A 57,671-nucleotide genomic window follows, 5' to 3' on the forward strand; every position below is an offset into this window, starting at 1 on the left:
TTTCTTTGTTCGTTCCAATATGGGAGGTTATCACTTTTTTTACGAGTTTGCTAGCAATTAATCTACCGATACCCTTGTCTTCAAAAGAAGTATCGTTGCATATAACTGTTAAGTTACTTTTCCTTTTATTTATTAGTTCGTCTATCAAAGTTTCTGGTGTTCCAACGCCCAAAAACCCCCCTATCATTAAGGTAGTTCCTTCAGAAATGAAGGAAATTGCTTCTTGTGGGCTGACGATTTTCAATTCACTCACCCCTTCTGTAATGTTTTTGTTATACTTTTATCAAAAAATTTCTTAACTTTTTTATACATGTAATATTTTACCTCTTTTTTTACATTTTTGTATGTAAAGATGTGACATAAAAGAATTCGAAGAGATTGAGATTAATAGAGAACTTTATTGAGCTCACAAACTCATTTTATTATGTAATCGATTTTGATATATTTTTTGTAAAACTATAGTATTTTTGAAAGTAATTTGATAAAATAACACTATGCACTGAATAAAGCATTTTGGGAGATGGTTTAGTGTTTTTTTGGAAATTTGCCCTTCGCAATTTTTTTAAGAGATGGCAAGTAAGCATTTTGCTAGTGTTAGGGGCTATCATTCCTTCTTTGTTAACTGTTTCTTCTCTTTCCCTTAATGACTCAATAGTTTCATATAGAAAAACTCAAGTGGAAGTTAATTTTGGTCAAGCGGATGCCTTTGTTGTTAATAACAGGACATCACTATTTCTCTCTTTTCCCTTGTCACAAATGATATTAGATGATCTAAAAAGCAATCCCCAAGTAAAAAACATTTTACCGGCTTCAGAAAGTTTCGGAAGAATAGAAAATAATGGGCGTTTTTTGGAAGTTTTGGTTGTTGCGGTTGAAGGAGAAGATCTTTCAAACTTTATAGGTCAAAATATTGATTTAAGTCCAGGTAAAGTAGTTGTCTCTCAAGAGATAGCTAACGAAATTGGAGTTAATGAAGGAGAAACCATTGTAATTCATATGCCGGGAGGTTCAAAGAATCTAGAGATTTCTCATATTGGTGAGAAAGGTTTTTTGAATTACCGAGGAGAGATGGCACAATATCCGGGATCGGTTTTTGTTAATGTATCGGATTTCAAAGGTAATACAGTTTATCCTTCAAAGGCGTATGTGGATTTTGTTGAATCCGAAAATGTAGATATTTCCAATATTTCCCTTCCTTCAAATTTAGAGATTAAAAACATTAAACAAGATTTTTTGAATTCCCCAGTAAATGAAATTCTGGGATATATTGTTTTTGCCTTTAGTTCTTTTTCAATATTGGCAGGTTTAATATTAGTTATCGTTTTCGGGAACAATTTTGCAAACGAGCAAGAAAAAACTGTAGGTATTTTAAGAATTTTAGGTTTTAATAGATTTAAGATCTTACTTCTTTTCTTTATGGAAGCTTTGTTATATTTTGGGATATCTTCAGCAATAGGAGTTATTTTGGGGGCGAAAATAGGAGCTGTTCTATTAAATCAACTTGGTGAAATTGCATCAGGTCTAACTTTCGAAACTTTGGGAAGTTTTACAGTCGTTCCTTATGAATTAAGTGTTAGAACAATAATATTTGGTTTATTAATAGGTATTGTAATACCATTGATTATTTTTATGATTAAAGGGTTACAAATTTCCAACAACTCTCCTGTAGAATCCTTGAAAAAAGATGTAGAGGCATATGTGCCTCATGGTATTAACGGATGGCTTTCTCTTCTTTTTATTATATCTGGTGTTCTTTTAATGTCCTTTGCAAATGAGTTTGAAATTCTGGCATTAATTTTGATTTCAGTGGGATTAGTATTTGTATTCAAAAACCCTTTGTTTAATGTTGGGTTATCCGTTTTTCTTATGATCCTTAGTAAAACATATTTCTCCCTCTCTTCGGGAGCATTATCTTTTAATTTTATTTTTCAAAGATCTTTTTTATTCGGTTTCATCGTTGTTCTTTTTTTTACTTCTATAATTCCAATTTTAAAAAGGTTTTCTAAAGTGTTTTCCTCAAAGAAGAGTGTTCCTTTTCTTTTGGGATTTTCGTATGTTGAAAGATTCCCAGTTAGAGTTTTAATGCTTTCTTTAATGTTTGGTATAATTATTTTTGGTTTGATTGTTATTTCTTCCATACCAGCGAATTTGGTTAGGTTTGTTGATACTTCTATGCAAGAAGGATTATTTGGATATAATTTTTTGGTTGTATCAAATCCTATAAAAAACCTATTTTTTTCTGATGATATAGCTGTTTATGAAGGGATAGAAAAGCCAACAAAGGTTCAAATTGCCATTCTCGATTCACAGATCATAGCTTTTGTAGACGATACTTTTCTTGAATCGGCGATAATTCCATCGGAATCAGTAACAGATTGGAGAGAGGAACTGAAAAGTAAAAATACCGTTCTTTATGGAAAATTTAGTGATGAAGAACAAATTCCAGAGTACGTGAAGGGTAATCTTTCTTCTATTACACCCTTAGGTGGAGTATCTAATGTTTCTTACGATGTCGTTGGTTTTTTTAACTTAAAAGATATTACAATTCCTGTAAAATATGTAGCAAGTATAGTATCCAAACCTAATAGCGTAAAAAGTGTCGATATACTTTTAGGGAATGTGCCTAAAGAAAATATTGACGAAGTCAAGCAGAAATATATGTCAACTTTTGATTATCCTATTTTTATAGAAGAGGAATTACAGACTATTTATAATGGGATAGATGGTATAATTTCTCTAGCAACTGGAATGCTTTATCTTGGATTGATTAGTGGATTTTCAGGACTGGCACTGTACTCTGTAAGATCATGCATAATTCGCCAAAGAATAATCGGAACTCTAAGGGCAATCGGTTCAAGTTCAAAAGATATAACCAAGGGGCTTCTCATTGAAAATTTCAGCATTGTTTCCGTAGGAGCTTTCATTGGTCTTGTTGGAGGTTACCTAGTCGCGAAGGATATTATTTTCGCCATCTTTCAATTTTTAGGAAATGTTGATTTTTATTTTCCTTTGTTGAATGTAGTGGGAATAATTGGAATGGTGTATTTAATCACTTTTCTAACCTTGATGATACCTTCGTTTTTAATAACTAAAATCACACCGGCAGACAGTTTGAGGGAGATTGGATAATGGAAGTTGAGAGCAAAAATAGCGCTTTGATAAAAGCAATTGAATTGTACAAAGTGTACAACGACAAAAGAATAAAAGTAGAAGCTTTAAAGAACGTTACCTTAACTATAAAAAAGGGTGAATTTATAGGTATATTAGGGCCTTCAGGTTCAGGTAAAACGACCTTGCTTAATTGCCTTTCCGCAATTGATAATCCTACCAGCGGAGAGATTTACTTTAAAGGGGTTCCATTCCAAAATTTGAAAGAAGAAGAACGGACTTCCTTCAGAGCCAAAAACATGGGTTTTGTGTTTCAATTTTTTAATCTTATACCGGTTTTGACGGTTTTAGAAAATGTCCAATTGCCTTTGTTGATCTTAGGAGAAAAGAACAAGACCTCAAAAGAAAAGGCTTATGAAGTTTTAAAGAAAGTTAAGCTTGATAATAAAGTAGAAAGATTCCCATATGAACTATCCGGCGGAGAGCAACAAAGAGTTGCTATCGCAAGGGCTATAATACATTCGCCAGAGGTTATATGGGCCGATGAACCAACTGGAAATCTTGACAGTGAAAATGGTGAAATAATAATAGAACTTTTGGAAGGGATAAGAAAAGAAAATGGAACTACACTTGTAGTAGTTACCCATGATTTGAATATTGCAAAAAGAGCCGATAGAATTATCCAAATTAGAGATGGAATTATACAAGAAATTTAATTCTTTCATGAATTTTGATATAATATAAAAAGAAGGGGTTGTAGCGCAGCGGGAGCGCGTTGCCTTCGCAAGGCAAAGGTCGTGGGTTCGAATCCCATCAACTCCACCATATTGAATTAGCCGCCTCACCCTCGGCGCCTAAATTTCCCAAATTTTTCTCCCTTCTGTCGAAAAAACTTCTCATAACTCTAAAATACATAGGAGAATGTAAAATATGTCAATTATAATAGACAAGGAAAGAGGAAAGAAGGTCGCGGAACTCCTCTATGATTCTTTTTCTACCACGGGTATTCATGGAAGAACTGATATGCCGGAAGATATAACGCCCAATAGGGTAGTAAGAGGTTCTCTTGATCATATACTCTTTTTAACACTCACCGTTTCAATTGATTATCAAAGGGATGCTCCATCATTATGGGAGAGTTCGAGAAGAACTTTTGATGACCCAGAAACAAGATATTTATTCGATCCAAAACTATTACATGAAACCCCTCTCAGAAAAATAATTGAAGATATGCAAAAATACAAATTGTCAAAGAAAACTAAAAAAGACGCTTACATTTGGCGAACAATTGGGATTACTTTTTATAAAAAATGGGAAGGCGATCCATGCAAATTTCTTAAAAACTGCAACTGGGATTCATCGCTCATTTTGAACCACTTAAGAAACGATACTCACTTATATAATGGAAGATTGGTACCAGACTATCCATTCCTTCGTGGACCTAAAATAGGACCATTGTGGTTGAGGATGCTTAGGGACAATGTGGGCATAACACATTTAAGAAATTTGGAGGAAGTGCCTATCCCTGTAGATATACATATAGCAAGAGCGACATTAACTACTGGAGTTGTTAGAGGACAATTCAAAGGTAAATTGGGTGAACTATTTAAATATATAAGAGAAGCATGGTTTGAAAGTGTAAAAGGGTTGAGTATTAAGAACAGACCAATGATTGCTTTAGATGTAGATGAACCACTTTGGCACTTGTCTAAATATGGTTGTTCAAACCGAGATAAGACGACAGGCTATTGTCCACTCCTTAATAGATGTGAAGCGAGAGAATTTTGTATTAAAGGGAAAGTTAAAATAGAAAATAGGATAGTAGAGTTGGAAACATGAAAACACTATGTGTAGTTCCATGTGGAAACAAGAAAATATGGGATAAGAATCCGAATGCGGGACCCACCAAAGCAAAATATGTGTATATTGGGCCATTTGCTAAAAAGTGTAGAGAATATGCCATGAGGTTTTACCCTTCTTCATGGTGTATCCTATCTGCAAAATATGGATTTTTATTCCCAAATGATATAGTTCCCGGGCCTTATAATGTAAGCTTTAATGACAGAAAAGCAAATCCAATAACTACAAAGGAGCTTTCTGCTCAAGTGAAGGAAAAGGAATTGGATAGCTATGGACCAATTGTAATCTTAGGTGGAAAAAACTATGTTGAAATGGCTAATAAAGTTTTTTCATCAAAGGAAATTCTTACCCCACTAAGTAATTGTAAAGGAATAGGATATATGATGGGTAAACTTAACGATGCAATTAAAAAAGGGGTTCCCTTATAACCTATACACATTGCATAACAAGATGTAAAAGCCAACACTTTGCTCCGTCCAAATTCGGCTTCGCCGAACTTCTGCTACACCGAAAACGTTATAATGAGATTCTATCGGATGCTGAAAAAAACTTCAAAGGTGATATGAATGGTTGATAACAGTAAGATTGAGAAAGATATAAAAAATTACTTTAAAGAAGTTTACAGTATATACTCACACGGAGATTATACGGAATGGACTTACAGAACTCCGTTTGAAAATTTTATTAAAGGATTAAATCCAGATTATAATCTTACTCAGGAACCAAAAAGAGCTGCTGGGCTTGGTGCACCTGACTTTAAGGCGTTTTATAATAACCGAAAAATTGGTTTTATAGAAACAAAAGACCTTGGAGAAAATTTAGATAAAATACTCGAGACAGACCAACTTAAAAAATATATTGAAAGTATTGATAATCTAATACTCACTAATTATCTTCAATTTGTTCTCATTAGAAAAGGGCGCAAGGTTTATGATTGCAATCTTTTCATGCTTTCCGATTTGGATAAAAGAAATTTATCTATCTCTAAAGAAAAAATCGAAACATTTGTCTCTCTCATAAATGAATTTTTTGAGTATAAACTACCAACAATAGTATTAGCTGAAGAACTGGCTGTAGAACTCTCTAAAAGAGCGAAATTATTGAAGGAACTGGCTAAAGACCAACTTTTGAATGATTTGGAGAAGATTAAAAATAATGAATCTCCTTCATCAATCTATGATTTTTATCTGGGTATAAAAGAACTCATCAAAGATGTAGAATTAGAGGATTGTGCAGATGCCTATGCCCAGACCATCACCTATGGCCTATTTTTGGCTAAGAAAAGTTGCCGAGGTAAATTAGATAGAAGAACAGCATCATACTATATCCCCAGAAATGTTGGTGTGATTAAACGTATCTTCTTGAATATTTCTGGTGAAGAGTTTCCTCCAAATATCTCATGGATTGTAGATGACATTATCGATATACTAAATGCTGCAAAGTTAGAGGAGATTCTAAATAAAATTGATAAGCGTGGCAAAAAGGACAAAGATCCAATAATATTTTTCTATGAAGATTTTTTGAATTATTATGAACCTGAGAAGAGAAAACATCTGGGAGTTTATTATACACCCCGCCCTGTTGTAAACTTTATCGTAAATTCTGTACATTCAATTTTGAAGAAGCACTTTGATAAATCATTAGGCCTTGCAGATGACAGTGTAAATGTTCTTGACCCTGCGATTGGAACGGGAACTTTTTTCTGGATAACTTTTCTTGTTGCATTGGGAGAATTAAAGAATCAAGGGTTAAGAGGTATAATTTTCGATAAAATCGAGAATCACCTTCTAAAACATTTTTATGGATTTGAAATCTTAATCACGCCGTATGTAATCTCCCATTTAAAGATTACAGACCTACTCCAGAGATGGCATTACAGGTTTAAAGATGACGACAGAATACAAGTTTACCTTACAAACACATTAGAACAATCAGAGGTTCATGATCCTTTACTATTCATGAGGGAAATAACAGAGGAAAGCAGAATTGCAAATCAAATAAAGACGGAGAAGCCAATTCTTGTTTTAATAGGTAATCCACCTTATTCTGGTATATCTGCCAATAAGGGTAAGTGGATTGATGATTTGTTGAAAAAAGGCTATACACGAGCAGATGGAAGCAAAGACGATGGCTATTATAAGGTAGATGGCAATCCTCTTGATGAGAAAAACCCTAAATGGCTTCAGGATGATTATGTGAAATTCATAAGATATGCACAGTGGAAAATAGATAAAAATGGTGAGGGTGTTATAGGTTTTATTACTAATCACAGTTATCTTGATAACCCTACATTCAGAGGGATGAGGGAATCCCTACTGCAAAGTTTTGATAGAATCTTCATCTTAAACTTGCATGGAAATTCTTTAAAAAAGGAAAAATGTCCTGATGGCAGCAAAGATGAAAATGTTTTTGATATAAGACAAGGAGTTGCCATTGGAATATTTATAAAGAATAAAAATTTAAGGGAAAAAAAAGTTTACTATACTGACCTGTGGGGATTAAGAGAAGATAAATATCGTTGGTTAGACAGACACTCAATAGATAATGTTAATTGGCAAGAAGTTAAGCCTATTTCACCATTCTATTTCTTTGTTCCTAAAGATACCTCATTAGAAGAAGAATATAATAAATTCTGGAAGATTACGGATATTTTTCCTGTAAACAGTGTTGGCGTAGTTACGGCAAGAGATCACTTTACAATAAAATGGAAGCCTGAGGACGCGTGGACAACCGTAACCGAATTCGTACAAATGAGCCCAGAAGAAGCAAGAACAAGGTTTATTCTAAGAAAAGATGTTAGAGATTGGAAAGTAGTATTTGCTCAGAAAGATTTAAAGGAAAGCGGTCTTGATAAAAATAAAATTGTACCAATTTTATATAGGCCTTTTGATATAAGATACACGTATTATACTGGCACATCAAGAGGTTTTCATTGTATGCCTCGTCCAGAAGTTATGAAACACATGCTAAAGGAAAATTTGGGATTGATAACTGTTAGGCAAGTTGCTGAGGGTATATTTAATCATGCTTATGTTACAAACACTATCATCGAGAGTCGTATAACATTAAGTAATAAGGGGATCGCATTTCTTTTCCCACTATATCTTTATTCTGACTGGGAGAAGAAAGCAAATATTGATCCAGATATTTACAAAACCCTATCTGAAAAATATAATAAAGAACTAACTCCAGAAGATATTTTTTACTATATCTATGCTATTTTGTATTCTCCAACATACAGGAAGAAATATGAAGAATTTTTAAAGCATGATTTCCCAAGGATTCCATTTGTTGATGATTATGAGGAGTTCAAGAAATTAGCTGAATTAGGCAAAGAGTTGGTTGAATTGCATTTAATGAGAAAGAGATTGCCAACAAGTGTAAAGTTTGATGTAATTGGTTCAAATATTGTTGAAAAAGTAAAATATGAAAATGGTAAAGTGTGGATTAACAAAGAGCAATACTTTGATGGTGTACCTGAGGAAATCTGGGATTTTTATATCGGCGGTTATCAGGTTTTAGATAAATGGCTTAAAAGCAGGAAGAATAGAAAATTAGAAAGCAAAGGTATAGAGCAATTCCTCCAGATTGTTGAAATAATCAGAGAGACGATCAGGTTGATGAAGGAAATTGATAAAGTTAATATCCCTTAAATTGATAAAGAAAGTTCTAACGTCGTTCAATAAATACCACCCAAAATAAAACCCCAGGTTTTGATACTACCTGGGGTTTTGATAATTATTACTTATTATTCAGCGTATTCGCCTGTCTCCTTTAATCCTGTTTCTAAAGTATTCACGATGGCATCGTATGTCTCATCTACCGTCGCCATATCGTTTAAAAAGTTAGCAAATAATGTACTGATATCATTTCTTATATCGTTCCATGCGGCTGGTTTTGGATCTGGGATAGCGGTTTCTAATTCGTTAAGCGCAATAGTTGGCTTATCATCTGTTGCTGTATAGGCTTGCCACTGTGGAACCTCTTCAACATCTCTTCTTATCGGAACATATCCAGTATTTATTGACCAATACGCAACGTTTACGGGATCCATCAAAAATTTCAAGAATCTCCAAGCTGCGTCTTTTTGCTCTTGGCTTACCCAGTTAAACATTATCACATCAGTTCCAGCTATAGGAGAGTGAGGGACACCATCTACAGAAGGTAATGGAGCCCAAGCGACACCGTGTTTTCCTCTGGACGATTGTTCAGCATAAGTTAAACCTGCAACCGTTCCCATGTATGCGGCTATTTCTCCAGAGCCAAACTGGGGATCCAAATATGCGTTTTGGAACAAAGCGTATCCAGAATCTTTCAGGTTCTTTATGAATGTTAAAACTTCTTTTGTTTCTTCTTCAGGTAAAACAACTCTGTATTTGCCATCGCCGACGTATTCTAAAAATGTTGCGTTATATGCATATAAGAATATTTGAAAATCGTCGATAAAGTTTCTCGCACCTAATCCATATTGATCCGTTTCTCCATCCATGTCTAAATCCATTGTTAAAAGTTCACTTACTTCCCATAATTCATCCATAGTTTTTGGGGGATCGATTCCAAATAAGTCAAATAGATCAGGGTTATAATAATAAACATAAACAGATTTGTTAAATGGGATTCCATATACTGTGTCTCCCCATGTAACTAAATCCTTTAGAACAGGGAATATCTGATTATCCCAAGCTTCTTTAAACTCAGGATCCTTTTCAATATATCCGTTGAGTGGTTGCACTACATCAGAAAATAGGTACATTGCGGTCCAGTTTCCATAAGCTTGAGATAAAGTTGGAAGGTCTGTGGTACTTCCTTGGGAGTATGCGGTGATCGTAGAAAGTAACTTTTGGTTTAATGCACTGTAGTTTCCCACATATATGGCTGACACATGAACATCTGGGTTTTCCCTATTAAAAGTATCGACTAAGGAATTCAGAGTTTCTCCCAACTGTCCTCCCATGCCATGCCAAAACTCTATCTCGACTTGAGAAAAAGCAAAAGAAACAAGTAAAACCGTAAAAAGAATAGAAACAACTTTCTTCATTCCGAACACCTCCTCATAAGTTTTGGATAATTTTTTCTGTTTCTTTGTACAATTGGTCAAAATTACCAATATTCAATATTTTGAAATCACAACGCTTAGAGTTTATGTGTTCTTGGGATTTGACGATGTTTTTTGCCTTCTCCAAGGGGATACCACGTTTTTCTGACAGCCTTTCAATACGTAATTCTTCTGGGGCATCTACGTAGATAATTTTATCGCATAATTTGTCCAATCCTATTTTGAAAAGCAAAGCTGCATCTATGATTATTATATCATTTTTATTTGAAATTTCTTTCAGTATTTGTTCAGTTTTATTAAGAATTTCTGGATGGACTATCTGATTCAATAATTCCAACTTTTCTTTATTTGAAAAAACTATTTCACCAAGTTTTGATCTGGAAATATTGTTATCATCGTCGAATATTTCTTCTCCAAAAACTTCTTTCAATTTCTCTTTGATAAAAAAATAGGTTAAGACCTCGTGTCCTAACCTATCCACATCGATTATGAATGCCTTATCTTTGTATATTGTTTTTATTATCTTTGATATAGTACTTTTTCCAGATCCTGCAGGGCCTGTAATTCCTATTACCATTTTTTACATCGTCACCTGTTTTTTGTTTTTGAGCTTGTTTTCTACCTCGATACTGAAATCTTCGTAACCTTTTCTTCCCATCAAAGCATAGGTAACCTTTTTACCTAATTCAACGCCTGGTTGGTCATAAGGGTTTATATCTAATAGATTTCCCATTACTGCTGTTTGAAATTCGTATGCGAATATGAATTGTCCCACATTGAAGGGATTGATCTGAGGGAAAATAACTTTTAGATTTGGTCTATTGTTTTCTGTTAAAGCGTATTCCGTACCAGCTAATTCTGTATTCAAAAGGGCTGAAAGATTTTTACCTCCCAGATATGATAGCTCGGGAAGGTCACAGTGTATATTAGGGATTTTTATGTTTCGTTCAAAATTTTCTAGTTGTATGAAAGTGATTACCTTATCGTAAGGCCCTTCGTTGTATAGTTGAACTTGGGAGTGTTGGTCTGTTGTGCCTAATGCTTTTATTGGAGTTTGCCCAACGTTGACTACTTCACCTTTTAAATTGTATTTTTTTCCAAGACTTTCTGCCCATAATTGTCTGTACCAATCAGCGAGTAGAAACAATTTGTTTGAGTAGGACATCATTACGGAAATATTATAACCTTTCTGGTAATATAGATAATGCACTAAGGCGTTAAAAGCCGCAGGATTTTCCCAAATGTTTGGATTGGTAACCCTTTTGTGCATTTCTTTTGCACCGTTGTATAGATCAATTATATCTATTCCACTTGCCAAAGCTGATAATAAGCCGACAGGGGTTAAAACGCTGAATCTACCGCCAATTGAAGGAGGTATATCCAAGGTTTTGATTCCTTCTTCTTCGGCTATTTTCTTTAATATACCTTTTTCAGGATCGGTGGTGAATAGGAAGTGTTTTTTTGGATCTAATCCGTATCCTTCGATTATTCCTCTTGCAACCAGATAATTTGCCATGGCTTCTGCTGTTGTACCGGATTTTGATATAACATTGAACAGAGTAGTCTTTGGATCAATTTGGTCCAAAACTGATGCTATAAAATCGGGGTCAACATTATCCAGGATGAAAATTTTGGGAGTTTTTCTTATTTCTTTAGACAAAGCGTTATAATGCAATGGATTAAGGGCTGTTTGCAGCGCCTGATTTCCTAATGCAGAACCACCTATACCTAAAACTACTACACTTTCAAAACTTTGTATCCACGTTTTTAAATCCAAAACCCTATCTATGTAAACCCTTGTGAAAGGCAGATTTAAAAAGCCGGGATTTTTTTGTATTATCGTTTCCACAATATCTTGAACTCTATTAGCTTGGTCGTTTATTTCTTCTTCCGTTAAGCCATTTTCAATATTAGGATGGAAAACATTTGAAAAATCAAATTTTATACCATTCATCTTTTTTCCCCCTTCTTGAGTTTAAATTATGCTTTCAATATCGTATCAAACTGGCAATTTCTAAATCGTTTAGATTTTCTCTTGGATTTAGGTAGGTTAATTCAGCAAGGCAGACAACTCCAACGGTTTTGCCTCCGGCTCTGTCTACTAATTCTTTTATCGCTTTTGTAGTACCTCCCGTGGCTAACACATCATCAACGACTATCACCTTTTCTCCTTTATCTATCGCGTCAACATGCATTTCCAGGGATGTTTGACCGTATTCTAGTTCATAAGAGATCGAAAAGGTTTTGTAAGGCAGTTTTCCTGGTTTTCTTATGGGAACGAATTCTTTATTCATGAGGTAAGCTAAAGGTGTAGCAAATATAAACCCCCTTGACTCGGGGGATACAATGCAATCAAAATCCCACTCTTTTATCAATTCAGCGATTTTTTCGACCGAATACTTAAAAACTTCTGGGTTTTTCAAAAGTGGTGTGATATCTCTAAATATAACTCCTTTTTCTGGAAAATCTGGTATATCTCTTATCCATTTTTTTAGGTCTACTATCTCCATGAGTTATCCTCCTAAAACATTTTTGTCTTTATTTTTATGCCATTTCCATGCATCAGATATTATCTTTTCTAATTCTTTATTTTGAGGGTGCCAGTTTAAAACTTCCTCTGCTTTCTTTGAGGAAGCTATTAAAACAGCAGGATCACCAGGCCTTCTTTCTACTACTTCGTAATTTATTTTTTTTGAAGTTACTTTTTCAGCTGTTTTAATAACCTCTAAAACGGTAAATCCTTGACCATTACCTAAATTAAAAACGTCAGATTTTTCATTTTCCTTCATCCATTTCATAGCTAAAATATGGGCATCTATCAAATCCATTACATGGATATAGTCTCTAACGGCTGTTCCGTCCTTGGTTGGGTAATCATTGCCATAAACGTACAGTTGGTCTCTTTTCCCTAAAGCTGTTTCAAGAACTAATGGGATCAAGTGAGTTTCAGGTTCGTGGGCTTCGCCTATACTACCATCATAATACGCCCCAGCGGCGTTGAAATATCTTAAAGCTACATACCTTATAATATCAAGTTTAGAATACCAATTGAGAATATCTTCAATCATTAATTTTGATTGACCATAGATGTTCGTAGGGTTCTTGGGTTGATTTTCAGTGATGGGGACTTTTTCTGGTTCTCCATAAACAGCTGCGGTAGAAGAAAAAACTATGTATCTACATTTATGTTTTTGCATGTTTTTTAAAAGGTTCAATGTTCCACAAATATTGTTATTAAAATATTTATTAGGTTCTGTCATGGATTCACCCACTAATGAAAAAGCCGCGAAATGATATACCTCGTCTATTTTGTAATTTTCAAAAGCGTAATCAATGTCTTTTTCGTTTCTAAGATCTCCTTCAACGACTTGTACATCTTTAACAGCCCACCTATGGCCTTTTTCGAAGTTATCAAAAACTACTACTTCTTTATTTTGATCTTGCAGCCTTTTCACCAAATGAGAACCTATGTACCCAGCTCCTCCTGTAACAAGTATCATTAGGTCACCCCTCAAATCAAGCGCTAGCTCTAATGTTTAATATTTCACCATCTTCCAATATTTCATCTTTTCCCGCCAGCCTCCAAAGTCCCTGTTCTTTCACTTTTTCTTCGCTTCCGTATTTAATTAGGTCCTCATATTTCATAACCTCTGCACGAATGAAGTTCTTCTCGAAATCAGAATGTATTTTTCCAGCGGCTTCCTTCATTGTACTACCTTTTTTTACCGTCCAAGCTCTTACCTCGTCTTTTCCGACGGTGAAGAAAGAAATTAGTCCAACATGATTATACACAATTTTTGCTAATCTTTCAACACCAGGTTCTTTAATTGATAAATCTTCTAAGAATAGTCTTTTTTCTTCTTCGTCCTCAAGCTCGTTTATTTCTACTTCTATTTTTCCGTCTATTTCAATGTAGGCAAAATTTTGCTTTTTACATTCTTCAATTACCTGTTCCTTATATTCGTAGCTATTTTTTGAAAATTGGTCATCATCGACGTTGACACATACGATAATAGGTTTTAAAGTGAATAAAGCTAAAGAACCAACTAATTTTTTATCCTCTTCACTCAATTCCATCTTCGAAACGAAAACCTCATCCTCCAAAACTTCTTTTATTTTCAACAAAATTTTTTCTTCGTTTTCTTCCGTCACTGAGAATTTTGTCTTTTTCTTTTGTGTTTCAAGCCTCTCTAATCGATTTTCTACAATTTCTAAATCTCTAAAAATTAGCTCTGTTTTCAATATGTCTAGTTGTTTTATTGGATTATCAGCGTTTTCAGGCCAAGGTACCGACGGATTTTTAAAAGATCTTATAACCAAAAGTAACGCATCAACATTTTGTATCATCTGAAAAATTCTCGTTTTTTCTTTTGGATCCCCTTTGTGGTCATAGCTTGGTATATCGATAAAATCTAAGTTAGCAAAGACAACCTTTTTAGGATTGTATAAACGTGCAAGAGAATTAACTCTTTCATCTTTGATAATAGCCGTTCTTTTGATAGCCTCTCTTTTATAACTATCCTCTATTTTATAGTCTGTTAAAAGAGAAAAAATAGTAGTTTTACCTGTTAATGGAAGGCCGAATATGCCTATTTCCACCTAATTCTCACCTCTTTTCCTCTTTTTTTATTAATTCCCAATATTTGTCTAACTCGTCTAAATTTAAAGCTTCAAATTCTTTTCCATCTTTTTCAATCGCTTTTTCCATTCGGTTGAACCGTTCTATAAACTTCTCACTCGCCTTTCTTAAAGAAACTTCTGGGTCTATACTTAAAAAACGAGCCAAGTTAACAAGTGCAAATAATAAATCCCCAAACTCTTCTTCTACTTCTGCTTGGGTTTTTGCTTCATTAAGTTCTTCCACTTCTTCTTTTACTTTATCGAGCACATCTTTAACTTCTACCCAGTCAAACCCTACCGCAGCAGCGTTTTCTTGAATTCTTCTTGCCAGTGATAGTGCTGGTAAGGCTTTGTTAAGTTTACCGATTCTACTAAAGTTCTTCTCTCCATTCTCTTTTGCCTTTATTTCCTCCCACCTGGCATAAGAATATCCTTTTTCATCTCCAAAAACATGGGGATGTCTTCTCACTAGCTTATTGATCAGTTCATCTATCACTTCAATGGTAGAAAACTCATTGCTTTCTTCGGCAATAGTGGAATGAAAAACAACTTGGAGTAATATATCTCCTAATTCTTCTTTTATTTTTGTTATATCTTTTTCGTCAATAGAATCAACCAATTCATATGCTTCTTCAATTATATAAGGTTTCAAACTCTCATGTGTTTGGACTTTGTCCCAATCACAACCTTGTGGTCCTCTCAGTCTTTTCATCACTGTCATAAGCTCTTCAAATTTTTCGCCTAATTCCAAAATAATTCCTCCCGCGTGGTACGTATTGGATTTTCTATTTGTTATTTTGCTCTTTAAATATACGATTGTGTTCTTTGATCTTCCTTTTTTTATCCAAATAATATAGCAACCATAATGCAAAAGCTACTCCTAACAGCAAAGGTAATAAATATTTAAGGAAAATTTCAAGTACAACCCTCACTCTCAATTCTTTTAAAGCTTCTTCAGTTTCTTCGGTTATATAATTGCGGCTCTGTGCACCGTTGAGAAAGTATCTAGCTAACTGAGCATACTCTTTTTTATCCCAATTATAGTAGGTTAACCCCAATTTAGACATTATTCTTCCACTTTCTTTGTCGTGAGCTAAAGCTTTTTGATAATATTCTATCCTTTTCTCGTAATTGTTTTCTATGTCACCTAAAAATTCGTATGTTTCAGAAAGAATCTTTGAATCTTTTGCAACTGGGATTAAAGAAAGGGCTATTTCTTTGGATTTTTCTGTTTCTCCCAGGTTATAAAAAATTTTAGAAAAGTACAGTAATGTTTGAGAATCGTTCCCTTTCAAATTTATGTAAGTATTATAAAGGTCTTTTATAATTTCGTAGTTATTCGTTAGAAAACTTATTTCTACCAAAGATTCAATTATCTTTTTATCGTAATTGTAAGTTAGATAGATTTCTTTTAAATCGTTGTAAGCTTTTTGGGGATCGTTATATATTTTAGATTTTGATAAGATTTGTGATTGGTAATAAACAGTAAAGGGAGTTTTTCCTCCCACAAGCTTTTCGATTTTTTCAGAATATTCAAAAATTTCTTTCACCACAGATGGGTCCAAAGAATTTTGCCAATATTGGAAATTGAAAAAAAGATACATAGAATTTATTATTATTGAATTGGGGTATTCTTTTAAGGCTTCTTCAAACAATTCTCTAGGTTCAAGGTAAACATAAGGGTCTATGTCTTTTAATATCTTCAAGGTTATCTCATCATCAGGGGACAACACTAGATTAGAAAGTTGTAAATTATCTACGTACAGTGGCAAACCCGTTTCCCATCGCCTCAAAAAACCTCCAAGGATCTTTAAATATGGGTCATCTGATTCATACATAGTTTGAAGATCCACGTAGTAAACAAAATCATCAAAAACTGTTGCGAAGGTCGATAACGTAAAAATAATAAAAAATAAAAACGCAATTGATTTTTGTTTCAAAACGCTCCTCCTAGGATGTCAAATAGTTTTAAAGGTTTTTAAAAAATTTTCATAACTATATTCTTGTAATAATAATTATATCATAAAGCTACTTTCTAAGAAAGCGACCGCAGCAAATCAAAATCTTAAAATTCTAAATCATTCAATTCTATGATTAAGGGCAACCCTCCCTTAAAGACATCGAATTATGATCTAACCAATCTTTTTCACGGACAAGTAATATGATCTAATGCGAAAACTTGAAATAGATTTTTTGTTGTGGTATAATCTTATGAAAGTGATGACCTTTGGTCATTTTTATTTTATTAGAGGGCAAAGATATGAGGCGAAATAGTTTGGAGAAGAAAAATAAAGAGGGAAAATTGAATTTAATAATGAATGTAGCAGAAAAGATTTTTGTGGAAAAAGGTTATGAGAAAGCTACAATGACCGAAATTGCAAAGAAAGCTAATCTTGCAAAAGGGACGTTGTATTTATACTTTTCAAGCAAAAAAGATCTATATTTTACCTCTGTTGAAAGAGCGTTATCTGCTTTGCTCAGGTCTATTATTGAAAAATTTTCCTCTTGTAAAAACGGTTTTGAAAAGGTTGTATCAATGGGAGAAACATACGTATCATTCAGCCTTGAATATGTTGATTATTATAAGTTGATATTGAATTATGAAACCTTGGAAGTTCATTTCGATGATAAAGATCCCCATGTGAAGAAGGCGTATGAAAAGAGTGAAGAGATTTTTAAGTTGTTAGTTAGTTCCGTTGAAGAAGGGATAAAAGATGGTTCAATAGACGAACGATTAGAACCTTTAAAGATCGCAATGGTTTTGTGGAGTGAGATAACAGGAATGGTTCAGCAAGCGAGTCTTCGAGAGACATTGTACAAAAAATGGGCGGGGTTGAAACCTCAACAAATATATGAGTATTACATAGAAGTAACAAAAAAGATGTTGGCTTCTTTATCATGATCATACATCTATCAAAAAAGCTTTAACAAATCAATAAAATAACAGTCAGGAGGTATGTGGATGCACAAAGTCGTAATAACTGGTATGGGAACAATAAACCCGATAGCAAAAAACACACAGGGATTTTTAGAAGGTTTAAAAGAAATGAGAAGCGGCATAGATAAAATAACTCAGTTTGATACCTCTGATCATAAAGTTAAGATAGCTGCTGAAATAAAAGATTTTGACCCCGAGGAGTACATGGATAGGAAAACTGCCAAACGTTATGATAGGTTTTTGCAATTAGCTGTTGCTGCCTCAGATGAAGCTATTGAAGATGCCGGATTGTCTCAAGATCAAGATTGGAGAGAAAATGCTGCAGTAATAATAGGTTCAGGAATAGGCGGTTTTAAAACTTTGTATCACGAGTTTGGAGTTATGAACGAAAAAGGTCCGAAGTATGTTAGCCCTTTTTTAATACCTATGATGATTGCCGATATGGCAAGTGGAGTTGTTTCTATAAGGCATAAATTAAAGGGACCAAATTTTACTACTGTTAGCGCCTGTGCTTCAGCTGTCCATTCAATAATAAGTTCTGTTATGTTGATAAGAAGTGGAGAAGTTGATGTGGCAATAACGGGAGGTTCCGAAGCGGTTATTGATCCTATGCCAATAGCAGCTTTTGCCAACATGATGGCTCTTTCTCAAAGAAATGATGAACCACAAAAAGCATCAAGACCTTTTGACAAAGATAGAGACGGGTTTGTGATGGGAGAAGGAGCTGGGATATTAGTTTTAGAATCAGAAGAACATGCAAAGGCAAGAGGAGCAAAGATTTATGGATATATAGCAGGATATGGAATGACAGGGGATGCTTACCATATTAGTCAATCTGATCCGGAAGGTGAGGGGGCTGCAAGAGCAATAAAGAACGCCTTAAAAATGGCTGAATTAGATCCTTCTAAGGTGGATCTTATAAATTGTCATGCTACCAGTACCCCTGTTGGAGATAATTCAGAAGTAAAAGCTATTAAAAAAATATTCGGTGAATTTGCGGATAAACCGTATTTACAATCAACTAAAACCTTGATAGGACATACTTTAGGAGCTGCAGGGGCAATTGAATTAATAGCTTCAATAATAGAAAGCCATAATCATTTTGTTCATGGAATGCCAAATTTAGAAGAGCCTGATGAAGAGATGAAAACGCTCAATATCCCAAGAGAGACTCAAGACGCTGAAGTAAACGTAATTTTAAAGAACTCCTTTGGTTTTGGGGGACACAATGCGTCTCTAATTTTTGTTAAATCATAAAAGGGGGCACAATTATGCCTAAAATAGGAATAGTAACCGATAATACCTGCGACATTGATCCAAAACAATTAGAAGAAATGGGGATAGGCTGTGTTTCATTGTATGTAAAGATGAAAGACAAGTTTGAAAAGGCTGTGGATATTGATGTAGACGACTTCTATGAGTTTTTAAAAACGTCTGACTATATACCAGCCACTTCACAACCCACGCCTCAAGATTTTGAAGAGGTATACAAAAAAATGCTTAAAGATTACGATGAATTGATATCTGTCCATCTTTCAGGAAAACTTAGTGGCACCTATAATTCTGCTAGGATAGCCGCTAAGGAAGTAGATGAAAAAAGGATCCATATAGTGGAAAGTTATGAAGCTACATGGGGATTAGGTTATGTAGTACTAGAATTAAAAAAGCTTATAGATTCAGGAGATTATAGTATAGAAGAGTTGAAGAGTTTTGTGGAACATTTTCAAGAAAAAGTGAATGTATACTTTACCGTAGGAAGTTTAAATTATCTTGCAAAAGGTGGAAGAATAGGAAAAGCAACTGCTTTTGTGGGAAGCATGTTAAACATTAAACCATTGTTAAAACTGGAGAATGGTGAAATATTGCCCGTTAAAAGGATTAGAGGATACAATAAAATAATTAAAGAGCTTACTACATTGGCAATGGAAGAAAAAGGCAGAGGAGAGTTAAAGAATATAACCGTTGAACATACAGGGAGCTTAAAAATAGGTGGCGATTTGTTGGATGAAGTAGTTAAATTGGGAGTACCGAGGGAAAAGATAATCTTTGAACCGATGGATATAATAATAGGTATGCATTTAGGGCCTGATTCTGGTGGAATAGTAACTACATGGGAGTGAAAATTATGAATATAGAGGAAATAATGAAAATATTGCCCCACCGTTACCCTTTTTTGCTTGTTGATGGGGTTTTAGAATTAAATGAAGAAAAGATCAAGGCGTTTAAAAACGTTAGCATTAACGAACCTTTTTTTCAAGGTCATTTCCCAAATTATCCCATAATGCCAGGAGTACTCATTGTTGAAGGTATGGCTCAAACTGCAGGGTTATTGCTTCTAAAAGATACGGATGAGAATGTAATTCCTTTGTTTACGGGTATAGATAAGGCTCGATTTAAAAAGGAAGTAAGACCTGGAGACAAACTAATATACGATTTAGAGATTCTACAGAGGAAAGCAAACATGTTTAAATTAAAAGGAATAGCTACTGTTGAAGAACAGGTATGTGCACAAGCAGAGATAATGGTAGGTATCAAAAAGAGTTGAAGATGGAGGTGCTGATTTGGAACCAGTAAAAAATAGGGTTACTGATTTATTGAAAATTAAATATCCCATATTAGAAGGCGGAATGGCATGGGTGGGTACTGCAAAATTGGCTGCAGCTGTTTCAAATGCTGGTGGATTAGGAACTATAGGTTCTGGAAACATGGACGCAAAACTTTTAAAAAAACAGATCGATTCAATAAGAGTAATGACTGATAAACCTTTTGCGGTAAACGTAATTATGCTTAATCCTCATATAGACGAAGTCATAGATTTGATAATTCAAGAAAAAGTGCCCGTTGCTATTTTAGGAGCTGGAAATTCTAGCAAATATATTCCAATGCTTAGAGAAAATGGGATAACAACCTTAGCGGTAGTCTCGTCAGAAAATCTGGCTTTGAGATTAGAAAATGCTGGGGCAGAGGCTATAATAGGCGAAGGAATGGAATGTGGTGGACACATCGGCGATGTAACTACCATGGTCTTGATTCCAAAGCTTTCCAGTATGTTATCGGTTCCTGTAATAGCAGCCGGTGGGATTGCTAACGGACCTGGTGCGGTTGCAGCTTTATCCTTGGGGGCAGAAGGCATTCAGATGGGGACTCGTTTTATAGCTACATATGAATGTGAAGCCCATGAAAATTATAAACAGAAAATAATAGATGCGGGTATTAGAGACACCATAATCACTGGTCAGAAAATGGGTCATCCAGCTCGAATAATAAAGACAAAATTTGGTAAAAAAATAGCTAAGTTAGAAGCTTCATCACCCGAAGAAGCAGAAGAAGCTTTGGTAGGAAGCCTTATGAGGGCTTTCTTGTACGGTGATGAAGAAAGTGGGTCTTTTATGGCAGGACAATCCTCTGGTTTGATCGATGAGATAAAAAGTGTTAACGAAGTTATAGAAGATATAATGTCGTATATCTTGAAAAATTACGACTTAGAAAACAATGTCGATGAAAGGAGGAGATAAGTTTTGCGATGCTTTGTTTTTACAGGCCAAGGATCTCAATACTTAGGAATGGGAAAGGATATATTAGAAAAAAAGCCTGAGTATGAATTATACTTTGATAAAGTTAAAAATAAGATTGGAGTAGATATAAAAAGTATAATATTTGGAACTGATGAAAAAGAGCTTACCTTAACCCAAAATGCCCAAGTCGCTATACTCACAATTAGCTATATGAAATATTTGAATGCTTTAGAAGAAGGTCTCATACCTGACGTGGTAGCTGGTCATTCTTTAGGGGAATGGACAGCACTTTTAGCTGCAGACGTGATCAATTTTGAAGAGGCAGTTGAAGCGGTTTATTATAGGGGATTGTACATGAGTGAAGCCTTTGAACCAGGAAAAGGCGGTATGGCAGCCGTGATAGGGATGGATTTAAATGATATTGAAAAAGTTTTAGCCAATTATCCAAACGTCCAAATAGCTAATTACAATTCTCCTTCACAGATTGTTATAAGTGGGGAAATGGAAGAACTTTTGATCTCTATGGAAAAGCTCAAGGAAGGAGGAGCCAGAAAGGTCGTACCGTTGAATGTAAGCGGTCCGTTTCATTCGAAATTTCTAAAAGATGCAGAAGAAAGGTTAAGAAGAAAAATTGAACATTTAGAATTCAAAAAACCAAGGGTTCCCATTGTTCAGAATGTGACGGCGAAGTTTGAAACAGATCCTGTTATCATCAAAGAAAATGTAATTAAGCAAATAACTTCTCCCGTTAGATGGATAGAATGTGTCGAAGAATGTGTGAAAAATGATGTGGATGAATTTGTTGAAATTGGACCTACAAATGTGCTCACAAAATTTATTAAACAAATAAATAAAACCGTTAAACTACTTAATATATAAAAATTGGGGGTGTTCCCTTTGAAATTAAATCAAAAGATTGCGATCGTAACAGGTGGCTCTAGAGGAATAGGGAAAGAAATATCTCGGAATTTCATAAAAGAAGGGGCCACCGTAATAGCGATCGCTATAGATGAAAGACCTCAAATAGAAGAAAATGAAAAAAGTGATTTTCCAGAAGATAGGTTCATTTATTACCAAACAGACATAACCGATTTCAATGCGATTAGCGAAATTGTGACTGAGATATATAACAAATACCAAAAAATAGACATATTAGTAAACAATGCCGGAATGGCAAAAGATAACTTCTTGGTTATTATGAAAGAAGAAGATTTTGATAAGGTAATTCAGGTGAATTTAAAAGGAACTTTTGTTATGACAAAAGCGGTTGCAAAGATAATGAGAAAACAAAAGTTTGGGAATATAATAAGCATGGCGAGCGTGGTAGGAATTGAAGGTAACATCGGTCAAACTAATTATTCGGCAGCAAAAGCAGGTATAATAGGAATGACAAAATCTTGGGCGAAAGAACTTACAATGAAAGGAGAAAATATCAGAGTAAACGCTATTGCGCCAGGATTTGTTAGAACAGGGATGACCGAAAGTTTAAAGGAAGAATTAATAGAGTATGTTGTAGAGAATACGTGTTTAAAACGATTGGGAGAACCTCAGGATATAGCAAAATTAGCCGTATTTTTAGCCAGTGATGATTCTTCCTTCATAACGGGACAAGTTATAAGGATAGACGGTGGATTAAGAATTTAATTATACTGAATTAAAATCCCGAGGCAATTAAATGTACAACCTCGGGATTTTGTTTTCAAAAGAGATGATACACTTTAAAGATAGAAACGGTTATAAGGGAAGTTACCGCCATAATCTTGATTAATATATCTAGAGAAGGACCAACAGTATCTTTCAGTGGATCACCAACTGTATCACCCACAACTGCTGCTTTATGGGCATCGGTACCTTTCCCTTCTCCTTCAACGCCTCCAGCTTCTATTCTCTTTTTTGCGTTGTCCCAAGCACCTCCAGAATTAGCTGTAAATATTGCTAACATAACACCACTGAGAGTAGTTCCAATCAAAAGTCCTCCTACAAAGTTTGGTCCTAGTAAAAATCCAGAAATTATAGGGGTTAGAGTGGCGATAAGGGCAGGGAATTTTATTTGACTTAGCGAACCTTCACTACTAATCCTGATACATCTTTCGTAATCTGGATCTGTTGTGCCCTCCATCAATCCAGGGATTTCTCTAAACTGTCTTCTTACCTCATCCACCATCTTGTTAGCTGCATTTACCACGGCATTTATTAGAAAAGAACTAAAAAAGAAAGGTAATGCCGCGCCGAAAATAGCACCGGCTATTGTTCTAGAATCTATCATGTTCAAGATCAGAATATTTTCTAAATGCCCTACTCCTCCATCTCCAGGACCAGCTTGAGAATAAATAAAAGATGCGAAGAGAGCTAATGCCGCTAAAGCAGCCGAACCGATAGCAAAACCTTTTCCTATAGCAGCCGTTGTGTTCCCTACAGAGTCTAGTTTATCGGTTATCTCTCTAACTTCAGGCGGCAATTTTGCCATTTCGCTTATCCCACCAGCATTATCTGCTATTGGACCGTACGAATCAACTGAAACCGTTGTGGCAACGAAAGAAAGCATACCCAAAGCTGCCATTGCTACACCATACAATCCTGCTATTTCGAAGGACACAAGAATTCCCAACATCAAAAGGAAAACAGGCAAAAGAACGCTTTCCATTCCCAACGCTAATCCTTTTGTAATGACAATAGCTGAACCACCCTTAGCGAATTCACTCAATTCTTTTGTAGGATGGTATGCATCATTAGTGTAATATTCTGCTATAAGTCCCATAAAAATACCGTCTACTATGCCGATAACAGCCGCCAACCAAGGTGAGAAGTATCCCAATCTGAAACCAATATTTTGAAATTCGGTAATACTGATCCCCCTCAAGTAGAAAAAGCTAAGGAAAAAAGTTAAAATTACAGTTAAAAATGCTGATGTCATCAAAGATATATTCAAATCTCTATGGGGATCATTTGAAGGTTTTTTTAAGATTATATACAATATTCCAATCATCGAAGAAATTAATCCTAAAGATATAAAAAGTATAGGATAGTAAGTTAATCTCATTGTGGAATCATAAGAAAAGTTTTGAGGTCCCAAAAGGAAATGAGTATATAATATTAGAACTATAGATGAAATTACCGCACCTACATAACTTTCCAACAAATCTGCCCCAAGTCCTGCAACATCTCCAACATCATCTCCCACGTTATCGGCGATAGTTGCGGGATTTCGTGCATCATCTTCCGGTAAAGCCAATTCTGTTTTTCCAACCAAGTCTGCTCCCATGTCCGCAGCTTTTGTGTAAATTCCTCCACCAACCCTATCAAACATAGCGATTATTGAGCATCCAAGGGCATATCCTGAAACGGTCATGGTGAAAGGAATATAATTTATTCCCAACCAATTGACTTTGATTACCAAATTTTCCGCAGAAAGCTGTCCTAACCAATTTCCAAAGATAATATATACTAAAAATAAACCTAATAGAGCCAATCCAGAAACGCTTAGCCCCATAACACTTCCACCTTGAAATGCAACTTTCAGAGTTTTTCCAATACTTTTCTCTGTACGAGCTTTATTGCTAACTCTGACGTTAGCGTAAGTAGCTATTTTCATACCTATGTATCCAGCAAGGGCACTCATAAAAGCCCCCATTACAAAAGCGGCTCCAACATACCACTCTACCACGATACCTAAAGCTAAAGCGATAAATATTCCATAAATCGTCAATACTTTAAGCTCGTGGTTAACAAAGGCGGAAGCACCAATTCTAATAGCCTTTGCAATGTGTTGCATCTTCTCTGTACCTTCGTCTAAAACAACGACCTGTCTAAAGTTAACACTTGCAAATATTAAAGCTATTACTGGAACTATTGCCAAAATCCATAGACTACCCACTGTTTCACCTCCAAAGTGTTGTGAAATTTGAAGTATAACATTATACCCCATTTTATTATACCATCCTCTACTCAAAAAAATAAGTTTTAAAAATGGCAGTTAAATGTGATTAGGAACAATTAAACGACTTTAGAAACAATTAGAAGGATATTTCTTCCAAAGGGTATTTATTGTTTTTCAATTCACTTTTGATAGAATATATAGTAGTAATAGAATTTTTCAGGAAAACTAATATGCCTATTGCGTTAAATATCACAAAAAAGGAGGAGTTAATTTGTTGTCGGAAATGAGTTTAAAAGATTTTTTAGAAAAGCTTTCGTCAAACGAACCAGCTCCCGGTGGCGGAAGTGCTGCGGCATTGGCGGGCTCTATAGGAGCCAGTTTGGGATGCATGGTGGCAAATTTAACTATCGGCAAAAAAAAGTACGAAGATGTGGAAGAAGAAATGAAAGATTTGAAAGTAAAGTTTGAAGAGTACAGAGACAAATTCCTTCAACTCATGGAGGAAGATGCGCAAGCTTTCAACGAGGTGATAGAGGCCTTAAAACTTCCAAAAAGTACCGAAGAAGAGAAAAGAGCAAGAAATGAAAAAATCCAAGAAAAAACAAAAAAGGCAACACTTTTACCCCTGCAGATAGCCAAAGACGCGTTGGAAGTCATGGAACTTTCGGGGATTACAATAGAAAAAGGGTACAAAATGGCTAAAAGTGACGCAGCAATTTCTCTTGTAATGGCAAAAGCAGCGGTTGATGGTGGATTATACAACGTAAAAATAAACCTTCCATCTATTAAAGACGAAGATTTTCTAAGAGACATCAACAGTCAAATTGAAAAAATTGAAGGAGAAGCGAACACTCTTGAATTAAGGCTGCTTTCCAAAGTTTATATATAATAATTTCATTAAGGGGGTGGAACATAATGGCCGAAGAAGAATATTTAAGAGAAGAATTAATAAAAAAGAAGAAAACTTTAGAGGCACAGAAGAAATCTATAGAAAAGTACATGGGCCCTCATGAGCATGATGAATCTCTTGAAAAAGAATGGGAAAGGATTAACCAAGAGTTAGAGCAAATAGAAAAACAGCTTAAAGAAATAGAAAATTAATAAAACATTGGCCGGGTTTTTCTTCCCGGCCCTTATGTTTATAAAACTCATTTGATTGGGATTTTAAGGGTGAAAATAAGTTTGATTTTCTAATAATTCTTCGATTGGGACGTTTCGAATTTCCCTCGCGGGAACGCCAACGTATATTTTTTTTGGTTCTAAATTTTTAGTGACTACGCTCCCTGCACCAACCAAAGCATCCTCTCCAATTATTATTCCTGGTAATATTGTTGCATTAGCTCCTATTCTAGCCCCTTTTTTGATAGTAGGACCTTTGAAAAGTGCTTTTCTTTTCTCCGTTCTCCCCAAAAATTGATCGTTGGTAAAGGTAACTTCCGGAGCTATGAAGCAATAATCTTCTATTGTAGAAATGGCTGTAATGTAAGCCTCTGTTTCTATTTTTACGTAACTACCTATTTTGCTTTTATTTTCTATTGTTGCGCCTTTTCCGATGATAGTATGTTCTCCGATTTCCACGTCTTCTCGAATGGTCGCCAAATCTCCAATAAAAACATCATTTGATATTTTAGTACCTCTATATAAGATGCAACATGCTCCCACGATTACATTATTGTTCAAAATTAAGGGAGAAAGATCTTTTGTTTCAGTTGTGGCAGAATTTTTAGCTTTAAGAGGCGATTTCCCTATTATACAATTATCCGATATTGTACAGTTTTCTCCAATAATACTACCTTCTTTAATTATTACATTGTTTCCAATGATAGTACCTTTTTGAATAACAACATCTTCTTCAATTATTACATTGTAGCCTATTTTAACGCTAGTATCAATTTTAGCACTTTTGGCTATATAAGACGACATTTTTATCCCCCTTAGTCTTATAAAAATTGATTTTAACTGTACTCTTTTAAAACTTCCTCAAATATCTTATCGTCTATCAAACCTTTAACAGTTTTTCCCTTTTTGATCCTTTGTCTGATATAAGTGGAAGATATTTCAACGATAGGACTTTCCAATTTTACATAATCAAAGTCTACACTGTATGAATTTTTTTCTTCGAAATATCTGGGATAAACTACTAATTTTACTTTCTTTAATATTTCTTCCCATTTATACCATTTGTGAAAGTTTTTAAGGGAGTCTTCACCTATCAAAAGATTAATGTTTTTATCAAAATTTGATAAATATTCTATGGTCCTTATTGTGTATGATGGTGAGGGTAGTTTATTTTCTATATCGCTTACTTCGAAATAATGTTCAAAAAAAACCCTCTCACACCAAGAATACCTCTTGTCGAAATTTGCTATGAAATCTATGCTTTTGTGTGGGGGATTTTTAGACGGTACTATTAAAAACCTATCAGGGTTAAATTCATCATAAGCTATTTCAGCAATTATTCTATGACCTATATGAGGAGGATTAAAACTACCTCCAAAAAGCATTAGCATGAGAAACACCTTTTCTTATGGTATGTATTCAAAAGAAAAATTTCCAATGTATACCGTGTCTCCTTCTTTAACTCCTGCATTTCTTAGAATTTTATTCAATCCGTTTTTTTCTAATGTATTTAAAATTAACAGACGAGAATCTTTTTGATGGATATCGTATCTACTTAGCAACTTTTCAATGCCGTCTCCCACAACTTCAAATGTTTCATTATCCAACTTTACAACGTTGATTTTTATAAAAGGATCGGGTTCATAGTTGACAGGTTGTATTTTTATTTTTTCTGTGACATTGGATTTTAACCTTTTTTGGAAGAACTTTTGCTGTTCAATTTTTTCTTTGCTTATACTATTCCATACAATAGTTATGAGCTCTTGAATGTTTTCACCAGTATAAGAAGATATAGGATAAATATCTTTACCCGTTCTATTTTTGAAATCCGTCAATCTCTTTTCGAGGGTGTCTTTGTCTACCGCATCTATCTTATTTGCAACAATAATCTCTTTCTTTTTCAAAAGAATATGAGAAAAAGACTCTAATTCTTTTCTAATATTTATATAATCCTCTACTGGGTCATCTCTTTCAAAGCAAGATATATCTATAAGATGTACCAAAATAGAACATCTTTCAATATGCCTTAGAAATTGATCTCCTAGACCTTTTCCCAAATGTGCTCCCTCTATAAGGCCGGGGATATCAGCTACTACGAAAGAATAATCTGTGTCGACTTTTACCACACCTAAATTTGGAACTATAGTTGTAAAAGGGTAATCAGCGATTTCCACTTTGGCGTTTGAAATCCTTGAAATTAATGTTGATTTACCAACGTTAGGATAACCAATCAAGCCAACATCTGCGACAATTTTTAAAATGAGCTTTAGATTTTTGACTTCACCTTCCACACCTTTTTCAGCGATCCTTGGAACTTGTAGAGTTGAAGTTGCAAATCTGGCATTTCCCTTGCCACCCTTACCACCACGAGCAACAACCAAATATTGCTGTGGAGCTTTTAAATCTGAAAGCAGTTCGTTGGTTTCAAGATCATAGATACAAGTGCCAACAGGTACCTCAATCAAAACATCTTCTCCGGCTTTTCCAGCTTTATTTTTATTTTTACCGTTTTCCCCGTTTTCTGCTCTAAAAATCTTCTTGTATTTAAAATCTACCAATGTATTTTTATTGAGGGTTGATTTGATGATGATCGAACCACCATCTCCTCCGTCTCCACCATCTGGTCCGCCTTTTTCTACAAATTTTTCTCTTCTAAAGCTTACAGCTCCATCGCCTCCTTTTCCAGCAATCACTTTGATGTTCACCTCATCTACAAAATCACCGATCAAAACGTTACACCTCCACTTATTTATCAAAAATTCTTTTAATAGAATTTTTATCGAATCCAAATTCTTCTTCCTCGTTGTTCCCTAAAGGTTCTACGTGGATCATCACATCTTTTATGTAAGGATTTATTTTCTTTAATTCCTTTTCAACTTGCGACGCTATTTCATTAGCTTCTTTTACGCTCATTTCTTCTTCGACTTCGATATGAAGTTCGACAAAATAAACATATCCTGCTTTTCTCACCCTGATTTTATGAGGATTATTGGCTTTGCTAACTTTTTCAACGGCTTCTAAAGTATTGTAATAAATTTCTCCTAATTCTTTTGAACTACCCATAAACTCATCTGAGGTTTCTAGAAACATCTTTATTCCAACTCTGAATATGAACGCGGATACAATAATCGCCACCAGCGAATCCACCCACATTATGTTTAACGTAAGGTAAAATATAATGCCAATTAATACAGACAAAGAAGTTAAAATGTCATTTCTCATATTTAAAGCATCCGCCACTATAGAAGAGTTTCTTATTTTATTTCCGACGGAGAATTTATATTTGTATAAAAAATATTTGGTAAATATCGAAATCAAAGAAATCCATAGCACTAAATAAGGCCTATAAATTGAAAAACTATGGGTTATTATACTTTGAATAGCACCTATAAGAACCTGAAAACCGGCGTAAATAATCACTAAAGATAAAACCTTAGTAACTATCGTTTCAGCTCGTTCATGGCCAAAAGGATGGCTCTCATCTGCGGGTTTACTTGAAATTTTCGATGCAATTAAAGTTAGTATGGAAGTTATTATATCCGTTGTAGTATCTATTCCATCAGCTAAAATCGCCATGCTCCCCGTAATGAAAGAGATAACTAATTTAAAAAAAGCAAGAGCACCGTTTATTATTATTCCCATCCAGGAGGCATTTGCGGCTAATTTTTCTCTTGTTGAATTAATCTGAAAATTTTCTTCATTTAGTGTTTTCTTCAAATAGTATTCTCCTTTGTTGACTTCAGTGAATGTCAGCTAAAATTGAAATTCAATACACCTATGTGCATTGCTTATTATACCACAAGTAATATTCTTTGAATGCAATTTTTTTTCACATAAAGTTCTTTTATGATATAATTTAAATGAGTAATTAAATGGGTGAGCAGTGGGGCGAAAAGTGCCAAAGCAACTAAAAGCTGTATAGAAGACAAAAAAGGAGAGTGAATCTAATAAATATTTTAAACATCAATGGTTTAGTTCCAAAGTTGCCAATAATCCAAGGGGGCATGTCCGTTGGTATTTCCCTTGATAATTTAGCATCTGCGGTAGCAAACGCCGGAGGGATTGGAGTAATAGGTACTGCAGGAATCGGCTTAATAGAAAATCCTGAAACGAGAAAAGTGAAAGAAGCTAATATAGAAGGCCTCAAAAAGGTTATTAGAAAGGCAAGAGAAAAGACAAAGGGAATAATTGGCGTTAATATAATGACCGTTTTGACTGATTATAAAGAGCTTGTGAAAACAGCGATAAAAGAAGAAATAGATTTAATAATATCTGGAGCAGGATTGCCGTTAAATCTGCCTGAATTTCTAAGTAAAGACTCTAAAACAAAGTTAGTTCCTATAGTGTCTTCTTTAAAAGCTGCCCAAATAATATTCAAAAAATGGTGGATGAAATATAAGTACATTCCTGATGCATTTATAGTGGAAGGCCCAAAAGCTGGAGGACATTTGGGATTTAAAAAAGGGGATCTAGAGAATCCCGATTTTCAACTCGAAGTTACCGTTCCTCAGATAGTAGGTTTCTGTGAGGAAATTAAAAAAGAATACAATAAAGAAGTACCCGTAATTGCCGCAGGTGGTATAGACACACCCGAAAAAGTAAAAGGGATTTTTTCGTTGGGGGCGAAGGGGATACAAGTAGGAACTCCTTTTATAGCCACCAAAGAGTGTGATGCCGATATAAAATTTAAAGAGGCTTTGATAAAAGCCAAAGAAGAAGATATAGTAATAATTGAAAGTCCCGTAGGTCTTCCGGGAAGAGCTATCAAAAACAAGTTTATAGAAGATGTTTCAAAGGGGATTAAAAAGCCTTTCAAATGCCCTTATCACTGTATCAAAACGTGTAATTTTGTTGATGCTCCTTATTGTATAGCCCAAGCTCTGCTTAACGCAGCAAAGGGGAATTTAGATGATGGATTTGTTTTTAGTGGTAAATACGGTTACAAAATCGATAAAATTACAACTGTACAAGAGGTAATAAACTATCTTTTTGAACTCAATCTAGATAAAGCGAAAGAACCGTCTCCTCAACGCTCATAGATACAGAAATTTGTAATTAATTAGGTCGCAAACAAAAGTTGAGAAGATTCATTCTATGCAAAGAGGTTCTAAGGATAAATTTAAAAAATTAAAGACAAAAAATAAAAAAGAGGAGGTCGCGTTATGTTAAATTTTGACTTTGTAAGTCCTACACGCATAATCTTCGGGAAAAATACCGAGGAAAAGGTGGGAGAAGAGGTAAAAAAGTACTCCGGTAAAATTTTATTACACTATGGTCAAGGAAGTATTAAAAAAACTGGCCTGTATGATAAAGTGGCAAAATCTTTGAAAAATGCGGGGGTTGAATTTGTTGATTTGAGTGGTGTTCAACCCAATCCAAGATTAAGTTTGGTGAGAAAGGGTATTGAAATATGTAAAAAAGAAAATATTAATTTTGTACTTGCTGTGGGTGGAGGAAGTGTAATAGATTCTGCAAAGGCCATAGCAGCTGGAATGAAGTATGAGGGAGACGTTTGGGAATTGTACGAAGGGAAAGGAACTTTGAAAGAAGCGCTTCCAGTTGGTGTTATTTTAACCATACCTGCTGCTGGTAGTGAAGCTAGTATGGGATCGGTTATTACAAATGAAGATGGATGGTATAAAAGAGCAATAAATTACGATATTTTAAGACCGGTTTTTGCAATAATGAATCCTGAATTAACTTATACTCTGCCACCTTTTCAAACAGCCGTTGGAGCGGTGGATATGTTGACCCACGTTATGGAAAGATACTTCACCAACACGCAGCATGTGGAATTAACGGATAGATTGAGTGAAGCTACAATGAGAACTATAATTCACAATGCACCTTTAGCCCTCAAAGATCCCTACAATTACGACGTCAGAGCTGAAATTATGTGGGCTGGTACCGTTGCACATAACGGTTTATTAGGAACCGGAAGGGAAGAAGACTGGGCAACTCATGATATAGAACATGAGGTGAGTGGCATTTACGACGTCGCCCACGGAGCAGGTTTGGCTGTCTTATTTCCTGCTTGGATGAAATATGTTTATAGGCACGATTTAAACAGATTTGCTAGGTATGCTGTAAATGTTTGGAACGTTGAAGCGGATTTCTTTAACTTAGAAAAAACAGCTTTAGAGGGTATCAATAGACTTGAAAAATATTACAAAGAAGATTTAAAATTACCAATAACTTTGAAGGAATTGAAAGTCCCCGATGACAGATTCGAGGAAATGGCACAAAAGGCAACGGAAAGAGGACCTGTCGGTAACTTTGTAAAACTTTACAAGGAAGATGTTCTAAATATCTTAAAATTGGCAAGATAAAAAAGGGCTTTATGCCCTTTTCCCATTTTTAAGGATATGCTTTTTGTTGTTATTGCTTTTTAACGTTTATAAGACTTAATCTGTTTATCAAAATTGTTGACTAATTCTTTAAAAAGCGATAGAAACTTTTGATTTTCTTCTTTGGTTCCAACGGTTACTCGAATTTTATTTTCTAAAGTCCCAGAGTATTTTCTCAAAAGTATTTTGTTTTCTAAAAAGTAGTTGTAAACATCTTGAGCTGTTAAGCCTTCAATTTTATCAAAATCCAGAAGTACAAAATTAGCATCACTTTTTAAGGCGACTCGTCCAAACTCTTTTGAAAGTTTATTTCTTTCTTCGATAATGTAATCAATTTTTTCTAAAACAGGATCGTAATTTTCTATTATGGTTTCCACCATCTTTTCAGTTAATACGTTGAAACTATAGGGGGATTTTATTTTCATTATTTGTTTAACTATTTCTTCATTGGCTATTAAGATACCTGCTCTGATACCTGCCAATCCAAACGCTTTGGAAAATGTTTTTAATATTATAAGATTTGGGTAGTCTTTTAAATATTGTATCATGCTTGTTTTTGAGAAATCCGCATATGCTTCGTCAACAATTACAGGGACCCCTGTTTTTAAAGCTTTTAAGATCTCTTTTTGGGGTTGTAAATTTCCAGTAGGATTGTTTGGAGAACAGATGAATATCATACTTGTTTGATCATTTACGGATTTATCTATGTCTTTTATTTCGTAATTGGTGTTCAAAGGGATTTTTTTTACTGAAAAGCCGTTGAGTAGAGAATAAAATTCGTACATTTCAAATGTAGGTGGGCAAACTATTACATCCTTTCCAGAAAAGATTTTAACCAGGTAAGATATCGTCTCATCGCTGCCATTTCCCACCACTATGTTGTTCATGTCAAGATCTATATTATATTTTGAAAAATATGAGTTTAAGAAAGTCGCTATTTTTTGTCTGATGTTGTCAGCGGTTAATTCGGGATACCGATTTATGTTTGTTTCTGTTATCTTTTGGAAAAAGATCTTTTTAAGATCTAAAGAAAGATCGAATGGATTTTCATTTTTGCTGAGATCTATGAACCCTTCATTGATATTAATATTAGAAGGTTTATATTCCTCAAAACTTTCTAAAATTGGGTTGAATTTCAACTTTGCTTACCCCCCTCTGGTGAGTGCCTCTTTTTTAATTCTTGAACAACTTCTCCTATATCTATCCCTTCGTAGGTTAATAACACCAACAAGTGATAAATCATATCGGCGGTTTCATATATGGTTCTTTCTCTATTTGGAGCAACCAAAACTTCGACCGCTTCTTCTCCAAACTTTTTATAGATTTTTTCCTTTCCTTCATTAAACAGATAAGTTGTGTAAGATCCTTCTTTTGGGTTCTTTTTTCTCTCTTTTATAATTTCCTTTAATTGGTTCAGAAAATCTAGTGAGTAATCTATATTAGATTCAGGTAGTTTGTCAATTTGTTCGATTTTTCTAAAACAACTTTTCGTTCCTAAGTGGCAAGCTGGTCCTGTTTGATCAACTTTTAAGAGCAATGTGTCGTTATCACAATCTACAAACGCTTCTTTCAATTTTTGATAGTTCCCGCTAGTTTCTCCTTTCATTCTGATTCTTTCTTTGCTTCTCGAGTAATAATGGACATATCCTGTTTGTAGAGTTTTACTAAGAGCCTCTTTGTCTGTATAACCTAAAGTTAATACGTCACCATCGAGACCTTGAACTATTACAGGTAAGAGGCCATTGTTTTTTTCCCAATCTAATTTGTCTATTATTTGTTTATAATCTAACATTTATTCCCACCTTCTTCAATTGGATTTTGAGGTCTTTTGCAGTGTAGATACCATAATGGAATATGGATGCAGCAAGAGCAGCATCTGCACCTATTTGAAAAACATCGATGAAATCTTTAACTTCTCCCGCTCCACCTGAGGCGATAACTGGGATTTCTACAGCATCAACTATTTGTTTGGTTAAATTCAAGTCATACCCTTTTTTTACTCCATCGGTGTTCATAGAAGTAACCAGTAGTTCCCCTGCTCCCAACTCTTGACACTTTCTAGCCCACTCAACAGCGTCTAAATCCGTTTTTTTACTTCCTCCGTGTGTGTATACATAGTACTTTTCACTTTCGACGTCTTTTTTTGCATCTATTGCAACTACTACGTTGGAGCTCCCTATTATTTTTGAACTTTCTTTAATTAAATTTGGATTTTCAACGGCAGCTGAATTTATGAACACTTTATCTGCTCCACATTTTATTATTTCTACCATTTGTTCGACTGTTTTTAATCCACCACCCACGGTGAAAGGTATGAAAAGTTCTTTGGCAATCTCCTCAACAAGATTTTTGAGTATATTACGTTTTTCTTTAGAGGCCGTTATATCTAAGAATACGATCTCATCAACCCCATCTTTTTCATATTTTTTAGCAAGTTCCACAGGATCTCCCGCGTCCCGTATGTTCTCAAATTGTACTCCCTTTACGACTCTTCCTTCTTTTATATCCAAGGCGGCTACGATTCTTTTTGTCAACACTATTGTTCACCCCTTAACTCCTGCAGATTGATTTTACCTTCGTAAAGAGCTTTTCCTATTATAGCCCCATTGAAACCTATATTTTCCAATTTTTTTAAATCTTCTTTTTTACTTACACCCCCGGCGTATATTATTTCTTCATCTTGCCAGAATCTTTTTATGTTTAAAGAAACACCTTCTAAAGTTCCATCTTTATTTGTGTCTGTATATATGAATCTGTTGGTGTATTTTTTAAAAATAGAAAAAGCATCTTCTGAGGTAATTTGTGAGTTTTCCAACCAACCTTTTGTTTTTAAAGTTCCGTTCTCAACATCCATGCTTATGGTTACATTGTTGAAAGCACTGGTAACTTTTTCTAAGAATTCTAAGTTAAAGGCTGCCGTGCCTATGATCACATAGCTAACACCTATTTCGTAGGCATCTTTTATGCTCTCAAAAGTTCTTAATCCTCCACCCAGTTCAACTTTTAACCCTGTTTTTTGGATTATTTGTTTTACGACATCTAAGTTTTTTACACATCCTTCAAAAGCACCGTCTAAGTCAACGATATGAATTAGGTCGACATATTTTGAAAATTCTTTGGCTATTTCTATGGGATCTCCGTATTCTTTTATTTCATTTTTACTACCTTTATAGAGTCTTACCGCTTTTTTATTCATTAAGTCTATTGCGGGTATTATTTTTATGTTGTTGATAGATTTCACCTCGTTATAAATTTTTGAAATTTTCTAATAATTTAATTCCTTTTTCGCCTGATTTTTCAGGATGGAACTGTACTCCGAATACGTTTTCTTTTTGCACGCTTGATGTGAATTTACAGGTTTTTCCTCTGCTTTCATATTCTGTGTATGAAATTGTGTATTGATCTTCAGTTGTTATGTAATAAGAGTGTACAAAATAGAAGAAGCTTCTATTTTCTATACCTCGAAAAATCAGAGAATCTTTTGTAAATTCAACACTGTTCCAACCTATGTGAGGTACTTTCATGTTTTTAAATTTAACCACTTTTCCAGGTAAATAAGAAAGTCCTGTGCCTTCACCTTCTTCGCTACTTTCAAATAACAATTGCATCCCTAAACATATACCTAAGAAAGGCTTGTTTTTGTCGATATGTTCCAATATATAATCTTTTAGAGGAATTATATTATTTGAAACTATTCCAAAAGAGCCTACCCCTGGAAGTATGATTTTATCTGCTTTTTTTATGTCATTTATTTCATTGCTAATAATGCCTCCGACAGCTTTTTGGACATTTGAAAAGTTACCAACTCCACCATTTAATATGACTATTTTCTGCATATCTACCACCTCTATACTTCGTAAACTCTATTTGTACTTTCGAGTTTGTCACTTGGTTCAAGGGCCGTTTTTAAAGCGCTACCCAATGCCTTGAAAGAAGCTTCAATTATATGATGAGCGTTTTCACCATTTATTTGCTTAATATGGATAGTTGATTGTAAATACCTTGATAACCCCAGAATTAATTCTTTGAAGTTACCTAATTCAAACCCTTTTTCAGCATCTTTTATGTCGATATCTATGTTTGTATAGGATCTTGAAATATCAATCGAAACGAGAATAAGGGCGTCGTCCATTGGTAGGATGGAGGTTCCAAACCTTTTTATCTTCTTGCCTTCCACTTCATTCTTTAAAAATTGGCCGATTGTTATACCCATATCTTCCCATAAATGGTGGTTAAGATCGAACTTTGCCTTGATAATTACATTCTTTCCCATGTAGTAGAATAGGGTTTTCAATAAATGGTTTAACACAGGATCCCCGGTATCAACAAATAATTCCTTAGAATAATTTATTTCTATGTCCGTTTCGTCAGTTTTTCTTCTCATTTCCTCACCTCCATAGACTTTTTGTGTTGGTACATACCCTCGATTTCCGCCATTCTTATACCTAAGTATCTCTCTTTTAACAACTCGTCTTTACTCACTTTTGCAACGGATATTTTTTTTGTAAAATCTGATAAGTTCAAAACGGAGGAGAAACGTGCCGCACCACCCGTTGGCAGTACGTGGTTAACTCCCAAGAAATAATCCGCTGCCGGTACAGGTGTGTAATCTCCCAAATAAATAGCCCCAGCATTTTGTATGAGTGGTAGTACAGATTCAGGATCTTTTGTCATTATCTCTAAGTGTTCAGGTGCTATTTCATTAGTTTTAGCAGCACAATCTTCTATACTTTTGAAAAGGTATCTATCTATCCCTTCTCTTTCGCAATATTCGTATAATTCTTTTGAAGTAGTGACCAAGAAAGCTCTAGATTCATAACCATGTTCAAGTTGGGAAAGTAAGTCGTTTAGAATGTATTCTGGTTTTGCTGTCTCATCGGCTATCACACAGATTTCTGATGGTCCTGCCAAACTGTCTATCCCAACTTCCCCAAACACCTGTCGTTTTGCTTCATTCACATATTGATTTCCGGGACCAAATATTTTATCTACCTTCTTCATGCCGATGCCGTATGTCATAGCGGCTATTGCTTGGATTCCACCAATTTTGTAAATTTCTTTTATTCCTAACTTTTTTGCTATATAGATAATGTAAGGGTTTACCACACCGTCTTTTGGAGAAGATGTGATTAACATTTCTTTTACACCTGCAATTTTTGCTGGAATGGCGACCATCAACAAACTTGAAGGTAGAGGTTTACCTCCAGGAACATAAATACCTATCCTGTTTATGGGTCTATTAATCAGTCCGTAGGTTGAGTTATATTCATTGGAATACAAGATATCTTCTGTTTTTTGTTTTAGATGGTAATCCTCTAACCTTTGAATCGTTCTTTCTATAATTTCTTTATCTTGCATTGGGATTACTTCGTCGATATCCCATTCTTCAACTTTTAATTCTAAATCACCATCATAATTATCGAATTGTTTTGAATACTTTTTTACTGCAAGCATTCCGTTGTTTTTTATGTCGTCTAATATCTGTGAAACATAGCTCTGCAATTCCATTGTTTTTCCCTCCTTCGATTTTTTGCACCGTCTTTATAGACTCTAGAATTTGCTCAGAGTTCTTTTGTTCCGTTTTTATATTTCTTTGCCTTATTTATTAAATCGTTTATAAAATCGAACTTTGTTTTTTGGGTTATCCTGTTTACCAAGAGTACTGCGGAGATATCCATTATCTTGTATGACTCTTTTAAATTGTTTGCTTTTATCGTGTTTCCCGTATCAACAATATCTACTATGGCATCCGCTATACCGGTTTTTGCTGCCAATTCTACCGCTCCATTTAACTTGAGTATCTTCACCTTTAAACCCTTTTCAGAAAAGAAATTTTTTGTAATTTCAGGGTATTTGGTCGCTATTTTGTATCCTTCCATATTTTGAAAAGATATTTCTCTGTTTTCTGGTAAGATGATACTCATTCTACATTTACCAAAAGGTAGTTCTAATGGAATATACACTTCATTGTTTCTTTCAAGGACAACATCACTTCCGCATATCCCAATGTCTACTCCATTTTCTACGTATACAGGAACATCAAAAGCTCTTGGAAAATAAAAGGCATAACCATTTTCATATGATATAAGTTCTCTCTTCGCAGGTTCTTTAACATTTATACCTATCTTTTTTAGAAAAGCCTTACTGTCTTCCAGCAATCTTCCTGATGGCAATGCGGCTGATATTGTTGTCATCTCATCATCTCCCCTATAATATCCAAATTTAAAGCCATTCCACACGAATATTTGCCGTTTATCTTGTATTGACCACCGTTGCCTAAAAGGTAACCATTATCCGGTGAATAAATTTCAAATACAACATCTTCATAGTAATTCATGTATTTCATTGTTCCAAGATCGATATATATTCTTGGGTCGTTAATGTTTTTAATTATTGTGTTTAATTTTGGAATGTTTGTTTCTTTTCCTCTGTAATTGAAAAGATTTGCTATGGAGATTTTTACTTCTTCGTCCAATGGAAGGTTTTCAATGATCTCAAAATTTCTCAACTCAACAGCCCTTAAAATTTTGTCTCTGTATTGTGGAACTGCTTTTAAAATTCTCTCCCAACTCCTTATTGAACTTACGTCTATAAAGAAATTTTTTATATCCAACAGTGAAAGAATTTCAATGGTTAAAAGGAGAATTTCTTCTTCGATTTTGACTTCTTCTCCATTTAATATTTCAAATCCAAACTGCCAAACACCGGATAAATTTTCATCTAAAACTTCCGATATGTAAAATACTTTTTCTTTTTCTTCTACTTTATCCATGTCGATCAGCCAGGAAGTTACATCAGGTTTCAAAAGATAAAAATTTTTTCCATCAGCGAATTTCAGACCCTTTATTAAATTTTCAGAATACCTTGTTATGGAGGGTGGAAACAGTTCATAAAAATCATGTTTAATTAGTACACTTCTGATTTTGTTAACTATATTTGATAATTTTTGAGATTCAGTAAAGATGTCTTTTTTCATTTTAAACCCCTTTCTTTTGTATTTTAAAAATAAAAAACCGGTCACGATTTCTCGTGACCGGTTATTACATTTAGCCTTGTATGCAGTGATTTACAAATGACAACATACATGGCATGTGTTAACTCGGCCACGCCATGTATGATGATGAATATTTAAATTAAACAATGTTTTTGGATTGATGTTCGTTTTAAAATTAGACATTATATTTACCCCGTTTATAACAAATAATCAAACCAACTAACAAAATTTTATCATATTTTTGCAACAATGTCAATCAAATAAATTGTTTGAACAAAAGTCAGATAGCTTTTTTAAATAATGGGATATTTAATGGCAATCTTATTTATGTTATAAACTACTTTATTTGCGTAATAATCATTTCCGCCGCCATTGTACCACCCTAGGGCTTTGTAAGGATCGCCGTGAGTTTCCATCAAATACTTCAAATAAGCTGTCCCGACAAGTATGTTGTACCTAGGATCTAATAAAAGTCTTTCTTCAATCCAATCCAAACTCGTTTCAGTATAATTCAAGCTTGCAAAAAGGTCATAATATTTGTTTACAACAAACTGCGCGGTTGATGGTCTAAGCTGCATGTAACCTACTTCTCCGTAACTGCCAATAATATTTTTGAAATTTGTTTCAGTGTCTATTATTGCCGCTATCATCAAAGGGGATATTTCAAAGATTTTTGAAGCTTCCATAATGGAGGAAACAAGTAATTGCAACCTATCTTGTGGCATATCTTTCCCGACTGCTAGTTTGTATTGTGATGAAATAAAATCGAATAAAACGGTTTTAATAGTTATATCTTCTTTGACATCCTCTTGATTGTTAACATTTACATAGGGGGATAAAGAGAACGCTGCCAACGAAAGCGTTAAGAGCATTATAATAGTAGTGTATCGTTTTTTGTGCATTTTTGTATCACCTCTCTAATGGACCCCCACAATCCCTTCAACTTTTTTTGATTAAATAAACACCGTAAGGTGAAAGTTCAACATAACCTTGTGCTGCTTTATTGTTTCCAATAGACAATAATTCTTCTCCATTTTCAAGCAAAACGGAGCATTTGGAAGATTTTAGGTTATAATAAGCTATAAATTCATTTAATTGACTATAACACCTTAATTTTACCATATTTTGGTCAAAATTCAAAATCTCGATCCGTGCATCGTCAATCCATGGGTTAGACTTTCTAAATCTAATCAAATTTTTTATGATATTTAAAATCGAATTTTTCTTGTTTATCTGCTCTTCAAAAGATTCCCCCGAATATGGAGGGTTGAATTTATACCCTTTCCATTCCGTTTGACCAGGTCCAAAACCATTTTCGTACCAATGAAATGGTTCTTGACTGTCTTCGGTAAAATTAACGTCAAGGGGTATGCCTTTCATTCCTGTTTCCTCGCCATAGTAGATAAAAGGAATCCCTGGAAGGGTATAAAGAATTGAAAAACCTAACTTTACTTTCTCCTCGTCTTTTAAGTCAGACAGAATCCTTGTCATATCGTGATTAGTTAAAAAATTACCTGACATAGATAGAACCTTACCATTTGGTAGATACTCTGTCATACATTTTTTCAATGTTTCTACTAGTTCCTGAGGTGATTCGTTCTTTAGCGTCATCTTTAAATCCTCTGCAAGAGGAAAATTAAAACTTATATCGAATATTCCTTCGTACTTTCTTACTATTTCCGGTGCATCCCAGACCTCACTTATAACTAAAGCATCGTTTTTTATGGATTTTATATAGCTAACCATCTCTTTCCAGAATTCGATATTTTTTTCATGTTGGTAATGGAATCTCATCTTTTCAATGTCAAAATCAAAAATGTGTTTTGCAGCGTCCAATCTAAAACCATCAAAACCATTGTCTAACCAGAATTTAAAGATCCTTTTTATCTCTTCCCACAATTCTTTGCTTTCAAAATTAAGGTCAGGAGAGGCAGGACCGAAGATGCCGTAAAAATATCTGTCACCTATCTTTTGCCAGATTTTACTTTCATCCCAATGCCTTTTTTCTTCTAAATCAGCTTTCTCGTTAGCCCAAATGAACCAATTTTTGTAGGGCTCTTCTCCCCTAAGTGCGCGTTGAAACCATTCTGATGTAACTGCAACGTGATTAATGGGAAGATCAAGGATAAATTTGATACCTTTTTTGTGGCCCTCGTTTAATGTCTCTCTTAAATCTTTTAAATCCCCATAAACAGGGTTAACCTCAAAAAAATTGGAGACTGTATAACCATGAAAGGCTGGAGATTTCATAATTGGTAAGAACCAGACATGATCAACTCCCAAATCACAAAGGTAATCCAGTTTTTGTTTTAATCCCTGTAAATCTCCCAGGCCGTCACCATTTGAATCATAAAAAGAACGTAAATATAATTCATAAAAAGTCATTTATTTTCCCCCTTTTCACTTATTTTGTTCTATTGCTTCAATAAATGCTTTGAAGATAGGATGCGGATCTCCAACTTTTGTTTTAAATTCCGGATGGTATTGAATGCCAATATAAAAAGGATGAGAATTCAATTCAATGGCTTCAACGAAATCTGTCATAGCTGAAATAGAAAGTTTATTAGGAACATTTTTTCCTTTTTCAAACATATTTTCGAACTCTTTGTAATTGACTTCATAACGGTGTCTGTGCCTTTCAAGGACAGAATTTTTTTCTCCATAAATCTTGTGAAGTTTCGTATTTGGAAATATTTCAATTTTTTGGGCGCCTAGTCTCATAGTACCACCCAAATTCAACATCTTTTTTTGTTCTTCCATCAAATCTATAACAGGATAAGGAGTATTTTCATCGAATTCTGTAGAATTAGCTTCTTTGTAGTCGAAAACATTTCTGGCATATTCAATGACCATTAGTTGCATACCCAGACAAATCCCTAAAAGAGGAACATTATTTTCACGAGCATATTTTATAGCCTTTATTTTTCCTTCTATTCCTCTTGATCCAAATCCACCTGGGATAATTATACCTTCGTATTTACTTAAAAGTATTCTAATTTCCTCTTCATTCATTTCTTCCAGTTCTTCGGAGTTGATTAGATCGGGCCTTTTAGTGCCACTTAAAAAAACACTTTCCATTATGCTCTTGTAGGCATCATCGGTACCTAAATACTTGCAAATCATAGCAATTTTTAGGTTTTTAAATGTTTTGGGACATTTCCAACTTAATTCTCCTACTTCTTTTGATATTTCCAGATTCAATTTACTTGAGATAAGCGCATGAATATTCTTTTCATACAGCATTTGAGGAACTTCATAAACATTGGCTAAATCAGGAAGGTTGACAACGTACTCTAAAGGGACGCCGCCAAACAGAGCTACTTTTTCAAGACTGGAAAGATCTATCTCTTTTTCCGTTCTTACCAAAAGCATATCTGGTTGGATTCCTATTCTTCTTAAAAGTTGAATAGATTGTTGGGTTGGCTTGGTTTTAAACTCGTTGGTTACATGTAAATAGGGAACAAAGGTTACATGTATAAACATAAAATTTTCTCGGCCTTTCTCAAAGGATAGCTCTCTTACTGCCTCTAAAAATATTTCACCTTCAATATCGCCAACGGTACCCCCTATTTCAATGAGCAAGACTTCTGTATCTATCTCTTCGATCCTTTCCTTTATCCTTTCGGTGACGTGAGGCACCATCTGAACGGTGGCTCCTAAATACTTTCCTTCCCTTTCTTTTTCTATAACGTATTTATACACTTGGCCAGCTGTCATATTGTTAAAACTTTTCATCTCTATTCCTAAAAATCTCTCGTAATGGCCCAAATCAAGGTCTGCTTCGTAACCATCTTCTGTCACAAAAACTTCTCCATGTTGATTGGGATTCATAGTTCCTGCATCTACGTTTAGATAGGGATCTATTTTCAAAGAATTGACTTTTAATCCCAGTTCTTTTAAAAGCCTTCCTATTGAAGCGGAAACGACTCCTTTTCCTATGCCACTGAGTACGCCGCCAGTTACTATAATATATTTTTCAGCCATTATTTTTCACCTCTTTTTTAAGAAAAAATTACCATATTTTAAAAAACAAGGGGGAGCGAAAGCTCCCCTCTTTTTGTGATTAATTCAATCCTCATCGTCGATGTTCAATTTTTCAGATAATAAATTAACCGCATTTTCAACGGTTTTGATTTTTTCTAACTCTTCATCTTCTATCGTTACTCCGAATTCAGACTCAAAAGCCATGGTCAAATCCACTAGCTCTAAAGAATCCGCGTCTAAATCATCGGTAAATGAGGCATCCAACGTAACTTCATCCTCGTCGACACTCAATGTATCTACGATTATTTCTTTTACTTTTTCGAACAACTCATCCTTTGTCATATTCGTTTACCTCCTTAGCCATAATTTATCATCTTCCGAACGTTGGTCATTGATAAAATTCGTGTCAATTATAATGAGTTATTTTGGTTTTGTCAAGTTTCTTATTTTCATAAAAGTAAAATATTTATGAAATTTCTCTTTTTTATAACCTAAAAATTCTTTTTCAAGGATATTTAACAAGATTTTGAGCGTTGTTCAAAGAAAATGGCGTTGATATGGTATAATTATATATATACAAGTTAAGTAAAGAGGAGATTGCATTGAAATATGAGAATGAGAGAAAGTATAGAATACCCGATAAATATACATTTAAAAAGTTAGTCACAAAGGCCTTTGATGAATGGCTTATACTTCAATGGTACGATAAAAATGGTTTGAGAACGCGGTTAGAGATAAAAAAGGGCGAAAAAGTGTGGACTACAAATCTTAAAAAAGAAATAAAAAAAGGACTTAGAGAAGAGGAAGAAGGGTTTATAAAAGAAGAAGATATTGATTTTGACAATTTAAAAAGTCAAAGGATGGTAATGAAAAAAAGATATCTTTTAAATAAAGACCCGGAAATAGTAGTAGATGAGTTGTTAAACCCTGATAATTGTATAAGGTATAAAAAAGAATTTTCGGAGATAATGTATCTTCTAGAAATAGAAGAAAAGGGAAAAAAGGTTGATTTAACTAGGTTCTTGATGGATTTTTTAGGCGACATTTTCTGGAAATTGGAAGACTTAACTTATTTAGATGGATACAACAATTCCGACTTTGCAGGAGAACATCAATGCGATTTAAACAAAATTATTGGATGTGAAAAATCAAAATGGGAAAATTAATTCTAGTTGGCACACCCATAGGTAATTTAGAAGATATTTCTTTAAGAGCCTTAAAAACCTTGAAAGAAGCTGACTTGATACTCACGGAGGATAAAAGGGTTACCTTGAAATTGATAAATCATTTTGAACTGGGCAAAAAGGAGTTATTCACTTTCAACGAGGCAAACTCAGAAAAGATTATGGACACAGTTCTATCTTTGATTGAAAGTCATAATATAACAGCCTTAGTATCAGATGCGGGTATGCCTGTTTTAGCAGATCCTGGCTTTAACTTAGTACAAAGATGTTGGGAAAAAGGTATTCCAATAGATGTGGTGCCAGGCCCTTCAGCCTTAACTTCTGCTTTAGCTGTGAGTGGATTCCCTGCTTCGAAGTTTTTGTTCTTAGGTTTTTTACCTCGGGATAAAAAATTGAGAAGACTTTTGAGAGAGATAAAAGAGTTCGAATATCCAATAGTTTTTTTTGAATCTCCAAATAGAATAAAAAAAACCTTGCAAGAGATTTTGGAAATTTTTGGAGAGATAGATGTACTCGTTGCTCGAGAAATGACGAAACTGTATCAAGAATTTTTTAAAGGGAAGATTTCTGAAGGGATAAAATTTTTTGAATCCAAAGATCAAGTGAAAGGAGAGCTTACCGTTGTTATTTTCCCAACAAGAAGAATTTAAATTTGAAAGTATACAAGGGTTGATAGAATATTTGAACAGTATATTCAGCAGTTCTCCTCTTTACAGACAAGAGATCGAGGTTATAGGTGATGTAACTCATGCAAAGTATAGCAAAAGAGGGGATCTCTACGTCGAACTTTCTCAAAGGGTGGGAAGTTCCAATTATTCAATAACAGTTGTTTTCAGCCAAACTGTTGTTCCATATGTTTTTGAACATTGCAGTATTGACAACGAAAGGGAACTCTTCAACAAAAGATGGAAGTTTCAAGGGGTTGTTAATTTTTGGAAAAGAGAAGCTAAGTATGTAGTATCAGGCTCATCAATAATACCTTTAGGTGCTTCTGAAATAGAAAAGAAGAAAAAAGAAATATTGGAAAAGCTGGAAAAGAGCAACCTTTTGAGGAAAGTGAAACATGAACTAATAGAACTTGATCCAATAAAAAAGATAGCCGTTATTACTTCACCAACCGCCGCAGGTTTTGGAGATTTTCAAAAAAACATTAATCATTCTAGGTTTATTCCTATTGTACACCTATACCCTGCCCCCATGCAGGGAGCAGAAACAGTGCCTGGAATCAAAAGAGCCTTGTTTGCCATTTTAAAGTCAAGCATCGATTACGATGTAGTTGTTATAATTAGAGGAGGCGGTTCAAAAAGCGATCTGATGTATTTTGATGATTTTGAACTTGGTTCTCTTATAGCAAAGTTTAATAGAAAGATCCCTGTTCTTACAGGAATAGGTCACGAGCAAGATTCTACAATCCCTGATTATGTTAGTTGGAAAAACTATTCAACACCTACAGAGGTATCAAGAGACATAGTCAACCAAATTAACTATTTCGCAGATACTCTAGAAACTTTAGAAAAAAATATAACCTATTCTTTTACCAATGTTTATTCCCAAATGGAGAACTTACTTTCTTTCAATACAATTAACAACATTAAATACTACCTCGGTAGAGAATTGATAAATATGTTCAGAGTTTTGGACGAAGATCAACTTAGCATTAATAGAAAGATTAATCAAATGATTGAAAGTAGTGAAAAATCAATCTCTTTAAACAAATTACTATATATTCAAAGATTCATAGAATATAGCATCAAAACTTACAATCAAAATATAATAAGTACAACGAATGAAATTATTTCTGAGTTGAAAAGTAAGTTCGAAGTATCAGAAAGGCTTTTATTTAGTACTTTTCAAGAGCTCACTAAGTCGAGTCCTTTTGCTGCTTTTTTAAATAACGGAGTTTTGGTAAAAAAAGGCGAAGATATCATTGATAGTGTTGAAAAATTACAAACAAAAGACGAGGTTAAATTAATATTTAAAGATGGAGAAGCTGAATCTAGCATCGAAAAGATTCAAAAATGGGGATAACTTTAGATGGGCGGGCTGCGGGGCGAAGGGGCGCTAAACATGGTTAAAGTTTCTAAAAGCAAGAAGAAATTCAATGAAAGAGGTGAATAAGAAGGATGGAAGAAATAATTAAACTCAGTGAGGAAGAAATTAAAAACTTGAGCTTCAAAGAACAATTAGAACTCTTAGAACGTATCAACGATTACTTTCAAAATGAAAAGCAAGACGAATTGGACATTGAAAATGCCCTTGAAATTTACAAAAAAGCGTTGGATATACTCACCTACGCAAGAGAAAAATTAGTCGGCTTAAAGGAAGAAAAAGCACAAATTGATGAAAAATACGAAAAGATAAAAAATCAATTGAGCGAGTCGGCTGATATCGATTAAGGATAATTTAATCAAAAAATAATATTTGTTGTGTATAATTAATTTAGCAAAAAGCATATGGAAGAGGAAGATTGATAGGAATGTTTATATCGGTTGGAAAAGGTGTTTTTGTGCCTACAGAGAGGATTCATTCTATAGTCCCAGATTCCTTTGTTCAGTTTAGTAAAATAAAAAAGATTTATCATGGAATAGATGTAGTTACTCAGTTTGGAGATGCAAACGAGTTAGAAAATTTGCCTCCACCTTTAACTGCTTCTGTCAGTTTAATTGATGCTTCATATGGCAAAGCAGTCAAATCGATTATTTACATGGATAGCGGTCAAATAGTGTTATCTACACTTGAAGCCAAAAAAATTATAGAAAAGATCAAGAAAGGAAGGCGATAAATTATGTCAATACCTATGCCGGTAGTTATAGAAACTGAAGGAAGATACGAAAGGGCTTATGATATCTATTCTAGATTGTTGAAAGATAGAATAGTTTTTTTAGGAACACCCATAAACGATGATGTGGCTAATGTAATAATTGCCCAATTACTCTTCCTAGAATCTCAGGATCCAGACAAAGATATATTTTTATACATAAACTCTCCAGGAGGTTCTGTAACCTCAGGATTAGGAATATACGATACGATGCAGTACGTAAAGCCAGATATTTCAACTATATGTATAGGTCAAGCTGCCTCTATGGGAGCGGTATTATTGGCTGCTGGTGCAAAAGGTAAAAGGTATTCTTTACCTTATTCAAGAATAATGATACATCAACCTTGGGGTGGCGCCGAAGGAACAGCGATCGATATACAAATACACGCTAGAGAAATTTTAAGATTAAAAGATGATCTAAACAACATACTTAGTAAACATACTGGACAATCTTTAGAAAAAATAGAAAAAGATACTGAGAGAGACTTTTTTATGAATGCACAAGAAGCTCTAAACTATGGTCTCATAGATAAAGTTATAACAACCAAGAGTGAAGCCACCACTAAAGAAAACAACGAAAAATAATGGAACACCGTTTTATTTATCACCAACCAAATTTTATTAACTTTTCAATCAAAAGAGGGCGCCTGAAATAATGCGTCCTTCTTTTGATTAAAGAGATGATATATTAGTAATAAACCAATTGTTAAAAGGTAACATGGCGTCAAAGAATGTGAGGAGGATCAATTATGAGTGACTTAACTCCGATGATAAAGCAATATCTAAAGATAAAGGAAGAATATAAAGACTCTATTTTACTTTTTAGACTCGGAGATTTTTATGAAACTTTTTTTGAAGATGCCAAAAAAGTCAGTGAAATATTGCAAATTGTCTTAACGAAAAGAAATGGTAATCCTATGGCAGGGATTCCATACCATGCCTTAAACAACTATTTAAAAAGGCTTTTAGATGCTGGGTATAAAGTAGCTATATGTGAACAGATGGAGGATCCTCAAAGTTCAAAAGGTATAGTCGATAGAAAAGTAACTAGAATACTGACGCCTGGTACCATCATAGACGAAGGAATGTTGGAAGAAAGTAACAGATTTGCCGCCTTGATTACCAAAAATGGGAATTTGTACAAAATAGCTATTTTTGATTTTTCAACCGGTGACTTCTATTTAGATTCATTTGACTTCAAAGAGGATGAACTATTGGACTTTATTTCCTCTTTTGGTTTGGTACAGATTTTGTTATCTAAAGAACTTGAACAACTATCAAAAAAGATAAAAAATTTAACCAACGAGATTTATGTAGAAATATTGGACGAATGGTACTTTTCAAACAATTTCAAAGACCATTTGAAAGAAACCTACGAAGTTTTAAGTCTTGATCATTTGGATTACGACGATGATGAATTAAAAGTAGCCGACGCCGTTTTAAAGTATTTAGAAGTCACACAATTTTCAAAAATCAAACACATGAAACTTCCAAAAAGATTTAAGACAAAAAAATACATGTTTTTAGATTCCAACACTATAGAAAATCTTGGTATTCTTCCCACCAATTCAAACAAGGGGAAAACTCTTTACGACATTCTAAAATTAACAAAAACCAGTATGGGGAATAGGAAATTGAGAGAATTCATCCTTACTCCTTTGACCGATAAAGAAAATATAGAAGAAAGGTTGAACAAAGTCGAACATTTAGTTGAAGATCCTCTTTTATTGGAAGAACTAAAAGAATATTTGGCATCTGTAAAAGATCTCGAAAGGATCTCTTCCAGGATTTCTTTGATGAAGGCAACCCCAAAAGACCTTATAGCCTTAAAGGATTCTTTGGAAGTGGTTCCCTATATAATTGAATCTTTAACTTCAAATCCAGGATTGTCTGATTTTTTTGATGGTGTAGATGTTCTTAAAGAAGCTAAAGAGTTTATCGAAAATACCATTATTGAAGAACCTGCTATTGCTCCTGGTAACGGGAAAGTAATTAAAGAAGGTGTTTCAGGAGAGTTAGATGAGTATAGGAACCTATTTAATAACTTAGATGGCGTTTTGAAAGATATTGAAAAGAGGGAGAAAGAAAAAACTAAGATTAGCAGTTTGAAAGTTGGAAGGAATAAGATCTATGGTTTCTATATAGAAGTTTCAAAAGCGCAGTCCTCCAAAGTTCCTGATGATTACGTTAGGAAACAAACGCTGGTTAATACGGAAAGGTACACTATAAAAGAATTAGAGGAAGTTGAACAACGCTTAGCATTATCAGAAGAGAAAATAAAGGTTATTGAAAAAGATATTTACGATAAGGTATTGACACATCTAAGCCAATACGTAGATAAAATAGAAAAACTATCCAATAAGATCGCTGAATTGGATGTGTTTAGGTCTTTTGCAGAGGTTAGTAGAGTTTACAATTACAAAAGGCCAACTTTTGTGCAAAACTCCAAAGAAATCAAAATAATCAACTCAAGACATCCAGTGGTGGAAAGATTTGTAGATGAATTTACTCCTAACGACTTATTTTTAAGCGAAGACAAATTTTATATAATTTTGACAGGTCCAAATATGAGTGGAAAATCAACTTTTATAAGACAAATAGGGCTTATAAGTGTGATGGCACAAATTGGTTGCTTTGTTCCCGCTGAAAAGGCTGAAATCCCTATTTATGATGGTATATTTACAAGAATTGGAGCAAGGGACGATATAGTCAGTGGAAAATCAACCTTTTTAGTCGAGATGTTAGAGGTTTCAACTATATTGAATAAAGCGACGGATAACAGTCTTGTCCTCCTTGATGAAGTGGGAAGAGGTACGAGTACGTTAGATGGTATTTCTGTTGCATGGGCAATCTCAGAATATTTATTTCAAGTTAAAAGATGCAATACAATCTTCGCTACCCATTATACTGAGTTGACTTATATGTCACATATATACGAAGAAGTTGCTGCAAAAAGGATAAAAGTTTTAGAAACTATGGATGGGGTTATATTTTTACACAAAATTGAAGATGGCACCAGTGACAACAGTTACGGTATAGAAATAGCAAGATTGGCAGGATTTCCCATAGAAATAATTGAAAGATCAAAAGAAATATTGTCTCAACTGTCAAATAGAGTTGACTTGGAAAGTAGGTTGAAGAGAATTAAAAATATTAACAAGAAAAAATATGAATCACAGGAAAATCAGTTAAAAATGTTTTAATTTATGATATAATTACAAAATAGGTAAAATATTAATCTTAAGGAGGGAAAAACAATGCCTTTGAACGAGGAAAATGATTTTGGAGAAATAAGCATTTCAGAAAATGTGTTAAAAGATTTAGTTTTCAAAAGTGTAGAAGGTTATCTGAAGGAACAAAAGGTGTATAACGAGAAAATTCAAAAAGATTTGCAAAAAAGTATAAAGATTACAATTAATGACGACGCCAGTGTTAGTATTTCGTTAAAAGTACCTGCTAAATACGGGCAAAACATCGTTGAATTTTCTAAAAATATTCAAAAAGTGATTAAAGACGATCTTGAAAAAATTGCGGAGGTTTATGTATCGAATATTGACGTATCCATCGAAAATCTTGTAAAACCAGAAGAGTTGGAAGAAGAATACGAAGAAATAGAAGAAACGGAAGAAGAAACTTTGGAAAATGAAGAATCCCCTGAAAGTGAAAAGGAGGATGACGAACAAAAGGACAAGAATGAATGAAAACATACCGAAAAAAAGGATGATGAGAAAGTTAATTTTTGAAAGTCTTTTCCAACTATCCATAAAGGATGTTAAATTAGACAACATATTATTCACTTTTGAAAAATTAAACGAACAGGCGCATCTAGAAGAAAGTTATTATTTGGAAGCTAAACAATACATTGAAGATATTTATAAAAATAAAAATGAGTATGATGCGTTGATCAACAAATACTCAGAGGGTTGGCGCGTAGAAAGAATAGGAAACATTGAAAAAACCGTAATGAGAATTTTTATCTACGAGCTAATAAACAAAAAAGATATACCCGTCAAAGTAATATTAAATGAATCAACGGAGTTAACCAAAACTTATGCGACTCAAAAAGCCGCAGCTTTTGTTAATGGAATTATGGATAAGATCGCACGTTCACAAGCATCGATTATGTAGAGCCATAAAATTGAAAGGGGGGAAGTATAGATTTTAAGTAACTAAAATCTATACGACATGTATGACCTCACAAAATACTCCTCTGTATAATGCACTTAAGAACATGAGTTACAAAGAATTAGAAGAAATAGCTCAAGAAATTCGAAAGTATATTTTTAACGTTGTATACAACAACAATGGTCATCTTGCTTCGAATTTGGGCGTTGTGGAATTAACAATTGCATTGTACAGGATATTTGACCCCATAGAAGACGTTATTATTTGGGATACCAGTCATCAATCTTACGTGCACAAACTTTTGACGGGCCGTTGGAAAGATTTCAAAACCATACGTGAAAAAGGTGGCATAAGTGGGTACACAAATATCTACGAATCACCAGCGGATAGATTCGGTGCTGGGCATGCAGGGACTTCCATAGCAGCTTCTTTGGGTTATGCACTATCTGATAAGATAAAAAACAGGAAAAGGAATATAGTTGCTGTTATTGGAGATGGAGCCTTAGGTTGTGGGATGGCTCTTGAATCGTTAAATCAGTTGAACTATCAAGATGTAAAAGTTAAAATAGTTCTAAACGATAACAACATGGCTATTTCAAAAAATGTAGGAACGATTTCCCAATTGTTGAATAATTTTAGAATAAAAAAAGAATATACCCAAGCAAAAGAAATTTTAAAGAGTTCTTTAGAAGATTCTTCTTTGGGTAAGGATGTAGAATCAGTTTTAAAGAAAGTCAGAAACGCTTTAAAATTCTCTATTTATGATACTCCAGCATCGCTGTTTGAAGAGTTAGGAATCAAGTATTATGGACCCGTCGATGGACATGATATCAAAAAAATGGAAGAGTTTTTAGAATTCATTAAAGCTTATGATGAGAAGTCTGTAATACTGCATGTTGTTACCACCAAAGGCAAAGGTTTCGAAGAAACCGAGAAATCTCCCACCAAATATCATGGCGTATCCAAAAAAGAACTGAACAAAGTCTCTTACAGTAAAATTGTTGGGCATACGTTATCTCATTTAAAAGATTATGAGTTTTTAGCTTTTACGGGAGCTATGTCCGATGGGACTGGGTTAAATGTCCTTCAAGAAATATGCCCTGACAAGGTCATCGATATGGGTATCACCGAACCAAGTATAGTCACTACGGCGTCTGCTCTGTCTTTAGGTGGGGTTTTGCCGGTTGTTGATATTTACTCTACTTTCATGCAAAGAGCGTTTGATTCACTTATTCATGATGTAGCCTTACAAAAGATCCCAGTTCTATTTTTGTTGGATAGGGCCGGTTTGGTTGGAGAAGATGGTCCAACTCATCATGGGGTTTTTGATATAGCATATACGAGGTTAATTCCAAATGTTGAAATCTGGACGCCGTTGAACGCCCAAGATTTAGCTAATATGATTTACACTTCTGTAATAAAGGGTTTGAAAAAGCCTCGGTTTATTAGATTTCCAAGAGATGGAGAAACGATAGAAATACAAAATATACTCGACAATCTTCAAATAGTAGATGGTGAGTGGAAGTATCTAAAAATGGCTGATTCTAGGATATACGCCCTTGCCGTTGGAACTATCTCTCAAAATGTTTATGATGCTCTTAAAGATTATGACGTTAATATAATCGGGGTACGAAGTGTCAAACCTTTAAATGAATACTTTTTGGAAATATTAGAACAAAGGGCTGAATATATTTTTGTTTATGAAGAGGGAAGTTTGAAAGGTGGTTTCAACGAAGAGATATTCAAACTGAGAAATAAGAAAATTTACTCATTTGGTGTGAAAGATGAGTTTGTTTCTCATGCAACAAGAGAAGAACAATTAGACGAATGCGGTCTTTCTATAAAAGCGATAAAGGAAAACTTTGAAAAAATTATCTCCAAGGTTAAAACTCAATCATCTTATGAATAAAAGGGAGAGTAAAAAAATGATAAAAAATAAACTTTTTTTAGTACTTTCCATATTCTTTATCATAACTACTGTCACGTATGCTTTTGAGTTATTACTAACCCCGTCATACTCCTACACACTTGATTCAACAGGTACTACAGACATTCAAAAGAGTTTAGATTACACAGGGGGAAGGATTTCTTTTTTAATTCCAACCGAAGATAGTGAAGAAATTTCTTATGGACCCTATGTGGGATTTTTCTACAATTACAATTTATTAGAGAGCTTGGAAAGTGTAGAAGATGTTGGAATTTCTCTCGGTTTGAATATGAAATATACTACCAATATAATTGGCAATTTAGATTTATTGGTAACCGCTTTCGGAGGCGTACACACGGAAGACTATTTTAAAACCTTTAAAACGGAAATACTTATTAATGGAGGTATCAGCTACAACAATTTATCTCTGTCTGTTGGTTACGAGACACGGTACTACGAAGAAGAAAGTCTAACCGTTAATTATCTACCAATCTCGTTGGGAGTGAGTTTTAAATTTTAGAAAAAACCTACAAGGATTTGGAAATCGAAAAAATATTAAATTTAATTTCAACCTATAGTCATACCGATTATGGGAAAGGTTATTTTTCAAAAAATGTAAAAATGTACAAAGATCTAACAGAATTAGACCGAGAAGTGAACATTTCTCGAGTTTTTTTTGATATGGCGATTAAAGGTACATTAAAAGATTTGTACGGTTTAAGTTATATCCCTTCGATAATTGAAAAGATCGGCAACAAAGAAAGTGTTGAAGGTAGAGAATTCAGAAAGATTGGAGAGTTTTTGCAAGACGGTTATGCCATCCACAAACATTACAACGGTATAAACGATCTACTCACTGATAAGATATCAGATTACAAACCTTTACTTGAGTTAAAAGATCAGATCTTTAAAGTTTTTACTCCTGAAGGAGAAATTAAAGATAACGCCTCAATCGAATTAAAAAGAATAAGAAACGGCATAGACACGGTAAAACGTCAATTAAATATAGAATTCAACAAGATAAAAAGTAAGTATATCAAATACCTTTCTTTAGATCAGCCTGTGGAAAGAAACGGGAGATTATGCATAGCGTTAAAGAGTGAAAGTAGAAATGTTATAAAAGGTATTACCGTTGGAAGATCCGATTCCGGTGCTACTTTGTTTGTAGAACCAGATACGATTATAGAACTGAACGAAAAGCTTACAGATTTATTCTCACAAGAGAAGAACGAAATCAATAGGATACTCTCAAATTTGACCTTTGAACTTCAAAAAAACAAATTTAAAATAGAAAAAAATATAGAAATAATAGAATATATAGATGCCAATATAGCGAAAGCCAGATATGCCAAAGATATGAATGCAGTATTCACTACACCCCATACTATTAAAAAGATTCTTCTCAAAGAACTAAAACATCCATTAATACCAAAAGAAAAAATAGTCCCCATAGATGTAGAACTCGATAAAAACGGGATGATAATAACGGGCCCCAACACAGGGGGTAAAACGGTTTCTTTGAAATCAATTGGATTAGCTTTTTTTATGGCTCATTCTGCTTTACCAGTCTTAGCTTTAAAGGCTGAAATCCCTTTTATAGAAGAAATTTACACGGATATAGGAGACCAACAAGATATATCTCAAAACCTAAGCACTTTTTCTGCCCATTTGTTGAATTTAAAAAATATACTTGAAAGTGTCAATGAAAAGTCGCTTGTTTTGATAGATGAATTAGGAACAGGAACCGATCCCATTGAAGGAGCTGCCTTAAGCAAAGCTATTTTGAAGTATCTGCTAATGAAAGGGCCCATAATATTTGCTACTTCACATCTGTCTGAGATCAAAACATTCTCTTTGGAAGAAGAAAAACTACTCGCCGCTTCTATGTATTTTGACATTGAAACACTTAAACCTACATACAAACTAATTGTAGGCGTACCCGGAGCATCCCATGCCATTGAAATAGCCGAAAGATTGGGCATTGACCCTAAAATTATAGAAGAAAGTAAAATAAATCTCAACGAAGAATTTTCACAAAGTGAAAAAATACTAAGTAGATTAACTTCTATCCACAATGAATACGAAGAAAGTTTAGAAAGGATCAAGAAAAAAGAAGAAGAAATCGATAAAACGAAAAAGGAGTACGAAGAAAAACTACAAAAACTAAAGAAAAAAGAGATAGAAAGTCTTGAACCCGAGTTGTATCAACTTAAAGAACAGATAAAAAATATGAGAAACCAAATTCAAACCGTATTAAAAGAAATTAAGCAAAAAAAAGATCAAATCGATTCACAAGAAATCAGCAAAAAACTAAAAGAATCTGAAAATATGGCTTCACAACTTGAAGAGATGAGAAAAGCGTTATCTCAAAATCAAAAAGGGCGAAAAATCGAAAAGTCTAAGATAAAAGTTGGAATGAAAGTAAAAGCATCCAATAATATTCAGGGGACAGTAAAAAGGATTACAAACTCCAAGATAACCGTTCAGATTGATGGTTCTCCGATAGAGATAACTTATAGTCCAACGGAGATTGAGCCTGTAATTAACTCAGATAAAGAAAAAAGTGAAGAAAAAAGGATTTACGTTAAAATAGATCAAAAGAAAAGTGTAAAATCCGAATTAGATATTAGAGGTTATACGGTAAATGAAGCTATACCCGAAATAGAAAAATTTATTTCGGATTTAATAAGTTCTGGAATAAAAGAGGGAAGGATAATACACGGAAAAGGAACTGGGAAACTAGCTATGGGGATTTGGGATTATTTAAGAAAATCATCTCTAATTAAAGATTTCAAAATCGCTCGAAGTGAAGAAGGGGGAACAGGGGCGACAGTAATAGAAGTTTAAATAATGGGGGAATGGAAATGCTCTTTGGACTTGATATAGGTACAAGGACTCTTGTAGGGATATTAGCAGAATATGATGAAGAAACGGAAAGTATAATAATCAAGCATTTTGCAGAAGTTGAACACGAAAATAGAGCGATGCTTGACGGACAGATTCATGACGTCAACAAGGTTGCAAAAGGTGTTTTCAAAATAAAGAAAACACTGGAAGAGGAAAGTTCCATAAATCTTTCCGAAGTTGCTATCGCCATAGCTGGTAGGTTTCTAATCTCTTCAATTGGCTCATACAGCCTCGATATTTCAACTCATGGTTATTTAGATAGTGAAACAATCAAAAAGATGGAACTCGAAGCAGTCAAAGCATCTACAGAAAAATTAAACTACTCACAAGAAATGTACTGCGTAGGATACTCAATACTTTACTACAGTCTTGATAATCAATGGATTAAACATCTAGAAGGGCAAAGAGGTAATCAAGCAAAGGTAAAAGTTTTGGCAGCTTATCTACCAAAAAATGTTGTAGAAGCTATGATGTCTGTATTGGATAAAGTAGGATTAAAACCTATCCATGTCACATTGGAACCGATAGCCGCCACAAGTTTAGTTGTACCCGAGGACTTGAGAAACCTGAATGTTGCAATGGTGGATGTGGGAGCAGGAACAAGCGACATATCTATATCGAATAAAGGGGTAATAACCGGCTATGGAATGGTACCTTTAGCTGGAGATGAGATAACAGATACTATATCTCAACAACTATTGGTGGATTTCAAAACCGCTGAAATGATTAAAAAACAATTATCTCAAAGCGATGAAATTACCTACAACGATATCCTGGATAGTCCACAAATTGTAAGAAAAGAAGAAGTAATTAAGATAATAACCCCTATTATAGACAACATAACGGATAAAATAGCTAAAGAAATATTAAATCTAAACGGGAAACCTCCCGTTGCTGTGATGGTAGTAGGTGGAGGAGGGAAAGTACCAACTTTTACCGAAAAATTAGCCAGTAAACTTGGGCTTCCCAAAGAAAGGGTATCTCTGAAAACTACCAAAAATTTGGAGAATATCATTTTTGAATCAAAAAGAATGGAAGGTAGTGAATACATAACTCCTTTAGGTATAGTAAATGTCGCACTGAAAAAACAGGGTAGTGTATTCAATACCATCAAAATAAACGGAAGAAATGTAAATATGTTAATCATAGGTAAAGACATGAACGTCTTACAAGCGTTACTACAATCAGGTTATTCGCTAGACAAATTGGTTGGACTGCCCTCCCCTGCGATAGCTTTCGAACTGAACGAAAAATTACAGATAAAAAAGGGGAATATGGGCGAAAAGGCAAAA

Annotated in this window: 55 protein-coding genes, 1 tRNA gene and 1 pseudogene (2 of these 57 cut by a window edge); 30 read left to right on the forward strand and 27 right to left on the reverse strand. The window is 34.3% G+C overall.

Annotation, left to right across the window (positions count from 1 at the left end; all coding sequences use genetic code 11):
* Positions 1 to 244 carry the 5' portion of a CoA transferase subunit A gene (locus BZ25_RS09215; protein ID WP_012208895.1) on the reverse strand. It extends 413 nt beyond the left edge of the window, so the window shows 244 of its 657 coding nt (coding positions 1-244); the start codon lies at positions 242 to 244; its stop codon lies off the left edge, out of view.
* 284 nt (positions 245 to 528) lie between these two features.
* On the opposite strand from BZ25_RS09215, the gene BZ25_RS09220 reads away from it, so the two are divergent.
* The 6 genes from BZ25_RS09220 to BZ25_RS09245 all read left to right on the forward strand — a co-directional run bounded on the left by BZ25_RS09220 (position 529) and on the right by BZ25_RS09245 (position 8,621).
* Entirely contained in the window at positions 529 to 3,129 is a 2,601-nt protein-coding gene (locus tag BZ25_RS09220) for an ABC transporter permease (protein WP_121515048.1), read from the forward strand.
* Positions 3,129 to 3,824, forward strand: a complete 696-nt coding sequence (locus BZ25_RS09225) for an ABC transporter ATP-binding protein (protein ID WP_012208893.1) — start codon at positions 3,129 to 3,131, stop codon at positions 3,822 to 3,824. The genes BZ25_RS09220 and BZ25_RS09225 overlap by 1 nt, the downstream gene beginning before the upstream one ends.
* A 34-nt stretch (positions 3,825 to 3,858) precedes the next feature.
* A tRNA-Ala gene (locus BZ25_RS09230) sits at positions 3,859 to 3,933 on the forward strand.
* Positions 3,934 to 4,038: 105 nt separating this feature from the next.
* Positions 4,039 to 4,947, forward strand: coding sequence for a hypothetical protein (locus tag BZ25_RS09235; RefSeq protein ID WP_121515047.1), 909 nt, complete (start codon positions 4,039 to 4,041; stop codon positions 4,945 to 4,947).
* Positions 4,944 to 5,396, forward strand: coding sequence for a DUF6884 domain-containing protein (locus BZ25_RS09240; protein WP_121515046.1), 453 nt, complete (start codon positions 4,944 to 4,946; stop codon positions 5,394 to 5,396). Before BZ25_RS09235 ends, BZ25_RS09240 begins: the two co-directional genes overlap by 4 nt.
* A gap of 138 nt (positions 5,397 to 5,534) precedes the next feature.
* The gene (locus tag BZ25_RS09245; RefSeq protein WP_121515045.1) at positions 5,535 to 8,621 is read left to right on the forward strand and encodes a type ISP restriction/modification enzyme; all 3,087 of its coding nucleotides are present in this window, start codon (positions 5,535 to 5,537) and stop codon (positions 8,619 to 8,621) included.
* A 95-nt stretch (positions 8,622 to 8,716) separates the two neighbouring features.
* On the opposite strand, the gene BZ25_RS09250 is transcribed toward BZ25_RS09245, so the two are convergent.
* From BZ25_RS09250 to BZ25_RS09285, 8 genes are read right to left on the reverse strand one after another with little or no spacing between them, the layout of a single operon-like run.
* On the reverse strand, positions 8,717 to 10,006 hold the full coding sequence (locus BZ25_RS09250; RefSeq protein WP_121515044.1) for an ABC transporter substrate-binding protein: 1,290 nt from the start codon (positions 10,004 to 10,006) through the stop codon (positions 8,717 to 8,719).
* Positions 10,007 to 10,019: 13 nt separating this feature from the next.
* Positions 10,020 to 10,601: a dephospho-CoA kinase gene (gene coaE, locus BZ25_RS09255; RefSeq protein WP_121515043.1), complete on the reverse strand. Its 582-nt coding sequence runs from the start codon at positions 10,599 to 10,601 to the stop codon at positions 10,020 to 10,022.
* Positions 10,602 to 10,604: 3 nt separating this feature from the next.
* Entirely contained in the window at positions 10,605 to 11,978 is a 1,374-nt protein-coding gene (locus tag BZ25_RS09260; protein ID WP_121515042.1) for a glucose-6-phosphate isomerase, read from the reverse strand.
* A 34-nt stretch (positions 11,979 to 12,012) separates the two neighbouring features.
* Positions 12,013 to 12,534 (reverse strand): adenine phosphoribosyltransferase, encoded by a 522-nt coding sequence (locus BZ25_RS09265; RefSeq protein WP_121515041.1) that lies wholly within the window; start codon positions 12,532 to 12,534, stop codon positions 12,013 to 12,015.
* A gap of 3 nt (positions 12,535 to 12,537) precedes the next feature.
* Positions 12,538 to 13,524 (reverse strand): UDP-glucose 4-epimerase GalE, encoded by a 987-nt coding sequence (gene galE / locus BZ25_RS09270; protein ID WP_012208884.1) that lies wholly within the window; start codon positions 13,522 to 13,524, stop codon positions 12,538 to 12,540.
* 16 nt (positions 13,525 to 13,540) lie between these two features.
* A complete protein-coding gene (locus BZ25_RS09275; protein ID WP_121515040.1) occupies positions 13,541 to 14,623 on the reverse strand; it encodes a DUF933 domain-containing protein in 1,083 nt (360 codons plus the stop codon).
* Positions 14,624 to 14,630: 7 nt separating this feature from the next.
* Positions 14,631 to 15,398, reverse strand: coding sequence for a nucleoside triphosphate pyrophosphohydrolase (gene mazG, locus BZ25_RS09280; protein ID WP_121515097.1), 768 nt, complete (start codon positions 15,396 to 15,398; stop codon positions 14,631 to 14,633).
* Between the two features lie 31 nt (positions 15,399 to 15,429).
* Positions 15,430 to 16,584 (reverse strand): lipopolysaccharide assembly protein LapB, encoded by a 1,155-nt coding sequence (locus BZ25_RS09285; protein WP_121515039.1) that lies wholly within the window; start codon positions 16,582 to 16,584, stop codon positions 15,430 to 15,432.
* A 320-nt stretch (positions 16,585 to 16,904) separates the two neighbouring features.
* Here BZ25_RS09285 and BZ25_RS09290 point away from each other — a divergent pair, with 320 nt between their 5' ends.
* From BZ25_RS09290 to BZ25_RS09320, 7 genes are read left to right on the forward strand one after another with little or no spacing between them, the layout of a single operon-like run.
* Positions 16,905 to 17,546, forward strand: coding sequence for a TetR/AcrR family transcriptional regulator (locus BZ25_RS09290; RefSeq protein ID WP_121515038.1), 642 nt, complete (start codon positions 16,905 to 16,907; stop codon positions 17,544 to 17,546).
* Positions 17,547 to 17,606: 60 nt separating this feature from the next.
* Positions 17,607 to 18,839, forward strand: coding sequence for a beta-ketoacyl-ACP synthase II (gene fabF / locus BZ25_RS09295; RefSeq protein ID WP_012208862.1), 1,233 nt, complete (start codon positions 17,607 to 17,609; stop codon positions 18,837 to 18,839).
* A 14-nt stretch (positions 18,840 to 18,853) separates the two neighbouring features.
* Positions 18,854 to 19,702, forward strand: coding sequence for a DegV family protein (locus BZ25_RS09300; RefSeq protein ID WP_012208861.1), 849 nt, complete (start codon positions 18,854 to 18,856; stop codon positions 19,700 to 19,702).
* A 5-nt stretch (positions 19,703 to 19,707) separates the two neighbouring features.
* The gene (gene fabZ / locus BZ25_RS09305) at positions 19,708 to 20,127 is read left to right on the forward strand and encodes a 3-hydroxyacyl-ACP dehydratase FabZ (RefSeq protein ID WP_121515037.1); all 420 of its coding nucleotides are present in this window, start codon (positions 19,708 to 19,710) and stop codon (positions 20,125 to 20,127) included.
* Between the two features lie 16 nt (positions 20,128 to 20,143).
* A complete protein-coding gene (locus tag BZ25_RS09310) occupies positions 20,144 to 21,097 on the forward strand; it encodes a nitronate monooxygenase (RefSeq protein WP_121515036.1) in 954 nt (317 codons plus the stop codon).
* Between the two features lie 3 nt (positions 21,098 to 21,100).
* A complete protein-coding gene (fabD, locus tag BZ25_RS09315) occupies positions 21,101 to 21,976 on the forward strand; it encodes an ACP S-malonyltransferase (RefSeq protein ID WP_121515035.1) in 876 nt (291 codons plus the stop codon).
* A 9-nt stretch (positions 21,977 to 21,985) separates the two neighbouring features.
* Positions 21,986 to 22,741 carry a beta-ketoacyl-ACP reductase gene (locus BZ25_RS09320; RefSeq protein ID WP_233552371.1) on the forward strand — a complete coding sequence of 252 codons (756 nt, stop codon included), beginning with the start codon at positions 21,986 to 21,988 and terminating at the stop codon, positions 22,739 to 22,741.
* A gap of 55 nt (positions 22,742 to 22,796) precedes the next feature.
* Here the strand turns inward: BZ25_RS09320 and BZ25_RS09325 are convergent, their stop codons facing one another.
* On the reverse strand, positions 22,797 to 24,971 hold the full coding sequence (locus tag BZ25_RS09325) for a sodium-translocating pyrophosphatase (protein WP_121515033.1): 2,175 nt from the start codon (positions 24,969 to 24,971) through the stop codon (positions 22,797 to 22,799).
* A gap of 274 nt (positions 24,972 to 25,245) precedes the next feature.
* Here BZ25_RS09325 and BZ25_RS09330 point away from each other — a divergent pair, with 274 nt between their 5' ends.
* A complete protein-coding gene (locus BZ25_RS09330; RefSeq protein ID WP_012208855.1) occupies positions 25,246 to 25,863 on the forward strand; it encodes a cyclodeaminase/cyclohydrolase family protein in 618 nt (205 codons plus the stop codon).
* Between the two features lie 26 nt (positions 25,864 to 25,889).
* Positions 25,890 to 26,075 (forward strand): hypothetical protein, encoded by a 186-nt coding sequence (locus tag BZ25_RS09335; RefSeq protein ID WP_012208854.1) that lies wholly within the window; start codon positions 25,890 to 25,892, stop codon positions 26,073 to 26,075.
* Between the two features lie 63 nt (positions 26,076 to 26,138).
* Here BZ25_RS09335 and BZ25_RS09340 read toward each other — a convergent pair whose 3' ends face one another.
* The 4 genes from BZ25_RS09340 to BZ25_RS09355 are packed head-to-tail and all read right to left on the reverse strand — an operon-like array spanning position 26,139 to position 29,810.
* Positions 26,139 to 26,897: an N-acetyltransferase gene (locus BZ25_RS09340; RefSeq protein WP_121515032.1), complete on the reverse strand. Its 759-nt coding sequence runs from the start codon at positions 26,895 to 26,897 to the stop codon at positions 26,139 to 26,141.
* 32 nt (positions 26,898 to 26,929) lie between these two features.
* Positions 26,930 to 27,484, reverse strand: a complete 555-nt coding sequence (gene nadD, locus BZ25_RS09345; protein WP_012208852.1) for a nicotinate (nicotinamide) nucleotide adenylyltransferase — start codon at positions 27,482 to 27,484, stop codon at positions 26,930 to 26,932.
* Between the two features lie 15 nt (positions 27,485 to 27,499).
* Complete coding sequence (gene obgE, locus BZ25_RS09350) at positions 27,500 to 28,822, reverse strand: GTPase ObgE (RefSeq protein WP_121567550.1); 1,323 nt, start codon at positions 28,820 to 28,822, stop codon at positions 27,500 to 27,502.
* A gap of 16 nt (positions 28,823 to 28,838) precedes the next feature.
* Positions 28,839 to 29,810 (reverse strand): cation diffusion facilitator family transporter, encoded by a 972-nt coding sequence (locus BZ25_RS09355; protein ID WP_121567544.1) that lies wholly within the window; start codon positions 29,808 to 29,810, stop codon positions 28,839 to 28,841.
* Positions 29,811 to 30,031: 221 nt separating this feature from the next.
* Here BZ25_RS09355 and BZ25_RS09360 point away from each other — a divergent pair, with 221 nt between their 5' ends.
* Both BZ25_RS09360 and BZ25_RS09365 read left to right on the forward strand, forming a co-directional pair.
* Entirely contained in the window at positions 30,032 to 31,132 is a 1,101-nt protein-coding gene (locus BZ25_RS09360) for a nitronate monooxygenase family protein (RefSeq protein ID WP_121567545.1), read from the forward strand.
* Between the two features lie 123 nt (positions 31,133 to 31,255).
* Positions 31,256 to 32,422 carry an iron-containing alcohol dehydrogenase gene (locus tag BZ25_RS09365; RefSeq protein WP_121567546.1) on the forward strand — a complete coding sequence of 389 codons (1,167 nt, stop codon included), beginning with the start codon at positions 31,256 to 31,258 and terminating at the stop codon, positions 32,420 to 32,422.
* Positions 32,423 to 32,481: 59 nt separating this feature from the next.
* Here the strand turns inward: BZ25_RS09365 and hisC are convergent, their stop codons facing one another.
* The 13 genes and pseudogenes from hisC to acpP form a co-directional block, all read right to left on the reverse strand.
* Positions 32,482 to 33,579: a histidinol-phosphate transaminase gene (gene hisC / locus BZ25_RS09370; RefSeq protein WP_121515028.1), complete on the reverse strand. Its 1,098-nt coding sequence runs from the start codon at positions 33,577 to 33,579 to the stop codon at positions 32,482 to 32,484.
* Positions 33,576 to 34,232 (reverse strand): bifunctional phosphoribosyl-AMP cyclohydrolase/phosphoribosyl-ATP diphosphatase HisIE, encoded by a 657-nt coding sequence (gene hisIE / locus BZ25_RS09375; protein ID WP_121515027.1) that lies wholly within the window; start codon positions 34,230 to 34,232, stop codon positions 33,576 to 33,578. Before hisIE ends, hisC begins: the two co-directional genes overlap by 4 nt.
* Positions 34,219 to 34,977 (reverse strand): imidazole glycerol phosphate synthase subunit HisF, encoded by a 759-nt coding sequence (gene hisF, locus BZ25_RS09380; RefSeq protein WP_012208845.1) that lies wholly within the window; start codon positions 34,975 to 34,977, stop codon positions 34,219 to 34,221. Before hisF ends, hisIE begins: the two co-directional genes overlap by 14 nt.
* Positions 34,977 to 35,681 carry a 1-(5-phosphoribosyl)-5-((5-phosphoribosylamino)methylideneamino)imidazole-4-carboxamide isomerase gene (gene hisA / locus BZ25_RS09385; protein WP_121515026.1) on the reverse strand — a complete coding sequence of 235 codons (705 nt, stop codon included), beginning with the start codon at positions 35,679 to 35,681 and terminating at the stop codon, positions 34,977 to 34,979. The genes hisF and hisA overlap by 1 nt, the downstream gene beginning before the upstream one ends.
* A gap of 4 nt (positions 35,682 to 35,685) precedes the next feature.
* On the reverse strand, positions 35,686 to 36,276 hold the full coding sequence (gene hisH / locus BZ25_RS09390) for an imidazole glycerol phosphate synthase subunit HisH (protein ID WP_121515025.1): 591 nt from the start codon (positions 36,274 to 36,276) through the stop codon (positions 35,686 to 35,688).
* Positions 36,277 to 36,287: 11 nt separating this feature from the next.
* On the reverse strand, positions 36,288 to 36,824 hold the full coding sequence (hisB, locus tag BZ25_RS09395) for an imidazoleglycerol-phosphate dehydratase HisB (protein ID WP_103065516.1): 537 nt from the start codon (positions 36,822 to 36,824) through the stop codon (positions 36,288 to 36,290).
* Positions 36,821 to 37,951, reverse strand: a pseudogene (gene hisD / locus BZ25_RS09400) (histidinol dehydrogenase); the annotation flags it as partial. The pseudogene hisD and the gene hisB, both read right to left, overlap by 4 nt.
* A 50-nt stretch (positions 37,952 to 38,001) precedes the next feature.
* Entirely contained in the window at positions 38,002 to 38,634 is a 633-nt protein-coding gene (gene hisG / locus BZ25_RS09405) for an ATP phosphoribosyltransferase (protein WP_121515023.1), read from the reverse strand.
* Complete coding sequence (locus tag BZ25_RS09410) at positions 38,631 to 39,416, reverse strand: ATP phosphoribosyltransferase regulatory subunit (RefSeq protein WP_121515022.1); 786 nt, start codon at positions 39,414 to 39,416, stop codon at positions 38,631 to 38,633. The genes hisG and BZ25_RS09410 overlap by 4 nt, the downstream gene beginning before the upstream one ends.
* A gap of 311 nt (positions 39,417 to 39,727) precedes the next feature.
* Positions 39,728 to 40,336, reverse strand: coding sequence for a transglycosylase SLT domain-containing protein (locus BZ25_RS09415; RefSeq protein ID WP_012208838.1), 609 nt, complete (start codon positions 40,334 to 40,336; stop codon positions 39,728 to 39,730).
* A 37-nt stretch (positions 40,337 to 40,373) separates the two neighbouring features.
* Positions 40,374 to 41,819 carry an alpha-amylase family glycosyl hydrolase gene (locus BZ25_RS09420; RefSeq protein ID WP_103065512.1) on the reverse strand — a complete coding sequence of 482 codons (1,446 nt, stop codon included), beginning with the start codon at positions 41,817 to 41,819 and terminating at the stop codon, positions 40,374 to 40,376.
* Positions 41,820 to 41,834: 15 nt separating this feature from the next.
* Positions 41,835 to 43,418: a CTP synthase gene (locus tag BZ25_RS09425; RefSeq protein WP_103065511.1), complete on the reverse strand. Its 1,584-nt coding sequence runs from the start codon at positions 43,416 to 43,418 to the stop codon at positions 41,835 to 41,837.
* Between the two features lie 84 nt (positions 43,419 to 43,502).
* Positions 43,503 to 43,760, reverse strand: a complete 258-nt coding sequence (gene acpP, locus BZ25_RS09430) for an acyl carrier protein (RefSeq protein ID WP_012208836.1) — start codon at positions 43,758 to 43,760, stop codon at positions 43,503 to 43,505.
* 260 nt (positions 43,761 to 44,020) lie between these two features.
* On the opposite strand from acpP, the gene BZ25_RS09435 reads away from it, so the two are divergent.
* From BZ25_RS09435 to BZ25_RS09495, 13 genes are all read left to right on the forward strand, one after another.
* On the forward strand, positions 44,021 to 44,584 hold the full coding sequence (locus BZ25_RS09435) for a hypothetical protein (RefSeq protein ID WP_103065510.1): 564 nt from the start codon (positions 44,021 to 44,023) through the stop codon (positions 44,582 to 44,584).
* Positions 44,572 to 45,252, forward strand: a complete 681-nt coding sequence (gene rsmI / locus BZ25_RS09440) for a 16S rRNA (cytidine(1402)-2'-O)-methyltransferase (protein WP_103065509.1) — start codon at positions 44,572 to 44,574, stop codon at positions 45,250 to 45,252. The genes BZ25_RS09435 and rsmI overlap by 13 nt, the downstream gene beginning before the upstream one ends.
* On the forward strand, positions 45,224 to 46,630 hold the full coding sequence (gene xseA / locus BZ25_RS09445; RefSeq protein ID WP_121515021.1) for an exodeoxyribonuclease VII large subunit: 1,407 nt from the start codon (positions 45,224 to 45,226) through the stop codon (positions 46,628 to 46,630). The genes rsmI and xseA overlap by 29 nt, the downstream gene beginning before the upstream one ends.
* A 95-nt stretch (positions 46,631 to 46,725) precedes the next feature.
* The gene (locus BZ25_RS09450) at positions 46,726 to 46,998 is read left to right on the forward strand and encodes a hypothetical protein (protein WP_103065507.1); all 273 of its coding nucleotides are present in this window, start codon (positions 46,726 to 46,728) and stop codon (positions 46,996 to 46,998) included.
* A gap of 80 nt (positions 46,999 to 47,078) precedes the next feature.
* The gene (locus BZ25_RS09455; protein ID WP_233186707.1) at positions 47,079 to 47,384 is read left to right on the forward strand and encodes an extracellular matrix/biofilm biosynthesis regulator RemA family protein; all 306 of its coding nucleotides are present in this window, start codon (positions 47,079 to 47,081) and stop codon (positions 47,382 to 47,384) included.
* Positions 47,385 to 47,387: 3 nt separating this feature from the next.
* Positions 47,388 to 48,005, forward strand: coding sequence for an ATP-dependent Clp endopeptidase proteolytic subunit ClpP (gene clpP, locus BZ25_RS09460; RefSeq protein WP_103065505.1), 618 nt, complete (start codon positions 47,388 to 47,390; stop codon positions 48,003 to 48,005).
* Between the two features lie 164 nt (positions 48,006 to 48,169).
* A complete protein-coding gene (mutS, locus tag BZ25_RS09465) occupies positions 48,170 to 50,623 on the forward strand; it encodes a DNA mismatch repair protein MutS (protein ID WP_121515020.1) in 2,454 nt (817 codons plus the stop codon).
* A gap of 54 nt (positions 50,624 to 50,677) precedes the next feature.
* Positions 50,678 to 51,121 (forward strand): Asp23/Gls24 family envelope stress response protein, encoded by a 444-nt coding sequence (locus BZ25_RS09470; RefSeq protein WP_121515019.1) that lies wholly within the window; start codon positions 50,678 to 50,680, stop codon positions 51,119 to 51,121.
* Entirely contained in the window at positions 51,093 to 51,548 is a 456-nt protein-coding gene (gene nusB / locus BZ25_RS09475; protein WP_012208827.1) for a transcription antitermination factor NusB, read from the forward strand. The genes BZ25_RS09470 and nusB overlap by 29 nt, the downstream gene beginning before the upstream one ends.
* 61 nt (positions 51,549 to 51,609) lie before the next feature.
* Positions 51,610 to 53,454 (forward strand): 1-deoxy-D-xylulose-5-phosphate synthase, encoded by a 1,845-nt coding sequence (gene dxs / locus BZ25_RS09480; RefSeq protein WP_121515018.1) that lies wholly within the window; start codon positions 51,610 to 51,612, stop codon positions 53,452 to 53,454.
* A gap of 16 nt (positions 53,455 to 53,470) precedes the next feature.
* Positions 53,471 to 53,992 (forward strand): hypothetical protein, encoded by a 522-nt coding sequence (locus tag BZ25_RS09485; protein WP_121515017.1) that lies wholly within the window; start codon positions 53,471 to 53,473, stop codon positions 53,990 to 53,992.
* A complete protein-coding gene (locus BZ25_RS09490) occupies positions 53,986 to 56,319 on the forward strand; it encodes an endonuclease MutS2 (RefSeq protein ID WP_121515016.1) in 2,334 nt (777 codons plus the stop codon). Before BZ25_RS09485 ends, BZ25_RS09490 begins: the two co-directional genes overlap by 7 nt.
* A 17-nt stretch (positions 56,320 to 56,336) precedes the next feature.
* On the forward strand, positions 56,337 to 57,671 hold the 5' portion of the coding sequence (locus tag BZ25_RS09495; RefSeq protein WP_121515015.1) for a cell division FtsA domain-containing protein. Its footprint extends 753 nt past the window's final position; only the first 1,335 of its 2,088 coding nucleotides appear in the window; the start codon lies at positions 56,337 to 56,339; the stop codon falls past the right edge of the window.

Source organism: Petrotoga sp. Shatin.DS.tank11.9.2.9.3 (genome assembly GCF_003665005.1).
Classification (GTDB): domain Bacteria; phylum Thermotogota; class Thermotogae; order Petrotogales; family Petrotogaceae; genus Petrotoga; species Petrotoga mobilis.

Excerpts from the sequence above, each read along its gene's own strand:
- fabF (WP_012208862.1), top strand. The coding sequence starts at position 17,607 with ATGCACAAAGTCGTAATAACTGGTATGGGAACAATAAACCCGATAGCA.
- nusB (WP_012208827.1), top strand. The coding sequence starts at position 51,093 with ATGACGAACAAAAGGACAAGAATGAATGAAAACATACCGAAAAAAAGG.
- acpP (WP_012208836.1), bottom strand. The coding sequence starts at position 43,760 with ATGACAAAGGATGAGTTGTTCGAAAAAGTAAAAGAAATAATCGTAGAT.
- BZ25_RS09250 (WP_121515044.1), bottom strand. The coding sequence starts at position 10,006 with ATGAAGAAAGTTGTTTCTATTCTTTTTACGGTTTTACTTGTTTCTTTT.
- BZ25_RS09225 (WP_012208893.1), top strand. The coding sequence starts at position 3,129 with ATGGAAGTTGAGAGCAAAAATAGCGCTTTGATAAAAGCAATTGAATTG.
- BZ25_RS09455 (WP_233186707.1), top strand. The coding sequence starts at position 47,079 with ATGTTTATATCGGTTGGAAAAGGTGTTTTTGTGCCTACAGAGAGGATT.
- rsmI (WP_103065509.1), top strand. The coding sequence starts at position 44,572 with ATGGGAAAATTAATTCTAGTTGGCACACCCATAGGTAATTTAGAAGAT.
- hisG (WP_121515023.1), bottom strand. The coding sequence starts at position 38,634 with ATGACAACAATATCAGCCGCATTGCCATCAGGAAGATTGCTGGAAGAC.
- BZ25_RS09340 (WP_121515032.1), bottom strand. The coding sequence starts at position 26,897 with ATGTCGTCTTATATAGCCAAAAGTGCTAAAATTGATACTAGCGTTAAA.
- fabZ (WP_121515037.1), top strand. The coding sequence starts at position 19,708 with ATGAATATAGAGGAAATAATGAAAATATTGCCCCACCGTTACCCTTTT.
- BZ25_RS09300 (WP_012208861.1), top strand. The coding sequence starts at position 18,854 with ATGCCTAAAATAGGAATAGTAACCGATAATACCTGCGACATTGATCCA.
- nadD (WP_012208852.1), bottom strand. The coding sequence starts at position 27,484 with ATGCTAATGCTTTTTGGAGGTAGTTTTAATCCTCCTCATATAGGTCAT.
- hisIE (WP_121515027.1), bottom strand. The coding sequence starts at position 34,232 with ATGTTAGATTATAAACAAATAATAGACAAATTAGATTGGGAAAAAAAC.
- BZ25_RS09240 (WP_121515046.1), top strand. The coding sequence starts at position 4,944 with ATGAAAACACTATGTGTAGTTCCATGTGGAAACAAGAAAATATGGGAT.
- hisH (WP_121515025.1), bottom strand. The coding sequence starts at position 36,276 with ATGCAGAAAATAGTCATATTAAATGGTGGAGTTGGTAACTTTTCAAAT.
- BZ25_RS09485 (WP_121515017.1), top strand. The coding sequence starts at position 53,471 with ATGATAAAAAATAAACTTTTTTTAGTACTTTCCATATTCTTTATCATA.
- dxs (WP_121515018.1), top strand. The coding sequence starts at position 51,610 with ATGACCTCACAAAATACTCCTCTGTATAATGCACTTAAGAACATGAGT.
- BZ25_RS09365 (WP_121567546.1), top strand. The coding sequence starts at position 31,256 with ATGTTAAATTTTGACTTTGTAAGTCCTACACGCATAATCTTCGGGAAA.
- coaE (WP_121515043.1), bottom strand. The coding sequence starts at position 10,601 with ATGGTAATAGGAATTACAGGCCCTGCAGGATCTGGAAAAAGTACTATA.
- galE (WP_012208884.1), bottom strand. The coding sequence starts at position 13,524 with ATGATACTTGTTACAGGAGGAGCTGGGTACATAGGTTCTCATTTGGTG.
- BZ25_RS09415 (WP_012208838.1), bottom strand. The coding sequence starts at position 40,336 with ATGCACAAAAAACGATACACTACTATTATAATGCTCTTAACGCTTTCG.
- BZ25_RS09335 (WP_012208854.1), top strand. The coding sequence starts at position 25,890 with ATGGCCGAAGAAGAATATTTAAGAGAAGAATTAATAAAAAAGAAGAAA.
- BZ25_RS09420 (WP_103065512.1), bottom strand. The coding sequence starts at position 41,819 with ATGACTTTTTATGAATTATATTTACGTTCTTTTTATGATTCAAATGGT.
- BZ25_RS09425 (WP_103065511.1), bottom strand. The coding sequence starts at position 43,418 with ATGGCTGAAAAATATATTATAGTAACTGGCGGCGTACTCAGTGGCATA.
- BZ25_RS09235 (WP_121515047.1), top strand. The coding sequence starts at position 4,039 with ATGTCAATTATAATAGACAAGGAAAGAGGAAAGAAGGTCGCGGAACTC.
- BZ25_RS09410 (WP_121515022.1), bottom strand. The coding sequence starts at position 39,416 with ATGAAAAAAGACATCTTTACTGAATCTCAAAAATTATCAAATATAGTT.
- hisB (WP_103065516.1), bottom strand. The coding sequence starts at position 36,824 with ATGAGAAGAAAAACTGACGAAACGGACATAGAAATAAATTATTCTAAG.
- BZ25_RS09265 (WP_121515041.1), bottom strand. The coding sequence starts at position 12,534 with ATGGAGATAGTAGACCTAAAAAAATGGATAAGAGATATACCAGATTTT.
- BZ25_RS09470 (WP_121515019.1), top strand. The coding sequence starts at position 50,678 with ATGCCTTTGAACGAGGAAAATGATTTTGGAGAAATAAGCATTTCAGAA.
- mutS (WP_121515020.1), top strand. The coding sequence starts at position 48,170 with ATGAGTGACTTAACTCCGATGATAAAGCAATATCTAAAGATAAAGGAA.
- clpP (WP_103065505.1), top strand. The coding sequence starts at position 47,388 with ATGTCAATACCTATGCCGGTAGTTATAGAAACTGAAGGAAGATACGAA.
- BZ25_RS09260 (WP_121515042.1), bottom strand. The coding sequence starts at position 11,978 with ATGAATGGTATAAAATTTGATTTTTCAAATGTTTTCCATCCTAATATT.
- BZ25_RS09245 (WP_121515045.1), top strand. The coding sequence starts at position 5,535 with ATGGTTGATAACAGTAAGATTGAGAAAGATATAAAAAATTACTTTAAA.
- BZ25_RS09290 (WP_121515038.1), top strand. The coding sequence starts at position 16,905 with ATGAGGCGAAATAGTTTGGAGAAGAAAAATAAAGAGGGAAAATTGAAT.
- BZ25_RS09450 (WP_103065507.1), top strand. The coding sequence starts at position 46,726 with ATGGAAGAAATAATTAAACTCAGTGAGGAAGAAATTAAAAACTTGAGC.